The organism is Rhizobium pisi (genome assembly GCF_003938655.1).
Taxonomy (GTDB): domain Bacteria; phylum Pseudomonadota; class Alphaproteobacteria; order Rhizobiales; family Rhizobiaceae; genus Rhizobium; species Rhizobium pisi.
In genome coordinates this window covers 1-56,681 of sequence record NZ_RJJT01000027.1, presented here as the reverse complement: position 1 = coordinate 56,681, position 56,681 = coordinate 1, and the positions used below count along the sequence as shown (strand labels likewise).

Below are 56,681 nucleotides of genomic sequence, written 5' to 3'. Positions count from 1 at the left end.
AGGCATCGGACTTCGTCCTGCAGGCTGTGAGCTTCGACATTTTGGAAGGCTGGAAGGATGACGATCCCTCCGGCCTTTTTGAAGTTATGCGGCGCTGCCGGCGGCAGATCACCGAGGTCAAACCCTATCGCACCGGATCGCTCGGCCTGAGTTCGGAAGACCTGCTTCCGCTTCTGAGGGCCGCCGAAGATTTCACGCCCTCATCGCCGGCATCGGCACGCGCTTTTTTTGAAAGGCACTGTCGGCCCTTTTTGATCCGCCGAAAAGACAGCAATTCTGGCTTCGTTACCGCTTTCTACGAACCTGAGATCGATGTGTCGGAAAAGCCGGACGAGATTTTCCGCTTTCCCTTCTACCGCCGCCCGGACGGTCTGATCGATCTCGACGACGCCAACCGCCCCGCCGAGTTGGGTGAGACCTATGTGTTCGGCCGTCTGCATGACGGACGCATCAGCGCCTATCCGGATCGTCGCGCCATCGACGAAGGTTTTCTCGAAGGCCGGGGCCTCGAAATCGCCTGGGCGAAATCAAAGGTCGATGTCTTCTTCGTGCATGTGCAGGGTGCCGCCCGCCTGCGTTACAGCGACGGCCGCATCGGCCGCATCACCTATGCGGCAAAGGCCGGCCATCCGTTCTCGGCCATCGGCAAGCTGCTGATCGAGCGCGGGGAGATCGACCGGGCCAAGATTTCGATGCAGTCGATCCGCGCCTGGCTAGCGCGCAATCCCGAGCAGGTGGACGAGGTGCTTTGGCACAATCGCTCCTATATTTTCTTCCGCGAGACGCCCTCGCGGGCTCCTAGCCTGCGAACCGCCGATCTTGAGGCGGGTCCGATCGCCGCCGCAAAAGTGCCGCTTCTCGCCGGTCGCTCGCTTGCGGTCGATCGGATGATCCATACGTTCGGCTTTCCCTTTTTCATCCGCGCCGAAAGCCTCGTCCATCTCGATGAGGGCCGGCCCTTCGGCCGGCTGATGCTGGCGCTCGATACTGGATCGGCGATTGTCGGGCCGGCGCGCGGCGATATTTTCACCGGCTCGGGGGATATGGCCGGCGAAAGTGCCGGCACCGTCCGCAATGATGCCGATTTCACCATCCTCATCCCCAATGCCGCCGCCGGACGATTCAGCTGATGGCGAGGGACCGTAAGCTCAGCGCCGATGAGAGGATCCTCTGGGGCAAGGTCGCCCGCAGCACGCGTCCGATGCCCGGCAAGGCGGGTGAACTGACCGAGCTCGATGTCTTTCTCGCGCAAGCGGAAGCGGCGGTCGAGCAGGAGAAAGCCGAAAAACAGACAGCCGCGTCGCCGATCGCGCCACAGGCGGTAACACCTTCGGCGGCGAAACCGTCGGCCGGAGTGCATCACCCGCTGGAGAGGCCGGTCAAGCGCAAGATCGCCAAGGGCCGGCTGGCGCTCGAGGCGCGCATCGACCTGCATGGGCTGGTGCAGAGCGAGGCCCATGCCATCCTTCTCGATTTTCTGATCCGCGCCCATGAGCGCGGCATGCGCCATGTGCTCGTCATCACCGGCAAGGGCAGTTCGATGGGCAGCGAGGGGGCTTTGAAGCGGGCCGTGCCCCTCTGGTTCTCGAAGCCGGAATTCCGCTACCTGATCTCCTCTTATGAGCCGGCCGCACAGCATCATGGTGGTGAGGGCGCGCTCTATATCCGCCTTTCCCGGCGGCATGGGGAAAGGCCATGACACCTTTCGGAGAGGCGGTTCGCAGGCTGAGAGCGCGCAAGGGCGTCTCGCAGAAAGAAATGGCACAAGCGCTGAACGTCTCCCCCGCCTATCTCTCCGCGCTCGAGCATGGAAAGCGCGGCCTGCCGACATTCGATCTGCTGCAGCGCATCGCCGGTTATTTCAACATCATCTGGGACGAGGCCGAGGAGCTGTTTCTGCTGGCCCGTTCTTCGGACCCGCGCGTCGTCATCGACACCTCCGGCCTGCCCTCCGAACACACCGAATTTGCCAACCGCCTGGCGCGCCAGATTCGCAGCCTTGACAGCGCCGACATAGCCCGGCTATCGGCACTTCTCGAAAATGGCGGCAAAGGCGACGGAAAAGCGTCATAATCCCCTGTTTTATGCCTTGTTCAGGGGACTTGCCATTGGGAACTCACCTTAAAAAACCTATATACGAAAGTGAAGAAAGCCGGTGATTCGCAAGGCGCGCCGCCGCTTTACGACAACAGGGAAAATCTCGACAGAATGAGCGATACATCCGCGACGGAAAACGGCGTAAGCACCGAATATGGCGCAGATTCCATCAAGGTCCTGAAGGGCCTGGATGCTGTGCGCAAGCGCCCCGGCATGTATATCGGCGATACCGACGATGGCTCCGGCCTTCATCACATGGTCTATGAAGTCGTCGACAACGCGATCGACGAAGCGCTGGCCGGTCATGCCGACATCGTCACCGTCACGCTCAATCCGGACGGCTCGGTTACGGTCACCGACAACGGCCGCGGCATTCCGACGGACATCCATACCGGCGAAGGCGTCTCGGCGGCCGAAGTCATCATGACGCAGCTCCATGCCGGCGGCAAATTCGACCAGAATTCCTACAAGGTCTCCGGCGGCCTGCACGGCGTCGGCGTTTCCGTCGTCAATGCGCTTTCCGTCTGGCTGAAGCTGAAGATCCGCCGCCACGACAAGATCCACGAAATGAGTTTCACCCATGGCGTGGCCGATGCTCCGCTGAAGGTTACGGGCGAAGCGCCCAATGAGACCGGCACAGAAGTAAGCTTCATGCCGAGCACCGACACCTTCACTATGACGGAATTCGACTACGGAACGCTGGAGCATCGCCTTCGCGAGCTCGCTTTCCTGAACTCGGGCGTGCGTATCCTGCTGACTGACAAGCGCCATTCCGATATCAAGCAGGAAGAACTGCGTTATGACGGCGGCCTCGAGGCTTTCGTCGCCTATCTCGACCGAGCCAAGAAGTCGCTCGTCGACAAGCCGGTCGCCATCCGCGGCGAAAAAGACGGCATCACCGTCGAAGTCGCGATGTGGTGGAACGACAGCTATCATGAGAACGTGCTTTGCTTCACCAACAACATTCCCCAGCGCGACGGCGGCACGCATATGGCCGGCTTTCGCGCGGCGCTGACGCGTCAGGTCGTTTCCTATGCCGACAGTTCCGGCATCACCAAAAGGGAAAAGGTGACGCTGCAGGGCGAAGATTGCCGTGAAGGCCTGACGGCCGTCTTGTCGGTCAAGGTGCCGGATCCGAAATTCTCCTCGCAGACCAAGGACAAGCTTGTTTCCTCGGAAGTCCGTCCTGTTGTCGAAAGTCTCGTCAACGAGGCACTGAACACCTGGTTCGAAGAACATCCGAGCGAAGCCAAGATTCTCGTCGGCAAGGTCGTCGAAGCCGCCGCGGCGCGCGAAGCCGCCCGCAAGGCCCGCGAACTGACCCGCCGTAAGGGCGCGCTCGATATCGCCTCGCTGCCGGGTAAGCTTGCCGACTGCTCCGAACGTGATCCCGCAAAATCCGAAGTCTTCCTCGTCGAGGGCGATTCCGCAGGCGGATCGGCCAAGCAGGGCCGTTCGCGCGAAAACCAGGCGATCCTGCCGCTGCGCGGCAAGATCCTGAACGTCGAACGCGCTCGTTTCGACAAGATGCTGTCCAGCCAGGAAATCGGCACGCTGATCACCGCGCTCGGCACCGGCATCGGCAAGGACGAGTTCAATGTCGAAAAGCTGCGCTATCACAAAATCATCATCATGACGGATGCCGATGTCGACGGCGCCCATATCCGCACCCTGCTGCTCACCTTCTTCTTCCGCCAGATGCCGGAACTGATCGAGCGCGGTCATCTCTATATTGCCCAGCCGCCGCTTTATAAGGTCTCGCGCGGCAAGTCGGTTCAGTATCTGAAGGACGAAAAGGCGCTCGAGGAATATCTCATCAGCCAGGGCCTGGAGGATGCAGCGCTGAGGCTCGGCAGCGGCGAGGTCCGCACAGGCCAGGATCTGCGCGAGGTCATCCTGGATGCGCTGCGCATGCGCACCCTGCTCGACAATCTTCATTCGCGCTACAATCGTTCCGTTGTCGAACAGGCCGCCATCGCCGGTGCCCTCAACGCCGATCTCGTCAGCGACCAGACAAGGGCGCTGGCGCTGGCAAATGAAGTGGCAGGCCGTCTCGATATTATTGCCGAGGAAACCGAGCGTGGCTGGCAGGGCGATCTGACCAGCGATGGCGGCCTGCGCCTCGAGCGAATGGTCCGTGGCGTCAGGGAAATCGTCGTGCTCGACATGGCGCTGATCGGTTCCTCGGATGCCCGGCATATCGACCAGCTGACATCACGCCTCAAGGAAATCTACCAGACGCCGCCGTCTTTGCATCGACGCGAAGGCGATATCGAGATTTCAGGCCCGCGCGCCCTGCTCGATGCGATTTTCGCCAGCGGCCGCAAGGGACTGACCATGCAGCGCTACAAGGGCCTTGGCGAGATGAATGCCGAGCAGCTCTGGGAAACGACGCTCGATCCGAACGTCCGCTCGTTGCTGCAGGTCAAGGTCAACGATGCAACCGATGCCGACGGCCTCTTCGCCCGCCTGATGGGAGATGAAGTCGAGCCGCGGCGCGAATTCATCCAGGACAACGCGCTCAGCGTCGCCAATCTCGATATCTGACCGATATTCCTCAATAAAAGCCCCGCCGTCTTGAGACGGCGGGGCTTTCTTTTGTTCGAGCGCCACTCAGTTCGCGACGAAATGGCCGTTGAAGGCGATCTCGGAGAGCGGCTTGCGCAGGCTGGGGAATTCGCGCGCCTGGTAGCGCTCGGAAAGGACGCTCTTGTCGGCCAGGCGACCGACAGCGACGCCGGCCTCAACCCGGTAACCCTCTGGAATACCGAACGTGTTGCTGATTTCCTCAAGCTTGATGCCGGCCATACCATGTGCGTAGAAACCGGAAAGCCGCGCTTGGAGCGCCAGGTATCCCCAGGCCGTACCTGCATCGAAGGAATGGGTGTAGCTCGGCTTTTCCTCGCCGGAACCGGCAGCGCCGGTGAAGGCGCGTGACACGACGAAGATCAGTGCCGATGCATTCTTCGCCCATTCCTGGTTGGCATCGACGAGCAATGCGACGAATTTATCCCAATGCTCCGAGCCCTTGAGGGCATAAATGAAACGCCAGGGCTGTTGGTTGGAGGAGGACGGCGCCCAGTGGGCGGCGTCGAGCAGGCTGAGCAGCTGTGCTTCCTCAATGATTTCGCCGGTGAAGGCGCGGGGCGACCAGCGATCGAGAAACATCGGATCGATCGGATATTGGGATTCGCGGTTGTTGCTCTTCGTCATGCTTGTTCCAGGGGTTGGGACGCAAAATTTGAATCGGGCCAGGCTTAGTCCGTCCAGACGATGTCGAGTTCCTCGCGGAAGGCAAAGCGCCTCAGGTGATCGTCGATGACGCCCTGCATCCTTGCCTGTTGTGCGAGGTCGGCAACAGAAAGTGTCATGGTCAGCGTCGTCTCGTGGGCGGTGAACGTCACCTCGGCCGTATCGCTGAACGGCACCCGGCCTTTCGCCGGATCGAAATCGACGCTGAACTTGTGGCTCCAGTGCTTGCAGAGCTGCTGCAGGTAACGGCTCGCATGTTCGGTGCGCACGACGGCCTTGGAGAGATGCATTTCGAACTCCCGTCTCGTCTCATTTGGATTTCATCAAAGTCATATTTCCTGCTTTGCCGGCTTGGCAAGCGCGGCGTCGTCGCAGTTTGGGTGTACAGACTGTCTCCATAAAAGCGGCCTTACGCGGAAGCCGAAGCAAGATAATGAACCGCCTCAGTTATGGTCGGAGAATTGCGCATGCTGGTGAACGGAAAATGGACGGAAGACTGGCAGCCTGTTCAGGCAAAGGATGAAAAGGGCGGCTTCGTCAGGCAGATTTCCAGTTTCCGCAATTGGGTGACGCCGGATGGCAGCGCCGGGCCGACGGGCGAAGGCGGTTTCGAAGCCAGTCCCGGCCGCTATCATCTCTATGTTGCCTATATCTGCCCCTGGGCCTCGCGCACCCTGATCGGCCGCAAGCTCAAAGGCCTGGAAGATGTCATCTCCGTTTCGGTCGTTGAACCGGTGCTGACGAAACAGGGCTGGCGCTTCGGCGATTATCCAGGTGCGACGCCGGATCATGTCAACGGCACGACCTACATGCATGAAATCTATACCCGGGCAGCATCTGACTTCACCGGCCGGGCCACCGTGCCGGTTCTCTGGGACAAGCAGAGACAGACCGTAGTCAACAACGAATCCGCCGATATCCTGCGCATGCTGAACGGCGGCTTCGGCGAGCTGGCAAGAAATCCGATCGATCTTTATCCCATGGAACGGCGCGCCGAGATCGATGCTTTCAACGATCGCATCTATCCGGCCCTCAACAATGGCGTCTATCGCGCCGGTTTCGCCACTACACAGATCGCCTACGAGGAAGCCTTCGCAGATGTCTTCTCCTGCCTGGATTGGATCGAGCCGCAGGTCGAGGACCGGCCTTTCCTCTTCGCCGATCATCCCACGGAAAGCGATATCCGGCTTTTCGTGACGCTGGTGCGCTTCGATGTCGCCTATCACGGCATTTTCAAATGCAATCTGCGCCGGCTTTCGGACTATGCCAATTTGCGCGCTTTCTGCCGCCGCATGCTGGATTGGCCGGGCATTGCCGAAACCGTGAATCTCGATCACATCAAGCGCGGCTACTACTCGGTAGAAAGCCTCAACCCGACGAAAATCGTGCCTGTTGGTCCGAATCTTTCTGAAATTTTCTAGAAGGCCGTACCGCTTCTCATGAAAGCCGTAATGACACCGATGAATAATTCGTTCATAGGTGACTGCAAATCCGTTTTCGATGAGGAGAAATTCCATGAAGCTGATGCGTGTTGGCGAAGCAGGTCGTGAAAAGCCGGCGCTGCTCGATTCCGACGGCAAGATCCGCGATCTTTCCGGTCACGTCGCCGATATCGGCGGCGAGGCGATTTCGCCGGCGGGCCTTGCACGGATAGCGGCGATCGATCCGAAAAGCCTTCCGGAACTTGCGCCTGGTCGCATCGGCGCCTGCGTCGCCGGCACGGGCAAATTCATCTGCATCGGCCTCAATTTCTCCGACCATGCAGCCGAAACCGGCGCTACCGTGCCGCCCGAGCCGGTGATCTTCATGAAGGCAACCTCGGCGATCGTTGGTCCGAACGACACCGTGCTCATCCCGCGCGGCTCGGAAAAGACCGATTGGGAAGTCGAACTCGGTGTCGTCATCGGCAAAACGGCGAAATATGTCAGCGAAGCCGACGCGCTCGACTACGTTGCCGGTTACTGCGTGTCGCACGACGTTTCCGAGCGCGCCTTCCAGACGGAACGCGCCGGCCAGTGGACGAAGGGCAAGTCTTGCGACACCTTCGGACCGATCGGTCCCTGGCTGGTCACAAAGGACGAGATCGCCGATCCGCAGAACCTCGGCATGTGGCTGAAGGTCAACGGTCAGACGATGCAGAACGGCTCGTCCAGGACCATGGTCTACGGCGTCGCCCACATCGTTTCCTATCTCAGCCAGTTCATGTCACTGCATCCGGGCGATGTTATCTCGACGGGAACGCCTCCCGGCGTCGGCATGGGCATGAAGCCGCCGCGTTATCTTAAAGATGGCGATGTCGTCGAACTCGGTATCGAAAGTCTCGGCAGCCAGAAGCAGAGTTTCGTTGCGGATCGTTAACGACGTTAAACGCGCTGAACCTTAAGCTCTCAGTTTTATAGTCATGCCGGGGATCAATTCTCTGGCATTTCTTGTGCAGGTCCGGCACGTCCATGTTGCCGCGCAACAAAAACCTGTTAGTCTGCGTTACGTGCCCGCATTGCGGAAAGATTCGATGTCTCTCAATCAGCGTCATCTTTTCGATAGAGAAAGGTGGCGCCTTCCGTGTTTTATCAGCTTTATGAATTGAACCACGCCGCCATGGCGCCGTTTCGCGCCGCGGCGGACATCATGCGATTTGCCTATGCCAATCCGCTGAACCCGTTTTCCCAGACGCCGTTCGGCCGGACGATGGCGGCAAGCCTCGAAATGTTCGAGCGCACGACGCGCCGCTACGGAAAGCCGGAATTCGGATTGAAGCAGACGACGATCGGTGAGCAGACGGTTTCCGTCCGTGAAGAGATCGTCTGGTCGCGATCCTTCTGCAATCTGCTGCATTTTGCGCGGAACGTTCCGCCCGGCCGCGCCAGCGACCCGCGTATCCTGATCGTCGCGCCGATGTCAGGCCATTATGCGACGCTGCTGCGCGGCACGGTCGAAGCGCTGCTGCCGAGTGCCGATATCTACATTACCGACTGGATCGACGCCCGCATGGTGCCGATGACGGAAGGCACGTTCGATTTCGACGATTATGTCGATTATGTCATCGAGATGCTGCATTTCCTCGGTCATGACACACACGTCATCGCCGTCTGTCAGCCTTCCGTTCCGGTGCTGGCGGCCGCTGCCGTGATGGAAGAAGCCAACGATACGCTTTCGCCATCGTCGATGACGCTGATGGGTGGCCCGATCGATACTCGCATCAATCCGACGGCGGTCAACAAGCTCGCCCAGGAACGCACGCTGCAGTGGTTCTCCGACAATGTCATCATGAACGTGCCCTGGCCGCAGCCGGGGTTCATGCGCCCCGTCTATCCCGGCTTCCTGCAGCTTTCGGGTTTCATGTCGATGAACCTCGATCGACACGTCGTCGCCCACAAAGAATTCTTCATGCATCTCGTGAAGAACGACGGCGAACCGGAAAAACACCGCGATTTCTATGACGAATATCTCGCCGTCATGGATCTGACCGCCGAATTCTATCTGCAGACGGTGGAGCAGGTCTTCATAAAGCATGCCTTGCCGAAGGGCGAATTGATGCATCGCGGCAAACGCGTGGATCCCGCGGCAATCCGCAAGGTGGCGCTTCTGACCGTCGAAGGCGAGAATGACGATATATCAGGTGTCGGCCAGACAAAGGCGGCGCAGACCATCTGCGTGAACATTCCCGAAGATATGCGCATGCACTATCTGCAGCCGGATGTCGGCCATTACGGCGTTTTCAACGGTTCGCGTTTCCGCCGCGAGATCGCGCCGCGCATCGTCAACTTCGTCCGCCAGCATTCCCGTTCCGTCGTCAAGCCGCCGGTCCCGCGCGTCATCAAGGGCGGGCGAACGGGTTGATTGAGCGGCAGCTGAATTAGAAAAGCGGATTCAAGGTCTTGTCCGATTTCGCGGGCAATCGTCTTGAAGGCATCTATTGCGGTAACCACATCGATTTCAGCGTTCGGCCATCTTGCCGGGCGCGCAAAGCAAGGATACCGCACGATGAACCAGTCAGCATTGCTTCGACCGGATTGGACTCCGGCTACCATTGCCCTGATGATTCTCGGCTTCATGGTTTTCTGGCCTCTTGGTCTGGCCATGCTTGCCTATATCATCTTCGGCGAACGTCTGCGCGGCTTCAAGCGCGACGTCAACCAGGCGACCGATGGCTTCTTTGCCTCCTGCCACCGTCCGCATGGACGTCACCGCCCGCATTTCTCGACCGGCAACGTCGCCTTCGACGACTGGCGCAAGGCCGAGCTTGACCGGATCGAGGAAGAGCGCCGTAAGCTTGACGAAATGCGCGAGGAATTTGACGACTATCTGCGCGAACTCCGCCGCGCCAAGGACCAGGAAGAGTTTGACCGCTTCATGCGTGACCGCAGGAACGCAAAGCGTGACGACAATGGCGGCCCGGTCGCAGAATTCCAGACGCCCTGAAGGCTTGAGCAATGAAGTGATGACCGGCATCTCACCGATGCCGGTTTTTCCGTGCCTGAGCGCCCGGCAATCGTTTAGATTCCCCGGCGAATCGTATAGAAAACACCCATGTTTCCGCTTCTGAAGACACGGCCAAAGGCGCGAAAGCTGGCTCCGCCCGAAACGAGGACACTTGACGTCGCCGGTCGGCTCATGCCTCTGACCATCAAGCAGCATGACCAGGCAACGCGCATTACGCTGCGCATCGAACCAGGCGGGCGTGCCTTGAAGATGACGGTGCCGCGAGGCCTTGCGGCGCGCGAGGTCAATGCTTTTCTCGATCGGCACCAGGGATGGCTGCTCACCAGGCTTGCCAAGTTTTCGACTGACACCGGGCTGCGCGACGGCGGCAAGATCCTCCTGCGCGGCGTTTCCCATCGGATCGAGCACACCGGCAGTCTGCGCGGCTTGACGGAGGTGGTCTCTGTGGACGGCAGTCCTGTACTGCGCGTCAGCGGCATGCCGGAACATGTAGGACGGCGTATAGCGGCCTTCCTCAAGAAGGAAGCGCGCGCCGATCTCGAAAGGCTGGCGGCGATGCATGCTGCAACGATCAAGGCGCCCATCCGCTCGATTTCGATGAAGGATACCCGCAGCCGGTGGGGCTCGTGCTCCTCAGAAGGAAACTTGAGTTTTTCCTGGCGCATCGTCATGGCGCCGCCTTCGGTGATCGATTATCTCGCCGCCCATGAAGTCGCCCACCTCAAGGAAATGAACCATGGTCCGCGCTTCTGGTCGCTTTGCAAGAAGCTTTGCCCCGGCATGGAGGAGGCGAAATCCTGGCTGAAGCGGCACGGCAGCCAGCTGCACGCTATTGATTTCGACTAGCCAAGCCTTGCGTTAAATGCAGCTTCCCACGCAAATTGGCTCGACTCTTTGTGCGTTTCGTGTCACTTCGCTGCCATGAAACCGGATATCAAGATCTGTGGCTTGAAGACGCCTGAAGCCGTTGATCGCGCGCTGAAACGCGGCGCGACCCATATCGGTTTTATCTTCTTCGAAAAGAGCCCGCGCTACATCGAACCCGATGTGGCGGCAAAACTTGCCGAGCCTGCCCGTGGCAAAGCGAAGATCGTCGCCGTCGTCGTCGATCCCACCAATGACGACCTGGACGAGATCGTCTCGCTGTTGAAGCCGGACATGCTGCAGCTCCACGGCAACGAGAGCCCCGAACATGTGCTGACGATCAAGGCGCTCTATGGTCTGCCCGTCATGAAAGTGTTCTCGGTTCGAACCGCCGACGATCTGAAGCGGGTCGAGGCCTATATTGGCATCGCCGACCGTTTCCTCTTCGATGCGAAGCCGCCGAAGGGTTCGGAACTACCCGGCGGCAATGGTATTTCCTTCGATTGGAGCCTTCTCGGCTGGCTCGACGGCAGCATCGACTACATGCTTTCCGGCGGGCTGAACAAGGACAATGTCGCGGATGCGCTCTTGATCACCAAAGCGCCTGGTATTGACGTCTCCTCGGGCGTCGAAAGCGCGCCCGGCGTGAAGAGCGTCGCGATGATCGATGAATTTTTCGATGCGGTCGAAAAGGCGGATGCGCCTGTCATGGCCTCAGGGAGTTGAGAGTGAACGAAACGCCTAAACCGAATTCTTTCCGTTCCGGCCCCGATGAAGATGGCCGTTTTGGCATCTATGGCGGTCGTTTCGTTGCCGAAACGTTGATGCCGCTGATCCTCGACCTGCAGGACGAGTGGAGCAAGGCGAAGAACGATCCGGCATTCCAGGCGGAATTGAAGTATCTCGGCGCCCATTATATCGGCCGCCCGAGCCCGCTCTATTTTGCCGAGCGCCTGACAGCCGAACTCGGCGGCGCGAAGATCTATTTCAAGCGCGAAGAGCTCAACCACACCGGCTCGCACAAGATCAACAACTGCATCGGCCAGATTCTGCTTGCCAAGCGCATGGGCAAGACCCGGATCATCGCCGAAACCGGCGCCGGCCAGCATGGTGTCGCCTCCGCGACCGTTGCCGCCCGCTTCGGCCTTCCCTGCGTCGTCTATATGGGCGCCACCGACGTTGAGCGGCAGGCGCCGAATGTTTTCCGCATGAAGCTGCTCGGCGCCGAAGTCAAACCGGTGACGGCGGGCAGCGGCACGCTGAAGGACGCCATGAACGAGGCGCTCCGCGACTGGGTCACCAATGTCGAGGATACCTATTACCTGATCGGCACGGCGGCCGGCCCGCACCCTTATCCCGAGATGGTCCGCGACTTCCAGTCTGTGATCGGCACCGAAGCGAAACAGCAGATGCTCGCAGCCGAAGGCCGTCTTCCCGACCTCGTCGTCGCTGCCGTCGGCGGCGGTTCGAACGCGATCGGCATCTTCCATCCCTTCCTCGACGATCCCAGTGTCAAAATCGTCGGCGTTGAAGCCGGCGGCAAGGGCCTGCAGGGCGACGAACATTGCGCCTCGATCACCGCAGGAACACCCGGCGTGCTGCACGGCAACCGCACGTACCTGCTTCAGGATGGCGATGGCCAGATCAAGGAAGGCCATTCGATTTCGGCCGGTCTCGATTATCCCGGCATCGGCCCTGAACATTCCTGGCTGAGCGATATCGGCCGTGTCGACTACGTGCCGATCATGGATCACGAAGCGCTCGAGGCCTTCCAGACTCTGACCCGCCTCGAAGGCATCATCCCGGCGCTCGAGGCCGCACATGCGATCGCCGAGGTCATCAAGCGCGCGCCGAAGATGGGCAAGGATGAGATTATCCTGATGAACCTCTCCGGCCGCGGCGACAAGGATATCTTCACCGTAGGCAAGATTTTGGGAATGGGACTGTAAGACATGACCGCACGCATGGACAAACGCTTTGCCGAGCTGAAAGCCGAGGGCCGTCCGGCGCTTGTGACCTATTTCATGGGCGGCGATCCCGACTACGATACCTCGCTCGGCATCATGAAGGCGCTGCCGGAGGCGGGGTCCGATGTCATCGAGCTTGGCATGCCTTTTTCCGATCCGATGGCTGACGGCCCGGCGATCCAGTTGGCTGGCCAGCGCGCGCTGAAGGGCGGCCAGACGCTGAAGAAGACGCTGCAGCTAGCCGCCGATTTCCGCAAGACCGACGATGCGACGCCGATCGTGATGATGGGCTATTACAATCCGATCTACATCTACGGCGTCGAAAAATTCCTCGACGATGCGATCGCCGCCGGCATCGACGGCCTGATCGTCGTTGACTTGCCGCCGGAGATGGATGACGAGCTCTGCATTCCGGCGATCCGCAAAGGCATCAATTTCATCCGCCTGGCGACGCCGACCACCGATGAGAAGCGCCTGCCGGCCGTGTTGAAAAACACCTCCGGCTTTGTCTACTACGTCTCGATGAACGGCATCACCGGTTCGGCGCTGCCGGATCCGTCGCTGGTTTCTGGCGCGGTTCAACGCATCAAGCAGCACACGGAGCTGCCCGTTTGCGTCGGCTTCGGCGTCAAGACGGCCGAGCATGCAAAGGTCATCGGCGGTTCGGCCGACGGCGTCGTTGTCGGCACCGCCATCGTCAATCAGGTCGCGACCAGCTTGACGAAGGACGGAAAGGCAACGGCGGACACGGTTCAGGCAGTCGCAACGCTGGTGCGCGGCCTTTCCTCGGGAACACGTTCGGCGCGCCTTGTTGCTGCCGAATAGTTTGGCCACATTGGCACTATTCAACCAGGAGAATTCGAGTTGAACTGGATCACTAACTACGTTCGCCCGCGGATCAATTCCATGCTGGGCCGTCGCGAAGTGCCGGAGAACCTCTGGATCAAGTGCCCGGAAACGGGCGAAATGGTTTTCCACAAAGACCTGGAATCCAACAAATGGGTCATTCCTGCGTCCGGTTATCACATGAAGATGCCGGCAAAGGCCCGCCTTGCCGATCTTTTCGATAATGGTGAGTATGAATCACTGCCGCAGCCGAAGGTCGCCCAGGACCCGCTGAAGTTCCGCGATTCGAAGAAATATATCGATCGCCTCCGCGACAGCCGCCTGAAGACCGAACAGGAGGATACGATCCTTGCCGGCCTCGGAAAGGTGAAAGGGTTGAAACTCGTTGCCGTCGTGCACGAATTCAACTTCATTGGCGGTTCGCTCGGCATTGCCGCCGGCGAGGCGATCGTCAAGGCTTTCGAACGCGCGACGTCCGAAAAGTGCCCGCTGGTGATGTTCCCCGCTTCCGGCGGCGCGCGCATGCAGGAAGGCATTCTCTCGCTGATGCAGCTGCCGCGCACGACGGTTGCCGTGGACCTGCTCAAGGAGTCTGGCCAGCCCTACATCGTGGTGCTGACCAACCCGACGACGGGCGGCGTTACGGCCTCCTACGCCATGCTCGGCGATATTCATCTGGCCGAGCCAGGCGCCGAAATCGGCTTTGCCGGCAAGCGCGTGATCGAGCAGACGCTGCGTGAAAAGCTGCCGGAAGGCTTCCAGACCTCCGAATACCTGCTGGAACATGGTATGGTCGACATGGTCATCAAGCGTCACGACATTCCGGATACGCTGGCGCGCCTTCTGAAGATCCTGACGAAGAAGCCCGTTTCTGCCGCAAACGACATGAATAGCGGCGCAATCGCCCTGGCGGCGAGCGCCTGATAACCGACAAGCAGGCGGGGTGCCGAAATGATACCCAGAGGCCAAACCGCGGTGAGTGAGGCAGCGCAAGAGATCGACAAGCTCATGGGATTGCATCCCAAGGGGTTCGATCTGTCGCTCGATCGCATTACCCGTCTTCTCGATCGGCTCGGCAATCCGCATCGGAAACTGCCACCGGTGATCCACGTCGCCGGGACCAACGGCAAGGGTTCGGTCACGGCCTTTTGCCGCGCCCTGCTCGAGGCAGGCGGCTACAGCGCCCATGTCCACACCTCGCCGCATCTCGTCAATTGGCACGAACGTTACCGCATCGGCGTCAAAGGCGGGCGCGGACAGCTTGTGGATGACGCCGTCTTTGCAGAGGCCGTGCGACGCGTGGCAGATGCCAATGCCGGGCAGCATATCACCGTCTTCGAAATTCTGACGGCGGTCACCTTCATCCTGTTTTCCGAATATCCGGCCGATGCCGCGATCATCGAAGTCGGCCTCGGCGGCCGGTTCGACGCCACGAACGTCGTTTCCGATCCGGCCGTCTCGGTCATCATGCCGATCTCACTGGATCACCAGCCCTATCTCGGCGACCGGATCGAGCTCATCGCTGCGGAAAAGGCCGGCATCATGAAGGCGGGATTGCCTGTCGTCATCGGCCATCAGGAATATGATGCAGCGCTCGATGTCCTGATGTCGACGGCCGAGCGGCTGCACTGCCCGAGTGCCGTCTTCGGGCAGGATTTCATGGCGCATGAGGAATATGGCCGGCTCGTCTACCAAGACGAGTTCGGCCTTGCCGACCTGCCGCTGCCGCGCCTTCCCGGCCGCCATCAATATGCCAATGCTGCTGCCGCCATCCGCGCCGTCAAGGCTGCGGGCTTCACCGTTACCGAGACGATGATGGAAAAGGCGATGAATTCCGTGGAATGGCCGGGCCGGCTGCAGCGCCTGAACGAAGGCCGGTTGCTGCCGCATGCGCCCGCCGGTGCCGAGATCTGGATCGATGGCGGACATAATCCCGGAGCCGGCGAAGTGATCGCCGAAGCCATGGCCAATTTCGAGGAGCGCCAGCCGCGGCCGCTTTTCCTGATTATCGGCATGATCAACACCAAGGACCCGATCGGCTATTTCAAGGCTTTCGCGGGCTTGGTCGAGAAGGTTTTCTGCGTGCCGATCCGCGGCAGCGATGCGATGATCGACCCGGTGATATTGTCGAATGCAGCCTACGATGCCGGTTTGGTCGCAGAACCGATGTCGACGGTCGGCGATGCGCTGGAGACGATAAAATCCGTCGTTGATCCAGAGGCAATGCCTCCGCGCATCCTGATTGGCGGTTCTCTCTATCTCGTCGGCGACGTGCTTGCCGACAACGGCACTCCGCCGAAATGAAGCGGACGAAATGAAAAAAGCCCGGTCGAAGCCGGGCTTTTTCGTCAATGTGATATCAATAGGCGATATCGATCAGGCAGCGTTCGAAATCCAGTTCGAAAGAGCCGTCTTGGGCTTGGCGCCGACGGAGATATCGGCGACTTCGCCGCCCTTGAAGATCGCAAGGGTCGGAATGGAGCGCACGCCGAACTGGGCGGCGAGTTCCGGATTCTCATCGATATTGAGCTTGGCGACCTTGACCTTGCCTTCCATCTCGACGGCGATTTCTTCGAGGCTCGGCGCAATCATCTTGCACGGGCCGCACCATTCAGCCCAGAAATCGACGACGACGGGTTCTGCGGATTCCAGAACTTCCGACTGGAAATTATTGATATCGACTTTCACGGTAGCCATGGGCTGCTCCTTTACCTCGGGTGTTGAACCACATGTGATGGTGCGGTACCGAATTTTCAATGTCCGGTATTTCACTTTGTCTTGAGTCCTGCAAGCGCCAAACCGAGGGCCTTTTCGCTCAACGTGTAGAGCGAGGCGTTCTCGGTATAGACGAGCATGCAGTCGATGTGCTTGCCGGGATAGAGCGGCGCCAGGATCTCGCGATAGATCGCGAGCTGCGCCTTATGGGCAAACGGGATCGCCTCTTCGGTCGCCGGCGGCACCCGGTTGGTCTTGTAATCGAGTATGACGACACGATCGGATAGCACGGCAAGCCGGTCGATGCGGCCGGAAACGGCGTAGCGCCTGTCGTCGAGGGTCAATGTGCCCATGATCGAGACCTCGGGCCGCGCCTGCTCTCCGAGGACCGGCTGCAAATCCGCCTCGTCCAATAGTTTCAGAACCGAATCGACGAGCCTCAGCCGCTCGGCCTCGGGCCAGAACCGGGCCGCCCGCTCGGCATAACGGCTCGCGGCATCGGGCCGTTCGTCCAGCGGGATATCAGGAAGCGCCTGCAGCATGCGGTGGATCAGCCTGCCTTTCTCCAGCGAACGATCGCTGCGCTCCTTCTCGCCAAACAGCGGCGAAGTGACGAGCAGGCCGCCTTCGTCCTCGTCTACGATCGTTCCGGCTCCGGATGGGCTGAGCGGCCGGGGCAACTCAGCCTGCGGCGGCAACGGCCGCAACAGCCCGTCCGGCAAGGCCTCTTCGCTTTCGCGCTGTTGGCTGTGGTCGAGACGCTCGAAACTGCGTTCTACCCTTGGCACGCGCCATCTGGTGCCCTGCCATTCGCCGTCGGGGCCGGAGAAAGTCGCTGCCTCCACATAGGGATGATCTTCATGCAGTGCCGTCGAGATCATCATATGCCAGGTATCGCTATTCTCCCGCACGCCGCGATAGCCGCAGACAACAAGCCGGTCGGCAGCGCGCGTCATGGCAACGTAGAGCAGCCGGCGATATTCTTCTTCCGCCAGCGTCTGGATACGCGCCGCGTCGTTCTGCGTCAGCGAATTGGCGATATCGGAGACGGGCACCCAGACCGGCATCGGGGGCTCGCCGGATCTGGATTCGATCAGGCGAAGCTTCGGCAGATGGGTATGCGTAAAGGCTTTGGAGCCACCGTCGACGAGGAAGACGATCGGTGCCTCAAGCCCCTTGGAGGCATGCACCGTCATGATCCGCACTTCGTTGCGCCCCTTGTCCTGCTCGCGCTTCACCTCCGGCGCTTCGAGTTCCAGGGTCGAGATGAAGGATTGCAGGCCGGGAAGGCCGGAACTTTCGTGGTCGAGGGTGAAGGTCAGGAATTCGTCGAGAATATCGCTGACTTCGGTGCCGAGACGCGCCAGGAATTGCCGCCGCCCGCCATGGCTGCCGAGTACGCGCGCATAGAAATCATGAACCGACAGGCTCCTGGACTGACGGAGGAACAGCTCCAGCCTCTCGACGGCAGCGCGGAAACGCTCGGTGCCGTCGGCGGCGAACCTCCTGAGATGGCTCCAGACGCTCTCATTGTCGCCGCGCAGGGCGGCGATCGAAAAAATGTCTTCCTCGGAGAGATTAAAAAGCGGGCTCTTCAGCACGGCGGCGAGCGACAGATCGTCTTCCGGCAGAAGCAGGAAACGGCCGAGCGCCAGCAGATCCTGCACGGCAATGTGGCTGGTAAGGACAAGCCTGTCGGCGCCGGCGACCGGAATGTCGCCGCGGCGCTTCAGCGCGCGCGTCAGCGCATTGACGAAGGCGTCGCGCTTGCGCACCAGCACGAGGATGTCGCCGGCTTCGATGAGCCGCTCTTTGCCTTTTTCGACGATCGTCTCGCGGCCGACGAGCGCGCCGATCGAATGGGCGATCCGCCTTGCAAGAATTGCGGCCGGCGCGCTTTCCGGCGTGGCGTCGAAAGGCGCTGTCCAGTCCTCTTCCTTCACCACGATTTCCGGCGCAACCATCTCCCAGAGGTCGACGGCGCCAGGATGCCCGATCCGGCTCGAACGATGCACAACCGGTTCGCTGAGCGCGCTGAGACCCCGCGCATTGTCAGGCGTCTTGAAGATTTCGTCGACGGCTTCGAGCACATCGGCGGTCGAACGGAAGGAGAGCGGCAGCCGGACGGAGGAAAAGCTCTGTCCGCTGTCGGAAACGCGCCGGCGGGTTCGGTCGCTCTCTTCGGAAAAGCGCTCGGGCCGCGCCCCTTGGAAGGAATAGATCGACTGCTTCTCGTCGCCGACGGCAAAGAGCGTGCGCACGACGGGCCGGGCGCTTTCGCCGGAAAAGAAATCCTCGGCAAGCGACTGGATGACGCTCCACTGGATCGGGCTGGTGTCCTGCGCCTCATCGACCAGGATGTGGTCGATGCCGCGGTCGAGCTTGTAGTGGATCCAGGGACCGACTCCGCTTTTCGTCAGGAGGTCGGCGGTGCGGGTGATCAGGTCCTCGAAATCGAGCTGGCTGCGCTGTTTCTTCAGCTCCTCGTAATCGCGGTTCAGCCGATCGGCGAGCACGAGCGCGGCATGCGTGGCGCCGTACATCCGCATCAGTTTCAGCCGGTCGCGGCTTGCCGCGACATGCGCACGGGCAGCGGCTATGGCGTCCGCCAGCTGCGGCGCCTCGGCGAGCATGGCCTTGACCAGGAATTGCGAGTCTGCCTTCGGTTCGCCTTTGGCCGCCGTCAGGAAGATTCTTTCGAGCATCTCGGCGCGTCTTGCATCGTCGCGCTCGCGTCCGGCGAGCCTGAGGCCGTAGGCGACCTCCTGCGCCTTTACGCCACCTTTCTGGTCGGCAAGCGAGAGATAAAGCTCCAGCGTGCCTCCCGACAATTCCGGCAATGGCCAATATTGCGCCGCGATCCCTCCTTCCGTGTCGTCGGCGGCAAGGCCGAGCCTTTTGCGCAGGACCATCTCCACACCGCCCTGCTGTTCGGCCGCTGCGGTGAAACGGCGAATGGCATTGCGGTTGGCGACGATGTCGCCGAGCAGGTTCTCAAGTCCGGATTCGTCGCCGAGATTGAGCACATAGGCAAACGCCTCGGCAAGCGCGCTGCCTTCCTCCGGTGCAGTCGCCGTCAGCAAGGCGCGGCGCGCATCGGAAAGTAGCGCCGCTGCGGCGCGATCGTCGAGAACCGAGAAATGTCCCGCGACATTGGCCTCCAGCGGGAACTGGTGCAGCAACGCCTCGCAAAAGGCATGGATCGTCTGGATTTTCAGTCCACCGGGTGTCTCCAGCGCCTTGGCAAACAGCCGACGGGCCTCGGCAAGCTTTATTCTGTCGGGCGCCGTGCCCTCGATCTGGGTGATCCGCCGGCCAAGGTCATCGTCGTCGAGCACCACCCATTCGGCCAGCCGCTCGAAGACGCGGTTCGACATTTCGGAAGCCGCAGCCTTGGTATAGGTGAGGCAGAGAATGGCCGAAGGCCGCGCCCCGGCAAGCAGAAGGCGAATGACGCGCTGTGTCAGGACATGGGTCTTGCCGGAACCTGCGTTGGCCGACACCCAAGCCGAACGCATCGGATCGGATGCGATTGCCTGCTGGATGGTCGTCCAGCCGATCCAGGTGCCTGGATTGTCGTCATCAGGAAGGTCGGTCACATCACTCATCGCCGCCGTCTTCCTCGGTCTCGGCCGTCGACCATTCGGAAACACGGGCGAGATGGTCGTAGTGGCCGCCGAAATCGAATTGCTGCGCTGGAATGAGCCGCGAGGTGAAGCCTTTTTCACCGGATTGCAGCAATCCCACGAATTTAACCAGCTGGTCGATCGAATCCTCGGCCAGGTCCATCGCCGATTTCGCCTTGTCGCTGCGCGCCGAACTCTCGTTATTGACGGTATCGACCCGGAAGCGTCGTCCCGGACGCAGGCGGACATAGAGTAGGTCCCGCGGCACGAGGCTGCCGGCATCCCGGAAGGCGCCTGCGCTGAGTGCGGCGGCTTCCAGTGCAAGCTGCGGATCGAGAAGTGCGCGCGCCTGCGCGGGCGAGGGGTTATAGCCGGTCTTGTAGTCGATGATATCGGCGGCGTTCGGTCCCGTGACGTCGATCCGGTCGGCGACACCATTGAGCCGGATATTGATCGCCTCCAGTTCGACGCCGCCACGCACCTCCGTCAGTGTCCTGCGAATGCCCGGCCGCCGTCCGGCCTCCCATTCGAGGAAGGCGCGGGCCACCTCGCGGAAGCGCGGCCGCCACACGGCATCGATATGCGGCGGCAGCTTCTCCATGTCGAAAAGCTCGGAAAGGATGCGCTCCATCGCCTCTGCTGCATCGGGCGTGCCGGCAATATGGGCCTCGCGGATAAACCGGTCGATGATCTTGTGGTAGAGGGTGCCGCGTTCGGCAGCTCCCGGATCACGGTTGAATGCCTCGACGGGGTCGAGCCGCAGGACACGGCGGGCATAAATGGCATAGGGGTCTCGGCGCAGCCGGCCGACTTCGCTGAAGGAATAGGATTTCGGCTGCAGCGTCAGCGGCGGCTTCGGCGAGGGCCGCTGCGCGGGTGTCTGGGCCTCTTCCCGATCGATAAGGCCCGCCCATTGCAGGAACCGGCTGCCGCGCCCCCTCAATTCCGCTTCGAACGCCTCTCCGCCGAGCGCCAATAGCCGCTGCAGCCAGCGTGAGGCGACGGTCGGCGTCGAGCCCTGGCGCAGCGCCCTTGAATAGATCAGATGGCGCGTGCCGTTCGCCATTTCGAAATCATGCGCCAGCTGGCCGATGCGCCGTTCCGGCGGCTCGAGCCCGATCTCCGTCTTCATCATGCGCGGCATGAAGGGATTGTTGGCCGTCTGTCCCGGCCAGGAACCCTCGTTCAGGCCGCCAAGGATCAGCGTGTCGACGCTCTGAAGGCGGGCTTCCAGCGTGCCGAAGATGAAGAGCCGGGGGTGGCTGAGCGCCCGCGGCTTCACGGCATGACCGGCGGCGAGTGCCGCCATGATGTCGATCCATTGCGGCCCGTCGGCCTCCATCTGGCCGTCCGTGTCGATCACTTGACTGAGCAGCGCGGCGAGCGCATCTCCCGCTTCATCAGACCAGAGGTCGGCCAGATTGCCTCGCGGATCGGCCGCGACGGCTTCGAGCGCACGGCCGGTGCGCTCGGCCCACTCGGACAGCTTGAAGCTCGACGTTCTTCCGCGATCCTCCGGACGCTGCCGCATCAGCACGGAAGCCAGAGGCTCAGTCGCCTGTGTAACACGGTGGGCAAGGTCATATGCGGCATCGGCCGCATCGGGTGGAAGCGCCTTTCGCCATTGCGGCGTGTGCCTGTCCAGGGCCTGTTCGGCGAGCTGATGGGTCAGGAGCGGTTCGAGCGTGCTGATATCCACTTCGGCCACGCCGCCGCGCAGCGCCAGGAGCTCGAGCGCCTCAGTGGCGGAAGCAAAAGCGTCGCGTTCGAGCCCGAAGCGGGCCAGCGGATGTTTGAGCAGCGAGACAATCGCCACCGGATCGCCGGGCCGCAGCGCCGCCTCCAGCAGCAATTGCAACAAGGTGCCCTGCGGTGTGACTGCAAGCGGTGTACCGGCCGAATCGTCGGCGAGGATACCGAAGCGGGAAAGCTCCGCCATCACCCGCCGGGAGAGATTGCGGTCCGGGGTGATGAGCGCCGCCCGGCTCTCGCCGTCCTGTCTAGGTCTTTCCAGCGCCAGCCGAAGCGCAATGGCAATCGCGGTCGCCTCCTCCCGCTCGTTGGCAGCTTCGATCAGTGCGATGTTGGCGAAGGCTGAAGACAACGTGTCCGCAGGCAGGTCGTTTTTCCACGGTTCCCAATCGCTGGTCGCCTCCGCCGGGGCGAGCGCCCGGGACAGGATTTCGGCGCGCCGGTCGAGATCGGCCTCCGGCGTATCGAGGAGCGCGACGTCGGCGCGCGTCAGTTTCAGGCGCTTGAGCAGCGACGACAGGCCATACTGCGGATGGCTCCGGCTTGCGGGATTGGCATGCTGGCCGGGCGCCGGTTCCGGCGCGACCATCTGCCAGTGCCGTTCGGGCATGGAGAGATCGAGACCGGGCAGCACGATTATGCCTTCAGCGAGATTGGCCACGGCGGCGATGAGATCGGCGGTGGCGGGAACCGAACCCGTCGAACCGGCGATGATGATCGGCCCGCTGGGTTTGGCCGTCGAAAGCCTGTTTGCTTCGGCCCGGAGGATGGCGTTTCTGTGCCGCGCCGGCGAGGATTTGCCGAGTTCGGAAAGGCGCTCCGGCCAGAATGCGCTGGCGATCTGCAGGAATTCCGCCGTCAGCTGCCACCAGGCGGCATAGTCGCCGGTGTCGAGTTTCGACAGTTCCGACCAATCGAGATCTTCGGTTTCGATGGAATCGATCAGCTCCGCGAGGTTGCGGGCAAGCCATATCGCATCCGCCGGGCTTGCTGGCGCGACGAGCGGTGAGTCCGAATGGATGTGGCGAACGATCTCCGGCAGCTTGTTTCGCCAGGCGAGGATGAGGCGCGCAAGCTCCAGCAGACGGGCGGTATTCGACAGCGGCTGGGCGAGATCGATCGTCGCCGGCAGCGCCTCGTCAAAATAGCCGCTGTCGTCATCGGTTTCGCCGAGGGGACGGATAACAGGAAGGATGGCCGAGCGGCCGCCGAGCAGGTCGACGAATTCCGAGCGCAACACACGCACGGCGCGCCGGGTCGGCAGGTAGATCGTCACCCCGGCAAGCGACAGCGGATCGTCGGGCTCATGCCGGAAGAGCGGCGTCAGCCGGCCGTCGCAAAGTGTCGTCGCCAGGGTTTTCAGGAAAGGAAGGCCCGCCGGGATCGTCAGGATGCGTGGCTGGTGCCGCTCCGCCATGAGCCTACGCGAACGCCCGCAGCCGACGGATCGTTTCCTCTGCTTCGCCGATCGCCTCCGGTGTTCCCACCGTCAGCCAATGGCCTTCGAGCACCATGCCGAAAAGCCGCCCGCGCGCGATCGCCTTGTCGAAATAGATGTTGAGGTTGAAGGCATCCTTCGGCGCATCATCGAATAGGGAAGGGTTCATGGCGATCGCACCGGCATAGACGACGGGATTGGCAGGATCGTCGCGATAACGCGTCAGCCGGCCATCGGCCGCAAGGCTGAAGTCGTTCTTGCCGTTGTGACCCGTCGTATCTTCGATTTTGACGCAAAGCAGCGCCATGTCCATGCGCTCGGCGTCAAAGAATCCGGCTAAGCGCTGCAGGTTGGTCGGCCGCCCCGGCAGTTCGCCGATCCAGAAGAGATCGGCATTCATGACGAAGACATCGTCGCGGTCTAGCAGCATCAGTCCCTTCGCCAGCCCGCCGCCGGAATTCATCAGAGCGTCCTGCTCGTCTGATATGACGATGTCGAGACCGCGGTAATTTCCAAGATGCTGAAGCATCTGGTCGGCGTGGTGGTGAACGTTGACGACAGCCCGTTCGACGCCGGCCGCAACCAGCGAATCCAGCGCGTAGTCGATCATCGGCTTGCCGTCGATCTTCACCAGCGGCTTCGGGATCGTGTCGGTGATTGGGCGCATGCGGGTCCCGAGACCCGCGGCCAGTACCATGGCTTGTCTGATGGTCATCCTGATCCGGAACTTATGATTCGCTCTGGCCTATTCCAGCCCTTGCGCACCAATCGCGCAAGGGGGCAAGCGCTTCATGTTCAAGCGCGACGTTGAGATAAGAGAGCGTCCGCGGCATATGTTTCATATAGCCGGGCTTGCCGTCGCGCTGCAACAGACGCACCCAGAGGCCGGCAAGCTTGCAATTTCGCTGCGCCGACATGATGGCCCATGCCTTCATGAAACCTGCTTCGTCGAAGCCGCCCTGCGCGCGACGGAGGGTGAGGTAATCGTTCATCAGCTGCCGGAAGAGATCCGGCTCGATGGTGACTCGCGCATCCTGGACGATCGAGGCAAGGTCATAGGCGGTCGGCCCGATCATGGCGTCCTGGAAGTCGATGATGCCGACTTTGAGGATGCCGTTTTCACGGTCTCGCCAGATGATATTGGGCGAATGGAAATCACGCAGCAGAAGGTTCGTTTCAGCCGACTGCAGCTCATCGATCAGGTGGTCCCAGATCGCCAAATACTCTTCCCGTTCGGCATCCGATGGTGCCGTGCCGCGTTTCCAAGCAATATGCCAGTCGAGCACGAGCCGCACTTCCATCTTCATCGCCGTACGATCGAAATCCGGAATGTGATGCGTATGCGAGGCCGAAACCGGAATATCCCGAGGGATCTGCATGGAATGAAGATGCGCAAGGCAGGCGACACTTTGCCGATAACGCTCGGCGATCGGTCGTCCGTCTCTATCGAGCACGCCTTCGCTGCCGAGATCCTCGATCAGCAGGATGCCCTTGTTATAGTCGACCTTGTAAATCTCCGGCGTCGCAAAACCCCGCTCGCGCAAAGCGTTGGCGATCGCCACGAAGGGATAGGCGTTTTCCGCGAGATGGGCGACTTTGGGGTAAGGTTTGCCATCCAGCACCGGAGGCCCGTCCGGCAGCGGCGGCCAATCCATCAGGATCTTGCGTTCGCCCTTCTTGGGATAGACGGATTCATAGGCGCGCAGCGACGCATCTCCAGTGAGAAACCGCCGCTTGACCTCTCCATAGCCGGCATCGGCAAGGAAGCTGCGGATATCAAGCACGCGACGGAGACGGGTCGTGATTTTTTCAGGCGCCACGATTGTCGCGCGACGGCCGGCGCCTTCATGTTCAAGCCGCAACGTGATGCGTGTTTCAGGCAACTCGCTTTCGGCCATCTCGGGCCATTCGACGAGGCAGATGCCGTTCTGCAAGGCCTCGTCGAAGCCGAGTTCGGTCAGTTCCGAGGGATCGCCGAGCCTGTAGAGGTCGAAATGTGAAACGGGGATGCGCAGATCGTAGGATTGCACCAGCGTAAAGGTCGGGCTCGGGACTTCAAGTCCCTCGTCATCGGCCATCGTGCGCAGAAAGGCGCGTGCGAGCGAGGATTTTCCCGCCCCCAGATCGCCGGAGAGAGCAAGGCAATCGCCAGCCTTCAGCGCAATCGCCAGATCGTTGCCGAGGCGGTCGGTCGCCGCCTCGTCTTCCAGAAAAAGCGAAATCGTATCGCCCGTCGTCATTCGGCAGCGGCGGCGGAATGCGGGATATCGACGGAGGGGATGCGGCAGACGACGGTCGTGCCCTTGCCCGGCTCGCTATCGATCGTCACATCGCCATGGTGCAAGCTGACGAAGCTGTCGACGATCGAAAGGCCGAGGCCGGCGCCGCCGCGTTTGCCGCTTTTCGCTCCCGTCGCGAAGCGGTCGAAGACGGTGGTGATCATATCAGGCGAGATGCCGGGGCCGCGATCGCTGACGGAAAAGACGAAATCCGTACCTTCGCGATGGCATTCCAGCGAGATCGAAGTGCCTTCGGGCGAAAAATTCGCCGCATTGGAAAGAAGTTTCAGAAGGATCTGCTTCAGCCGCTGCGGATCGGCGACGATCGAGCCGAGATAGGCGGGCGCGGTGATCTCAAGCGCAACGCCGCTTTCATGGAGGCGATCTGCGATCTGCATCGAAACGTCGTCGAGCAGGTCGTTGAGGTCGATCTCCGCATAGTTGAGCCGCATGATGCCGGCGTCGACGGTCGCAAGGTCGAGAATATCGTTGACGAGCGTCAGCAGCACTGAGGATGAGGTCGAGATGTGATCGATATATTCGGCCTGCCGGTCGTTCAGCGGCCCCACACCCTGCGTGCGCAGGAGATCGGTGAAGCCGATGATATTCGTCAGCGGCGAGCGCAGCTCGTAGGAAACGTGCTGGACGAAGTCGTTCTTCAGCTCGTCGGCCTTGCGCAGCGCCTCGTTCTTCTCCGTCAGCGCGCGCTCGGCACGCACACTGTCGGTCATGTTGACGAAGGTCAGCATGGTCTGGGCGTTGGGCAGCGGGATGACGGCATAGTCGAGCACGAGGCCGGAGAAGAGTTCCAGCGTACCCTGGCCCGAGCGGCGCTCATCGTCGAAACTGGTGATCAGTTCGGCAAAGGCCTTCCAGCCGTCCGGCCGATCGTAGGAAGGCGCGCAGGCTTCGCCGAGCACACGGATGTGCGTGCCGGGCTTGGCTTCGGTTTCCGTGATCCCCCAGAGCGCGCGGAAGGCCGGATTCGACAGGCGGATGCGCCCATCGGGACCGAACACCGCCACGCCTTCGGAGAGATGGTCGATCGTTTCGCCCTGCACCTTGACCAGCGTGTTGTAGCGCGTTTCGAGATCGACCTGTTCGGTCAGGTTTTCGAACACCCAGGTAGCGCCGCCCTGTGGGTGAGCGGTCGCAAAGACCCGCAGCGTTTGCCCGTTCGGCAGGTGCCAGAGGTCTGATTGTGTGTCGAGCGCACGATAGACGGAAAGGGCCGCTTCCTTCCAGCCTTTCCAGTTGAGCTGGTCCGGCAGCTTCTTGGCTGCCCGCAGCCGTTCGAGCAACTCGCTATTGTCGGGGCGGCCTTCGAGGAAGGCAATATCCAGCTCCCAGAGGGCGACGAATGCCTGGTTGTAGAATTGCAGCCGGCGGTCGCCGTCGAAGATGGCAACGGGAGTGGCGAGATGGTCGAGCGTTTCGGCATGGCTCTTCAGCGTCCGTTCCAGTTCGGCGCGCACCGCCTCGATGTCGGACACATCGATCGCGATCCCGGCCGAGCCGCCGGGCACCTTGACGTCCACGACGTCGAAAAATGTGCGATTGCCGCGCACGACGGTCGAGATCGTATCGTGGAAGGGTGATTCCGGCGTCGTCGTCGCACGAATACGTTCGCGCGCCACGGTCGCCAGCATTTCGCGGCCTTCATTGATCGCGTGCTGCGGTGTTCGCGCTTCGACGGCCTCGCCGTAAGCCTGGTTGACCCAGGTGAGGCGGCCGCCCGGGTCGCGCTGCCAGGCCGGCATGTCGATCGCGTCGAGCATGGTCTGGAAGGCCGAAATAGAGGTCATCAGCCGGTCGCGCTCGATCCTGAGCTCCGCGAGCTCGGCGCGGAGATTGTTGAGTGCCACGAAGCGGACGAAGGCGCGCCCGCCGGAAACCCGGCCCTGCGCCTCGAGGATTTCGTCGCGAATGGTTTCGACCACCATGTCGAAACTCTGCGCCCCGTCGCGCAGCCGGTCTATCGCCTTTTCCAGCTCGGAAGCCGAACGTGACTTCAGCCAGAGGCCGAAGGCGAGGAATTCGCCGTCCTGCGGCGCACCGGTCTCGGGTGGAAGCTGGCCGAGAAGCTCAGGGCGGGCATTGCCGTCCCAGATGACGATCCGCCGGTTCTTGTCGGCGATCAGGGCCTGGTATTGCGAAATGCGCTGCTGGGCATCGGAAAGCGCCGAGCGGATTTCCCGGCTCTCGTTTTCCAGGTTGCCACGCTGGCGCACGAGCCATAGCGTTGAAAGCAGGGCTGCCGAGATGACGCCGATGACGACGGAAACGCCGACGACCTGCGAGGACGTGAAGAGGTGAGCCGAGGCCGCCGCCTGCTGCTCCGCCTGTGCCAGAACCGGCCGCGCAAGCGCAGAAAGCGCCGTGCCGGCCGCGCAGGTTTTCAGGAAGCGCGCCAATGATCCATGCTCTTGCTCTGCGGCCTCGTGTGCCGTTGCAGATTTATGTTCTTGGCCTGCCGTGAGCGGGCGGCGATCGGCGCGAGCGCCGTCATCCGCCTGACCGGGCAGGCTGCTTTTCATTTCCAACATCCGCGGTATGTCTCCGTCCTTCAATGTGCCGCATTACGACAAGACATCCCATTTTCGGGACGGTCGGACAGGGTCCGGCGCCACGAATCAAGTCTTAAAACAATACTTCGGAAGGGAATCGGCGGGAAGGGAGCGCCCAAAAAATAAGCCGCGGCATTTGTCAATGCCGCGGCTTCTACATCTTGTGGATATTAATGTTCAGATCAATATCTGTAGTGGTCGGACTTGAACGGGCCCTTCGGCGAGACGCCGATATAGGCAGCCTGTTCCTCAGAAAGCTGAGTGAGCTTCACGCCGAGCTTGTCGAGATGCAGGCGGGCGACCTTTTCATCGAGATGCTTCGGCAGGATATAGACCTGGTTGGAATACTGGCCGGGCTTGGTGAAGAGCTCGATCTGCGCCAACGTCTGGTTTGTGAAGGAGGCCGACATCACGAAGGACGGATGGCCCGTCGCATTGCCAAGGTTGAGCAGGCGGCCTTCGGAGAGAAGGATGATGCGGTTGCCCTTGGGGAATTCGATCAGGTCGACCTGCGGCTTGACGTTGGTCCACTTGAGGTTACGCAGCGCTGCAACTTCGATTTCGTTGTCGAAATGGCCGATATTGCCGACGATCGCCATGTCCTTCATCTCCCGCATGTGGTCGATGCGGATGACGTCCTTGTTGCCAGTCGTGGTGATGAAGATATCGGCCGAGGAAACGACGTCCTCGAGCAGCACGACTTCGTAACCGTCCATCGCGGCCTGCAGGGCGCAGATCGGATCAGCTTCGGTGACCTTGACGCGGGCGCCGGCGCCGGAGAGCGAAGCGGCAGAACCCTTGCCGACGTCACCGTAACCGCAGACGACGGCAACCTTGCCGGCCATCATCACGTCAGTGCCGCGGCGGATACCGTCGACCAGCGATTCCTTGCAGCCGTACTTGTTGTCGAACTTCGACTTCGTGACGGAGTCGTTGACGTTGATCGCCGGGAAGGGCAGCAGGCCCTTCTGGCTGAGCTGGTAGAGGCGGTTCACGCCCGTCGTCGTTTCCTCGGTTACGCCCTTGATGGCATCGCGCTGCTTGGTGAACCAGCCCGGCGAAGCGGCGAGGCGCTTCTTGATCTGCGCGAAGAGGATTTCTTCTTCCTCGGAATGCGGATGGGACAGCACATCCTCGCCGGCTTCGGCGCGGGCGCCGAGCAGTATGTACATGGTGGCGTCGCCGCCGTCATCGAGGATCATGTTGGAAAGGCCGCCATCGGCCCACTGGAAGATCTTGTCGGTATAAACCCAGTAATCTTCGAGCGATTCGCCCTTGATGGCGAAGACCGGAACGCCGGCAGCGGCGATCGCGGCAGCGGCATGGTCCTGCGTCGAGAAGATGTTGCACGAAGCCCAGCGGACTTCGGCGCCGAGCGCGACCAGCGTTTCGATGAGCACGGCCGTCTGGATGGTCATATGCAGCGAGCCGGCGATGCGCGCGCCCTTCAGCGGCTTTGCCTGGCCGAATTCGGCGCGGCAGGACATCAGTCCCGGCATTTCGGTTTCGGCGATCGTAATTTCCTTGCGGCCGAAATCCGCAAGCCCGATGTCGGCGACGACATAATCTTTTTCAGTGCTCATAGAGGTCTCCAGGCTGAAAAACGTCTCAAAAATTGGCGCAGGCGCGAAGATGATCGCGCGACGGATAGGCCGCGTGCTAACGCATGTCGCCCGGAAGTGTGCAGCGGCTCCGGTATGGCGAGATGCATAACGACAAAGAGCTCAAGCGCATCGCATGAACCAGGTTCGATGCGAACGCGCTTCAGCGCACGGCATGCCCGCCGTTTAGCAGGCTTCGCGAGGGATGGCAATAAGGATATAAAGAAGTCTTTATATGTTTATATGATTCGACCGGCGCTTATATTTCTTCGCCGAACCTGTTCTGGATCAGTTGATCCAGGGCCTCCAGCGCTTCCGCGGCCTGGCTGCCGCTCGCGGAGACGACAACGCTCGAACCAGGACTTGCCGCAAGCATCATCAGACCCATAATCGAGGTGCCGCCGACGGTCATTCCGTCCTTCGAAACGGTGATGGCGGCATCGAAGGTCTCGACCATCTGCACGAATTTGGCGGAGGCGCGCGCGTGAAGGCCGCGCTTGTTGACGATGAGGAGTTCCCGGGAGAGCGACGTCATGAAAGTCCGTTATTTTCCGCTGAGCACGCGGCTCGCGACATTGATGTATTTCCGCCCTGCTTCGGAAGCCTCCACCAGTGCCTTCTCCATGTTGTTCTCGCCGCGCACGCCGGCAAGCTTGATCAGCATCGGCAGATTGACCCCGGCAATGACTTCCGTATGACCACTGCTCATGACCGATATGGCAAGATTGGACGGCGTGCCACCGAACATGTCGGTCAGGATGACGACGCCATGGCCGTCGTCGGCGCCGGAAACAGCTGCCAGAATGTCCTGCCGTCTCTGGTCCATGTCGTCTTCGGGGCCAATACAGACCGTCTCGATGAATTTCTGAGGACCGACGACGTGCTCGACAGCATGACGAAACTCTTCAGCCAGCTTGCCATGAGTGACAAGCACAAGTCCGATCATGATATTACTGCTCCCATATACGCAAACGGTGGCCCAGATATCGCAATGCAGCAATGACGTCCACCGGTGGCGGCACATCTTGGCTATGAAAAGCTGAAGTGCAAGATAAAAATGCAAATATATAAGGCAGATTGGCCAATCTTGAAGGCTTTAATCGCCGATATCCGGCGCTTTCGCCATCAGGATCGCAAGGGGCGAGGGGACGTTTGTGAGCAACCGCAATGCGGGAAGCGAAAAACCGGCCGCAAGGCTGACGATTTCGCCCTCGGGGGGGATGCGGTTTTCACCGGAAGCGCTGCCGGGAAGCACGGCATAATGCATGGTCGCCTGGGGGACATGATCCTGCCGGACGATGCCGGTGCCGCGAAGCTCGATCAGCCCGGCGATCGATGGCGGGCATGCGGCGATCACCGAGCCGGCTTCCTTCGAAAGAAGAACCTGGTCGTCTGCAACCAGCGCCGTGAAGAGACCCAGCCGGCGCGCCTCGGTCATGCAGGAGAAGGCCAGCATCGATTTTCCCCAGCCGGAGGGTCCGCTGAACAGAAGCCCGGTCCTGCCCACGACGATCGCCGTCGCATGAATGTTCGGGGCTTCCGTCATGCGGCGGCATCGAGGGGCAGAGCAAGGATGAAGCGCGCGCCGAGCACATGCCCATTTTCGCCGTTGGTGATGTTCTCCGCCCTCAGCGAACCGCCATGGGCTTCGGCGATCTGGCGGCTGATCGAAAGGCCGAGGCCGGAATTCTGGCCGAAACCTTCCGATTCCGGCCGGTCCGTATAGAAGCGCTCGAAGATGCGGTCGATATTTTCCGCCTGGATGCCGGGGCCGTTGTCCTCGATATAGGTGATGCAGCGTGATCGCGTTCGCACCAGCCGCACGGTGATCTTGCCGCCCTTCTCAGGCACGAAGGAACGGGCGTTCTCGATCAGGTTCGTCACGATCTGGCCGATGCGCAGATCGTGGCCATTGACGACGAAGCGCGCCTTCACGTTCGGCTTGCGCTCGATGGAATATTCGATCTCCACCTGCTTCTTAGTGCCCCTGATCTGGCGCGACACATCGATCAGGTCACGCAGCAGCACTTCCATGTCGACGGTGCCGGCGTCGACCCGCGCGAGTTCGGCGTCAAGACGCGAGGCGTCAGAAATATCGCTGATCAGGCGGTCGAGGCGGCGGACATCGTGCTGGATGACATCGAGCAGCCGTTTCTTGGAATCCTCGGATTTGGCGAGCGGCAGTGTCTCGACGGCGCTGCGCAGTGAGGTCAGCGGGTTCTTGAGCTCATGGCTGACGTCAGCCGCAAAGCTCTCGATCGCATCGATGCGGTCGTAGAGCGCCGTCGTCATCTCGCGCAATGCAATGGAAAGATTGCCGATTTCGTCCTGGCGGGCGGAAAAGTCCGGGATCTCCTCGCGCGTCTTGGCGCCGCGGCGGACACGGATGGCGGCCGCCGAAAGCCGGCGCAGCGGGTTGGCGATCGTCGACGACAACACCAGGGAAAGCAGCACGTTGACGAGGGTGGCGACGCCGAAGACCCGCATGATGGCCAGCCGTTCGGCATGAACGATATTGTCGATATCGCCCGCCTGCGTCGACAGCAGCAAGACGCCGAGTACGGCGCGAAAGCGCTGGATCGGCACGGCGACGGAAACGATGAGCTCGCCTTTCTCAGTCGTACGCACCACCGCGCCGCGTACGCCGGTCAGCGCGTTCATGACTTCGGGATAGATCGAGCCGTCGCCGCCCGGCGCTTCCTTGTAGAGTGGCAGATTGCCGGGCTGCAGCGCCTTGTTGAACAGGGTCGCGAACCAATCGCTCCAGGTCTGCTTCTCCTCCTCGACCGGCGGCAGGTCGAAGCGCAGCACCTGGCCGCGTGAATAGAGATGACGCGAATCGAGCAGCAGATTGGCGTCGGCGTCGAAGATGCGTGCGCGCGTGCGTGTCGGAGAGATCAGCCGGCGCAGAACCGGGGCGACCTTCTCGGGATCGATCGGGAATTCGAGATCCTCGTCATTCGGCACCGGAGTGATGCTCTGGCCGGCCTGCAGCTCGAGAAGCTTCTGCGGATCGATGGTGATCGAGTTCGTATCGACCGACGCAGAGGCCGAAACGGCGCCGGCGATGATCTCACCTTGCGTCAAAAGGCTTTCGGCGCGGGCGTCGATCAGCCCTTCGCGAAACTGGTTGAGGTAGAGGATGCCGCCGACGAGCACGACCAGCGCGGCGAGATTGAAGAAGACGATGCGCCGCGTCAGGCTCGAAAAGACGGCATTGCCGAAGATCCGGCGGATCAGCGTGAAGGGATGCGACCAACGGCGTCCTCGGGCGAGAGGGCTGCTCAGCCCCTCCGCATCGTCCAGATCCCTTTCCTGCACCAATTGTGCCAATGACAGGCCCTTTCGAAGGGCGGGGCCGGATGGACCGGCCCGCAACCCTCAATCGTCTCTTGCCGCGCCGTAAGGCGTCAGGCTGCTTCGCGGAAGCGGTATCCCACTCCGTAAAGCGTTTCAATCATATCAAAATCGGTATCGACCATCTTGAATTTCTTGCGAAGCCGCTTGATGTGGCTGTCGATGGTCCGGTCGTCGACATAGACCTGTTCGTCATAGGCCGCATCCATCAATGCGTCACGGCTCTTGACGACGCCGGGGCGCTGCGCCAGCGAATGCAGAATCAGGAATTCCGTCACCGTCAGCGTCACGGCCTCACCCTTCCATGTGCAGGTATGGCGTTCCTGGTCCATGACGAGTTGCCCGCGCTCCAGTGAGCGGGCCTGCTGCACCGCGCCGGCTTTCGGCGTGCCGGTAGGGCTTGTGCCGCCGGCGGCTGCGGCTTCGCGGCTCGAGGCGCGGCGCAGGACGGCGCGCACGCGCTCCACCAGCAGACGCTGCGAGAAAGGCTTGGTGATGAAATCGTCGGCACCCATCTTCAAGCCGAAGAGCTCGTCGATCTCCTCATCCTTGGAGGTGAGGAAAATGACCGGGATATCCGATTTCTGCCGCAGGCGGCGCAAGAGTTCCATGCCGTCCATGCGCGGCATCTTGATATCAAAGATCGCAAGCTGCGGCGGTCGAGCCAGAAGGCCGTCGAGCGCCGAGGCTCCGTCCGTATAGGTTTCGACCTTGTATCCTTCGGCCTCCAGCGCGATCGACACCGAGGTGAGGATGTTGCGGTCGTCATCAACGAGCGCGATTGTCGGCATGGTGTTGGTCTCCGTCATCAGTGCGCAATCTCCCGGATTTTGGTCGTCCCCAGGCGGTCTCAGTGACCGGATGCGCTTATGGAGGATAAAGGTGGAACAAATTGTGGCAAAGATAAAGGGGAGGATTGTTGTTAAATTCGACCGCAATCTGAAGGTGTGCGGGAAAATGTTTCAACGCGATCTTTCAAACGATTTAAAAAGAACGCGATAAATTTAAATCGATTAATTATTTGATATTACTGGATTTTCTCAATTTCAGTCTCTTGTGTTTTAAAATTTCTCCCCGTATTTTCGCGCTTAGTGTTAACGGCAATGCGCCTGAGCAAAGGGAACTAGCCATGGAAAAGTTCGGAGTTCATAACCCGGCAACGGAGCTGAAAACGGTTGGATTGGGCGGCGCAGCCAGCGTTCGCTATAACTTTTCCGCCGCAGCACTCTATGAGGAATCGATCCGCCGGGGTGAAGCCGAACTGACCGCTCAGGGCGCGCTCCGGGCCATCACCGGCCAGCACACGGGCCGTTCGCCGCGCGACAAGTTCGTCGTTCGCGACGCCAATACCGATGGCGAAATCTGGTGGGACAACAACAAGCCGCTCTCGCCGGAGCATTTTGCCCTGCTGCGCGACGACATGGTGGCGCATGCCGCGGGCAAGGACCTTTTCGTCCAGGACCTCGTCGGCGGTGCCGAAGAAGGCCACGCCCTGCCGACCCGCGTCGTGACCGAGTTTGCCTGGCATTCGCTGTTCATCCGCAATCTGCTCATTCGCCCCGATGCAGCGGCGCTGCCCACTTTCGTGCCGAAGCTGACGATTATCGATCTGCCGAGCTTCAAGGCCGATCCGGCGCGCCACGGCTGCCGTTCGGAAACGGTGATCGCCTGCGACCTCACCAACGGCCTCGTCCTCATCGGCGGCACCTCCTATGCCGGCGAAATGAAGAAGTCGGTCTTCACCGTGCTCAACTACCTGCTGCCGGCCAAGGGCGTGATGCCGATGCATTGCTCGGCCAATGTCGGCCCGGAAGGTGATTCGGCGATCTTCTTCGGCCTTTCCGGCACGGGCAAGACAACGCTTTCGGCCGATCCGGCCCGCACGCTGATCGGCGATGACGAACACGGCTGGAGCGAAAACGGCATCTTCAACTTCGAAGGCGGCTGCTACGCCAAGACCATCCGTCTTTCGGCCGAAGCCGAGCCGGAAATCTATGCGACGACCCAGCGGTTCGGCACCGTGCTCGAAAACGTCGTGCTGAACGAACGTCGCGAGCCGGATTTCGACGACGGATCGCTGACCGAGAACACCCGCTGCGCCTATCCGATGGATTTCATCCCGAACGCCTCGGAAACGGGCCGGGCCGGCCATCCGAAGACGATCATCATGCTGACCGCCGATGCCTTCGGCGTCATGCCGCCGATCGCGCGTTTGACGCCCGATCAGGCGATGTATCACTTCCTCTCCGGCTACACCGCCAAGGTGGCGGGCACCGAAAAGGGTGTCGTCGAGCCGGAAGCGACCTTCTCCACCTGCTTCGGCGCGCCATTCATGCCGCGCCACCCGGCCGAATACGGCAACCTGCTCAAGGATCTGATCGGTCGCCACGGCGTCGAATGCTGGCTCGTCAATACCGGCTGGACTGGCGGCGCCTACGGCACCGGCAAGCGCATGCCGATCAAGGCGACGCGCGCCCTTCTGGCCGCTGCCCTGAGCGGCGAACTCGGCCAGGTGGAATTCCGCGCGGATCCGAATTTCGGCTTCGCCGTGCCGGTTTCCGTCAACGGCGTCGACGGCGGCATTCTCGATCCGCGCTCGACCTGGGCCGACAAGGCGGCCTATGACGCGCAGGCCGAAAAACTGGTCTCGATGTTCATCGCCAACTTCGCCAAGTTCGAGGGTCATGTCGATGGCGGCGTCCGCGACGCGGCTCCCGGCGTGAAAGTCGCAGCCGAATAACAGGAAAAATCCCTGACTCACGTGAAACCCGGCATCGCAGGATTGCCGGGTTTTCGCTTTGACGACCGATATTTTCAATTCATTGCCGATATGAGATAGAACGCCGCATGGCCAGCGAAGCGCTCTACATCGATGACAGGATTACCATCGCGGGATGGGAGCTGACGGAACAGTTCGTCCTGGCGGGCGGTCCCGGCGGGCAAAACGTCAACAAGGTCTCAACGGCAGTCCAGCTGTTCTACAACATTGCGAATTCGCCCTCCCTCAATGAGCGCGTCAAGGCCAATGCGATCAAACTCGCCGGCCGGCGTTTGTCGAAGGAGGGCGTGCTGATGATCGAGGCAAGCCGCTTTCGCAGCCAGGACCGCAACCGCGAGGATGCGCGCGAGCGGCTGAAGGAACTGATTCTGGAGGCTGCCAAGCCGCCACCACCGCCGCGCAAGAAGACCAAGCCGACCAAAGGCTCGGTTGAGCGCCGCCTGAAGGAAAAATCCGGCCGCTCGGAAGTCAAGAAAATGCGCGGCCGCCCCGGCGGCGGCGATTGAGATGCCTGGACTCCTGAACGGCATCCGTCATCTCCCCGGCTATCTCGATCGCGCCCGCCAGGAAGCCCTGGTCGAGGCGATCCGCGCGGTCGTCGCCGAAGCGCCGCTCTATGTGCCTGTCATGCCGGGCACCGGCAAGCCGATGTCCGTGCGGATGACCAATTGCGGGCCGCTCGGCTGGGTTACGGACAAGGAGCGCGGCTATCGGTATCAGCCGACGCATCCGGCAACCGGCAGGCCTTGGCCTGATATGCCGCAGCAGCTGCTCGATATCTGGAACGATGTGTCAGGTTACGACAAGCCACCCGAGGCCTGCCTCGTCAATTTCTACTCCGACGACGCCCGCATGGGCCTGCATCAGGACAAGGACGAGCAGGATCTGCAGGCGCCTGTTGTCTCGGTCTCGCTCGGCAATAGCTGCCTCTTCCGTGTCGGCGGTCTCAATCGCAATGATAGCACACTATCCTTCAAGCTTTCGAGCGGCGATCTGGTCGTGTTGGGCGGTGAGGGGAGGCTTTGTTTCCACGGTGTCGACCGCATACATCCGGCGACCTCGACGCTGCTGAAAAATGGCGGCCGCATCAACCTGACGCTGCGCCGCGTCAATCCTTCGGCCTGATATCCGGAATATGATCGCCTGCTATAGTTTTCGCAGCGCGACTTGTTCGATCAGATGATCCTTGCCCTTTTTCAGGATCAGATCGGCGCGCGGCCGCGTCGGCAGGATGTTTTGCCTGAGGTTCTTCAGGTTGATATTCGTCCAGAGATCCTCGGCGATTTCAAGCGCCTCCGCGTCGGTGATCGAGGCGTAGCGATGGAAATAGGAGTTCGGATCGCGGAAGGCGGTCTCCCGCAGCCGCATGAAGCGCGTGACGTACCAGTTATGGATCTGGCTTTCCGCGGCATCGATATAGATCGAGAAGTCGAAGAAGTCTGACACCATCGGCACGATCTTGCCGTCGGCCGGCAGGTCGCGCGATTGCAGCACGTTGATACCTTCGAAGATCAGAATGTCGGGCCGGTCGACGATTTTGTACTCGTCCGGCAGTACATCATAGACGAGGTGCGAATAACTGGGCGCCTTCACATCCGGCCGCCCGGCCTTGATCGCCGAGAGGAAGCGCAAAATGGCGCCGGTATCGTAGCTTTCCGGGAAACCCTTGCGCTGCATCAGTTTTTTTCGCTGCAGCTCGGCGTTCGGATAGAGGAAGCCGTCGGTGGTGATGAGATCGACCTTCGGGCTGGAAGGCCAGCGTCCCAGGAGCTCCTTGAGGATACGCGCCGTGGTCGATTTTCCCACTGCGACCGAACCGGCGATGCCGATGACGAAAGGGGTCTTCGTCACATCGGACAGGCTGAGAAAGCGGTTGCGCTGCTCGAATAGCATCTGCGAGGATTCGACATGCGCCGAAAGCAGCCGCGACAGCGAGAGATAAATGCGCCTGACTTCCTTGAGATCGATCGGGTCGCCCATCGAGCGCAGTCGGTTGACTTCGTCGCCGGTCAGCGTCAGCGGCGTGTCGGCCCGGAATTTCGCCCATTGTTCGGAGGAGAAGAAATGGTAGGGCGAATAGGATTCCGACTGGAAGTGATCCAACGTTTCCGGCACCCCGATAATCTCAGTCGCGATACTCATGAACTCTGCCGGCTGGCCTTTTCCTTGAGGCCGGACTGCGCGGTTCTGCGCTCAAGTTCGGCCATGACATTCTCTACCGGTATTTCAGCAATCTTCAATACGACCAAGAGATGATAGAGCATATCGGCGGCTTCATAGGTCAGATTGTCGCGGTCGCCTGTTACCGCCGCCATCACGGCTTCGATCGCCTCTTCTCCCAGCTTCTTTGCCGCTTTCGGCTGACCGGCGGCCACGAGCTTGGCCGTCCAGGACTCATCCGGCGAGGCTTTCGATCGCTCTGCGACGATCCTTTCGAGATCGGAAAGGGAAAATCCGCTCATATGTCCGCTTTCAAGGTTCAGTCGAGACGCATGTCGATGCCGCATTTCGACATATAGTGTTTCGCCTCGCCGACGGAATAGGTTCCGAAATGGAAGATCGAGGCGGCGAGCACCGCATTGGCGTGGCCCTCCTTCACCCCGGCGACGAGATCGTCGAGATCGCCGACGCCGCCGGAGGCGATGACCGGCACCCGCACTGCATCAGCGATCGCCCGCGTCAGTTCCAGATCATAGCCGACCTTGGTGCCGTCGCGGTCCATCGAGGTGACCAGCAGTTCGCCGGCACCATGCGCCACCATCTTCTGGGCGAATTCGATGGCGTCGATGCCGGTCGCGTTGCGGCCGCCATGTGTATAGATTTCCCAGGCGCTGAGGTTGTCGCCGCCGACCGCCTGTGTGCGCCGGCGCTTGGCGTCAATCGAGACGACGATGCACTGGTCGCCGAACTTGTCGGCCGCCTCGGTGACAAAATCGGGATTGCTGACGGCTGCCGAATTGATCGAGACCTTGTCGGCGCCGCAAAGCAGGAGCTTGCGGATATCGGCGATGGTTCGCACCCCGCCGCCGACTGTCAGCGGCATGAAGCACTGGTCCGCCGTACGCGACACGACATCGAAGATCGTCTCGCGATTGTCCGACGAGGCGGTGATGTCGAGGAAGCAGAGTTCGTCGGCGCCAGCCGCATCATAGGCCTTCGCCGCTTCGACGGGATCGCCGGCATCGACGAGATTGAGGAAGTTGACGCCCTTGACGACGCGGCCGTCCTTGACGTCGAGGCAGGGGATCACACGGGCTTTGAGGGTCATTTATGCGGTCTCCCTTGCCTTGCTGGCTTTGATCAGCGCCAACGCTTCCGCCGGATCGATCCGGCCGTCATAAAGCGCGCGACCTGAGATGGCCCCTTCCAGCTTCTGGGCATCAGGCTGCAGCATGCGCTTGATGTCTTCGATGGAAGCAAGACCGCCCGAGGCGATGACGGGGATGGAGACGGCATCGGCAAGCGCAAGCGTTGATGCCCAGTTGATTCCGGTCAGGATGCCGTCGCGGTCGATATCGGTGTAGATGATCGCGCTAACGCCGGCACCCTCGAATTTCCTGGCAAGTTCGACGATGCCGAGTTCCGAAGCTTCCGCCCAACCCTCTACGGCCACCTTGCCGCCCTTGGCATCGATACCAACGGCCACATGGCCTGGGAATTTCCGGCAGGCTTCGATGACCAGATCAGGATTTCTGACCGCGACGGTGCCGAGAATGACGCGCCGCAACCCGCGAGACAGCCAAGCCTCGATATGATCAAGCGTGCGGATGCCGCCGCCGAGCTGCACCGGATTTTTCGTCGCCTTCAGGATCGCTTCGACGGCATCGCCATTGGCCGAATGTCCCGCGAAAGCGCCGTCGAGATCGACCACGTGCAGCCACTCGAAGCCCTGGTCTTCGAAGGATTTCGCCTGGGCAGCCGGATCAGTGTTGTAAACCGTCGCCTGCTGCATGTCGCCGAGCTTCAGGCGGACGCATTGGCCGCCCTTCAGATCGATCGCGGGAAAAAGGATCATGTCGTCTTACGTCCGTAAAGTAGCCGGTACCATCAGCGCATTCCACGCATCTACGATATCCGAGCGGAAAAAGACAGCGGCAATGGTGGCCGCGCCGAAAAGCAGAAGAAGCAGTAGGGTGACGGTAAGGCCGGCGCGGACCTGGCGCCAGAAGCCGAGACGCCTCTTCATCGATTTCTCGATCTCGCGCACCCGGCGCAGCGCATCGCCGTTGACGGCGGCAATCCGGATTTCAGGCTCCATCGCTTCCACATAGGTCTCGGCATAACTCGAAAGAATCTGCGAGGCGCGGTCGCGTAGCGTGTTGCGCAGATCGGTCGAGAGATAATTGCTGTTGACGGCAGCAAGCTCGGCCTCATTGGGCGAACGGCCGGCATTGCGCTTGCGATGGCTAAGGACGAAATCGCGTTTTTGCCGCTCGTAGAGTGCGTAGGCAAGCAGGCCGATCAGATCGTCCTCGCCTTCGATATAGAATTCCAGCACGGCCTCGGCGATATCGTCGGCGCTGATGCCGTTGGCGCGTAGCTGGGAATTCTCGTTGCCGGCAAGGAATTCATGGATCATCGGTCCAGCCTTTCTTTCAACGCCTTGGCTGCATTGGAAAGCGCTTTTTTATGGATGGTTTCGTCGACACGGCGAATGATCGTTCCATCGGGAAGCCTGATGTCAGAGAAGGGAGGCAGGCCCTCGCGGGATGGCCGCAGCGTATAGAACACCTTGCCTGATTTCCGTGAAGCCGGCATCGAGCGCACTCCTGTTCCGCCATTTCCATAAGGGGAAAATAAGGCGGCGGTATTACGGGTTCCAGCGCAGGAAATTGGCGATCAACGCCAGGCCGAGCTTCTGGCTCTTTTCCGGATGAAACTGTGCCCCGGCCATGTTGTCGCGCCCGACGAGGGCGGTCATCGGGCCGCCATAGTCGACGGTCGCGATGACATCGTCGGCATTTTCGGCTGCAAGATGGTAGGAATGGACGAAATAGGCGTGCAGTCCCTGCGGCCCGGTCGGAATACCGTCGAACAGTGGGTGTTCGCGCTTCAGGTCGAGCGTGTTCCAGCCGATCTGCGGAATCTTGAGTGTGGGATCGCTGGGGGTCATCTCGACGACGTCGCCGGGAATCCAGCCGAAACCATTGGTCACACTCTTCTCGAGGCCGCGCGAGGACATGAGCTGCATGCCGACGCAGATACCGAGGAACGGCCGCGCCTTCTTCTCGACGGCCTCGATCAGCACCTCGGCCATATCAGGCACGGCATCAAGGCCGCGCCGGCAGTCTGCATAGGCGCCGACGCCGGGAAGCACGATACGGTCGGCCGCGGCAACGTTCTCCGCCTTGTCGGTGAGATCGATATGCGCGTCGATGCCCGCCTCACGGGCGGCACGCTCGAAAGCCTTGGTCGCCGAGCGCAGGTTGCCGGAACCATAGTCGATAATCGCGACGCGCATCGTCAGCGTCCTCCATCAAAACCGAAAAGACCGAGCGAGGTGGCATGGCCGTGGCGGCCGTCTGGGTGGGATTTGTTCTCCCAGGTCGGCGCCGCACCGTCACGCTCCGCAATGTTCGCTCTGTCCGAGAAATAGACCTGCTCGGCAATGCCGATCGTATCGGCCGCAATGAGCGCCTCTTCGTTCCAACCCTTGGCGGCAAGGCTGCGGACACGGAAATTCTGACCTTCGAGGCCGACCAGTATATTCACGCCAACCATGATTGCCGCTCCCGCCGGCCAGAGGCCTGGCTCATCCATCAGTGCCCCGCCCAACGCCTGCAGCAAGAATGCCGCGCCAGCATGCAACCATAACCGGTGAACCAGCAGCCATGGCCAGGGGAAGAGAAAGCCGAGAAACGTGAAGCCATCGCGGATGGTTCGCGTCTCGTCAGCAGGCGCATTCGTGCCGCCGGGCGGTGTCAGGAAAATATAGCTCGATGTCATTGTCGCCGCTCCCTTGAGGGGCTCAGACGAGCGTGCCCTTCGTCGAGGGAACACGGCCCGCCTGTCTCGGATCGATCTCTGTCGCCGTGCGCAATGCGCGGGCAACGGCCTTGAAGCACGTCTCGGCAATATGGTGGTTGTTGGCGCCATAATGGTTGAGAATATGCAAGGTGATGCCGGCATTCTGGGCGAGCGCCTGGAAGAATTCGCGGGCGAGCTCGGTGTCGAAGGTGCCGATCTTCGGCGCGCTGAAGGCGACGTTCCAGACGAGGAACGGCCGGCCGGAAAGGTCGACCGCGGCCTTGGTCATCGTCTCGTCCATGGCAAGATCGATCGAAGCATAGCGCGTGATGCCGCGCCGGTCACCGAGCGCCTTGGAGATCGCCTGGCCGATCGCGATACCTGTATCCTCGACGGTGTGGTGGTCGTCGATATGCAGGTCGCCCTTGGCTTCGATTTCCATATCGATGAGGGAATGCCGCGAAAGCTGATCGAGCATATGATCGAAGAAGCCGACGCCCGTCGAAATCTTCGATTTGCCGGTGCCGTCGAGATTGACGGAAACGGAAATCGAGGTCTCGTTGGTCTTGCGGGAAACGCTGCCCGTGCGGCCTGCTGCGGTCTCGGCCATATGGCCCTCCATCGGGAATAAGGCCGTTCCTTATCAGGCGCATCGGGAAATATCCAGAAGCCGGGGAAGAGAAAAGGCGGCCCATTTGCAATCGGCTCCGGCCCACTTACATAGGGTTCAACAAGGTCGGTATGCGGCCCAGCGTAATCAGTAGACAGGTGTTTAATGACAACAATTATTGCAGTTCGAAAAGGCGGCAAGGTGGTGATGGCGGGCGATGGCCAGGTGAGCCTCGGCCAGACCGTCATGAAGGGCAATGCCCGCAAGGTGCGCCGCATCGGCAAGGGCGAAGTGATCGCCGGTTTCGCCGGCGCTACCGCCGATGCTTTTACCCTGCTCGAAAGGCTGGAAAAGAAGCTGGAGCAATATCCCGGCCAGCTGATGCGCGCTGCCGTCGAACTCGCCAAGGACTGGCGCACCGACAAGTATCTGCGCAATCTGGAAGCCATGATGCTCGTCGCCGACAAGTCGATCACGCTGGCGATCACCGGCAATGGCGACGTTCTGGAACCGGAGCATGGCACGACGGCGATCGGTTCCGGCGGTAATTTTGCCCTCGCGGCCGCCCTCGCACTGATGGATAGCGACAAATCCGCCGAAGAAATCGCCCGCCGTGCCCTCGATATCGCCGCCGACATCTGCGTCTACACGAACCACAATGTCGTGGTGGAATCGCTGGATGCCGAAGGCTGAACCCTATGCCTTCCGGCCGCTTGCCGCGGTTGACCTGCCGCTCCTCGCCAAATGGCTGGAGTGCCGGCATGTCAGGCGCTGGTGGGGCAATCCAGCCAAGGCACTGGCTTCGATGGAAGAGCATATCGATGCGGCGTCCGTCTCGTGCTTCATGGTCATGCTTGACGGAAAGGACTTCGCCTTTATCCAGGCGGCCGATCTCGACGACGAGGACGATGAAGCGCTCGCCGGTCAGCCGAAGGGCACCTACGGCATCGACCAGTTCATTGGCATCGAGGAACTCGCGGGCAAGGGTCATGGACCGGCCTTTATGATAGGGTTCTGCGATATGCTCTTTGCAAAGGGCGCGCAGCGGATCCTCGTCGATCCGCATCCGGATAATGCATTCGCAATCAGAGCCTATACCAAGGCGGGCTTTCAAGGACTTGGCGAAACAACGACAAATTACGGCCGGGCGCTGTTGATGGCCCTGGACCGCCAGGAGAATAACACCCAATGACGACTTTTTCCCCCCGCGAGATCGTTTCCGAACTCGACCGCTACATCATCGGCCAGCATGATGCCAAACGCGCCGTCGCGATTGCGCTGCGCAATCGCTGGCGTCGCCAGCAGCTCGACCCGAGCCTGCGCGACGAAGTCATGCCGAAGAATATCTTGATGATCGGCCCGACCGGCGTCGGCAAGACGGAAATCTCCCGCCGCCTGGCAAAGCTCGCCGGCGCGCCTTTCATCAAGGTCGAGGCCACCAAGTTCACCGAAGTCGGCTATGTCGGCCGCGATGTCGAGCAGATCATCCGCGATCTGGTCGAGGTGGGCATCGGCCTGGTGCGCGAGAAGAAGCGAGCCGAGGTACAGGCGAAGGCCCATGTGAGTGCCGAGGAGCGCGTTCTCGATGCGCTGGTCGGCACGACAGCGTCGCCCGCCACGCGCGAAAGCTTCCGCAAGAAGTTGAGGGACGGCGAACTCGACGACAAGGAAATCGATATCGAGGTGGCCGATGCCGGCTCCGGCATGGGCGGCTTTGAAATTCCGGGCATGCCGGGCGCCAATATCGGCGTGCTGAACCTGTCGGAAATGTTCGGCAAGGCGATGGGCGGTCGCACCAAGAAGGTCCGCACGACGGTCAAGGCCTCCTACACCGATCTGATCCGCGACGAATCCGACAAGCTGATTGACAACGAGGTGATCCAGCGCGAGGCCGTTCGCTCCACCGAGAATGACGGCATCGTCTTCCTCGATGAAATCGACAAGATTGCAGCCCGCGACGGCGGCATGGGCGCCGGCGTTTCGCGCGAAGGCGTGCAGCGCGACCTCCTGCCGCTCGTCGAAGGCACGACGGTCTCGACCAAGTACGGCCCGGTCAAGACGGACCATATCCTCTTCATCGCCTCCGGCGCCTTCCACGTCTCCAAGCCCTCGGATCTTCTCCCCGAGCTGCAGGGCCGTCTGCCGATCCGCGTCGAACTGCGTCCGCTGAACAAGGAAGATTTCCGCCGGATTCTGACAGAGACCGAAGCGAGCCTCATCCGCCAGTATCGCGCGCTGATGGAGACGGAAAGCCTGAGCCTGGATTTCACCGACGACGCGATCGATGCGCTTGCCGATGTCGCTGTGCATTTGAACTCCTCCGTCGAGAATATCGGCGCCCGCCGCCTGCAGACGGTGATGGAGCGGGTCCTGGACGATATTTCCTACAACGCACCGGATCGGGGTGGGACGGCTGTCACGATCGATGCCGCCTATGTGCGCGAACATGTGGGCGATCTCGCCCAGAATACGGATCTCTCGCGCTTCATCCTGTGATATCGGCGCACCGCTTCATGCCTTTCCCGGTATGAATGACGGATTGTGACGAACTCAACCCTCGACAGCGGGCCTTTTACTTTCTAGTGAAGGCCCGTTTTGTTTGCCGCTCCGGCTTTATTCGGCCAAGATTCTGGTTCAGTCAGCCGCTTCGCGAACAGGACGATGAACGGACGGGATAGCGGATCGTGCGACGCCTTTTGACAAGCCTTATGATTGCCGTTGCCCTGGTGAATTCGGCGCCTGCTTTTGCAATGCAGACGGTGCCGGCGGGCAACCGTCATGCCGAGCAGCCCGATATCCCGGGCGCTTCCGTCAGGCGTACCAAGGGCACCAAGAGCAGCTTCGATGGGAAATACGAAAAGGTCCACGATCTTCTCGCGACCGATCACGAGCTGATGGCCAAGATCCGCAAGGTTTCCAGCGCCTACGGCATAAACCCCATCCACGTCATTGGCGCGATCGTCGGCGAACATACCTATAATGTCGACGCCTACGACCGGCTGCAGGCCTATTACGTCAAGGCCGCCTCCTATGCCGGAGAAAGCTTCCGCTTCGCCTATGACGGCGAAAACGTCGACGATTTCGTTGCGCGGCCGCAATTTGCTGCGTGCAAGGGCAAGAGTGATTCCTACACGCTCTGGTCTTGCCGGGAAGACATCTGGGAGAGCGATTTCCGCGGCAAGACCGTGGGCGGCGAGAGCTTCCCGAACAACCGCTTCAGCGCGGTCTTCTTCCAGCCCTTCTATGCCGGCCAGACCTTCGGTCTCGGCCAGGTCAACCCGCTGACGGCGCTGATGCTCTCCGATCTCGTCAGCCGCGTGTCGGGCTATCCCAAGCTCAACGAGAAGAATGCCGGCGCGGTCTACAAGGCCATCATGGATCCCGACATCTCGCTTGCCTTCGTCGCGGCCTCGATCCGCACGTCGATCGACGATTATAAGGAGATTGCCGGCATGGATATTTCAGGCAATCCCGGCCTGACGGCGACGCTTTATAATGTCGGCAACTCACGTCAGCGTGCCGCTGCTCTGGCCGCGAAGAACCGCTCTGGCGGCGCGACGGTCTGGCCGGAGGAGAATTATTACGGCTGGCTGATCAACGACAAGCTGGACGAGCTCAAGGGCCTGCTCTAGCTTTAAGCTTGCCGGGAAGACGCCGATCTTCCCCGAAAGGCTTTGATGATGGACATGCGTCCTGATCCCTTCGTTCCGCCGGCACCGTTGCCACGCACAGTGCCGCCGAGCCGGTTGGAAATCATCCGCATCATCCTGCGTAACCCGCTCGAACTCTGGGGCGAGCCGTCCTATACGCTGCCCTGGATCCGCACCAGTTTCTTCGGCCAGCGGACGCTGATCGTCAACGATCCCGGCCTCATCAAGCATGTGCTGGTCGACAACGCGAATAACTACCGCATGTCGGATATTCGCCAGCTCGTCCTGCGTCCGATCCTCCGCGACGGTCTTCTGACCGCCGAAGGTCTCGTCTGGAAGAGATCACGCAAGGCGGTGGCGCCTGTTTTCACGCCCCGTCATGCCCAAGGCTTCGCCGGGCAAATGCTGCGCCAGTCCGAAGACTATGCCCGCAAATATGAGAGTGCGGCTGAGGCAGGCGCAATTTTCGATATCAGCACCGATATGACCGAACTGACTTTCGCGATTCTTGCGGAGACCTTGTTCTCCGGTGAAATCGTCACCTCGAGCGGCCATTTCGCCGATGATGTCAATGAACTCCTGCATCGTATGGGTCGCATCGATCCGATGGATCTGATGCGCGCACCGTCCTGGGTTCCACGTGTGACACGCATCGGCGGTCAGAAAGTGCTGGAGAAATTCCGCTCCATCGTGCGCGACACGATGGATATGCGGCTCGCAAAGATGAAGACGAATCGCAGCACCGCACCTCAGGATTTCCTGACACTGCTGCTGGAGCAGACAGGCCCCGACGGGCTGACGAAAGACGAGATCGAAGACAATATTCTGACTTTCATCGGTGCGGGGCATGAGACCACGGCGCGGGCCTTGGCCTGGACGTTGTATTGCGTATCGAACAGTCCGCATATCCGCGAGGCGATGGAACAGGAAATCGACGCGGTGCTCGCCACGGGAGCCGAGCCTGTGGAATGGCTGGATATGATGCCGCAGACGCGCGCCGCCTTCGAGGAGGCTTTGCGCCTCTATCCGCCGGCGCCATCCATCAATCGTGCCGCCATATCGGATGATTCCTGGACGAGCGCCAAGGGCGAACGGGTCGAGATCGAGACCGATGTCACCGTGCTCATCATGCCCTGGACGCTGCATCGCCACGAACGCTACTGGGACAGGCCGCGTGCCTATATGCCCGAACGCTTCCTTCCGGAAAATCGCGGCTCCATCGGACGCTTCCAGTTCCTGCCCTTCGGCGCCGGACCGCGTGTCTGCATCGGTGCGACCTTTGCGCTTCAGGAAGCGGTGATTGCCCTTGCCGTCCTGATGCGCCGCTATCGATTCGATTCCATCGATCAGACGAATCCGTGGCCGGTGCAGAAACTGACGACACAGCCGCAGAATGGACTGCCGATGCGCGTGACGCGGCGCATAATTTCCAGAATGGCATAAATCTTTCTAATTATTGCGGAATTGACTATGAATGAAAGCCGGGCAAAGTGGCAGCATTCAAAGTCGTCGCCAGGGAGAATCTCGCATGAGCCGCATTGATAAGAACGGTCTTGCCATCGAAGCCGTCCTTCACGATTTCCTCGTCAAGGAGGTACTGCCGGGCCTGGCGGTCGATGCGGACAAGTTCTTTGTCGATTTTTCGGCGATCGTCCACGATCTCACCCCGAAAAACCGGGCGCTGCTCGCCAAACGCGACGACCTGCAGGCAAAGATCGACGACTGGTATCGCCGCCATGGCGCCCCGGCGGATATGGACGAATACCAGTCCTTCCTCCGCGAAATCGGCTATCTCCTGCCGGAGGGTTCGGATTTCCAGGTCTCGACGCAAAACGTCGATCCCGAAATCGCCTCGATCGCCGGCCCGCAGCTCGTCGTTCCCGTCATGAATGCCCGCTATGCCCTGAACGCCGCCAATGCCCGCTGGGGTTCGCTCTATGATGCGCTCTACGGCACGGACGCCATTCCCGAGGGCGACGGCGCCGAAAAGGGCAAGGGCTACAATCCGAAGCGCGGCGAGAAGGTCATCGCCTGGGTGCGCGATTTCCTCGACATATCCGTGCCGCTGCAGGATTGGCGCTGGAAGGACGTCGGGAGCTTCACCGTCAAGGATGGGGAGCTCGTGGTCAGATCGATCGACGGCGAGCGGGTAGCGCTCAGGGAGAGCGGGCATTTCGCCGGCTATCGCGGCGATGCCGCCGCTCCCACGCATATTCTTCTGAAGAACAATGGCATTCACATCGACATCGTCATCGATGCGACGACGCCGATCGGCAAGGCCGATTCCGCTCATATCTCCGATGTCTGGCTGGAATCGGCGATCACCACGATCATGGACTGCGAGGATTCGATTGCCGCTGTCGATGGCGAGGACAAGGTCGTCGTTTATCGCAACTGGCTCGGCCTGATGAAGGGCGATCTGCAGGAAGAAGTGGCAAAGGGCGGAACGAGCTTCATTCGCAAGCTCAATCCGGATCTGGACTATACCGGCCCTGACGGTGCCGCCTTCGAGGTGCATTGCCGTTCTCTGATGCTGGTTCGCAATGTCGGCCACCTCATGACCAATCCTGCCATCCTCGATCGCGACGGCAATGAAGTGCCGGAAGGCATCATGGATGCAGTCGTAACCGGCCTGATTGCGCTTTACGATATCGGCCCGGCCGGCCGGAAGAAGAATTCCCGCACCGGCTCCATGTATGTGGTTAAGCCGAAGATGCATGGGCCCGAAGAGGTCGCCTTCGCCGTCGAGATCTTCTCGCGGGTCGAAGATGCGCTCGGCATGGCGCGCAACACCATCAAAATGGGCATCATGGACGAGGAGCGCCGCACGACCGTCAATCTCAAGGAGTGCATCCGCGCCGCCCGCGAGCGCGTCGTCTTCATCAATACCGGTTTCCTCGACCGCACCGGCGACGAGATCCACACCTCGATGGAAGCCGGCCCGATGATTCGCAAGGGAGACATGCGCCAGGCGGCCTGGATTTCAGCCTATGAGAATTGGAACGTCGACATCGGCCTCGAATGCGGCCTCTCCGGCCATGCCCAGATCGGCAAGGGCATGTGGGCAATGCCGGACCTGATGGCGGCGATGCTGGAACAGAAGATCGCTCATCCGAAAGCCGGCGCCAACACGGCCTGGGTGCCGTCGCCGACGGCGGCAACCCTGCATGCCACCCATTATCATCGCGTCAATGTCGCCAGGGTCCAGCAGGGGCTGAAGGATCGCGCCCGTGCCAAACTGTCCGACATCCTATCCGTGCCGGTCGCCGTGCGGCCGAACTGGACGCCGGAGGAGATCCAGCGCGAGCTCGACAACAATAGCCAGGGCATCCTCGGTTATGTCGTTCGCTGGATCGACCAGGGCGTCGGCTGCTCGAAAGTGCCCGACATCAACAATGTCGGCCTGATGGAGGATCGCGCGACGCTGCGCATCTCGGCCCAGCACATGGCGAACTGGCTGCATCACAAGGTTATCACCGAGGCTGAGATCGTCGAGACGATGAAACGCATGGCCGCGGTCGTCGACCGGCAGAACGCATCGGACCCTGCATACCAGCCTATGGCGGACAATTTCGATGATTCGATCGCCTTCCAGGCCGCCCTCGATCTTGTCGTGAAGGGCAGGGAGCAGCCGAACGGCTACACCGAGCCGGTGCTTCACCGCCGCCGCCTCGAGCTCAAGGTGAAGCAGTCCGCATGACGGAGAAGACGAAAAGGCCGCCAGGACGATAGTCCGGCGGCCTTTTTTATACCGAATTCGATATCTAGCTTACTGGATGACGATGACCTTGGAGGTCGCCTTGCCCGGACGGACGCGGCTATAGAGGTCGATGACGTCCTGGTTCATCAGGCGAATGCAGCCCGAGGAAGCGGCGGTGCCGATTGAAGCCCATTCCGGCGTGCCGTGCAGGCGGAAGAGCGTGTCCTTGCCGTCCTCGTTGAAGAGATACATGGCGCGTGCGCCGAGCGGATTGCTGAGGCCCGGACCCATGCCGTCTTCGACGTATTTGGCGACATCGGGACGGCGGACAGCCATTTCTTTCGGCGGGTGCCAGGTCGGCCATTCCTGCTTCCAGGCGACGTAGGCGGTGCCGGCCCATGCGAAGCCCTGCTTGCCGACGCCGATGCCGTAGCGCATCGCCTTACCGTTGGCCAGGATGTAATAGAGGAAGCGCTCGCGCGTGTTGACAATGATCGTTCCGGGGCGCTCGGTGGTCTGGTAGCTGACGACTTGACGGCGGAACTGCGGCTTGACCCTGTCGATCGGGATTGCCGGCAGGGAGTATCCGGCATCCTTCGTCACGCCGTAGGCGTCATTGAAGATCTGCGCAGTCTGGACCGTCGGGCCTGCGCCCTTGTCGTCAACGGATGCACTGTCTGATGTCGTGGAGCAACCGGCCAGGGCGAGCGTCGCCAGCAGGCCAAATACAGGGAAGGCATTGCGGATGCGCATAGATGACTCTTGAAGTTTTGGGGCAAGGAGAACGGTCTTTCGACCATCGTTGATTATGGTTTATTTTCGATTAACTTGCGCTTTGCAAGACTACTGCAGTGCGACAAATCCCTCTGCCGCGCAAATTAGAAGCGCATGGTTTTTTTGCAACAACACGCCAGACCCTACGATGGTTATCCATGACGATTTTGAGCGTTTACAATAACAATCCGTTAATCGATGGCCGGCAATCGGACAGAGCCATGATGGTGCGGCGCGGAACACAGATATTGTTGCATGAAATGCGCCACGCGGTGCTGCCTGAACTGCCGCTTGCGAGCGGCCGCCGTGCCGATCTGATCACTCTTTCGGAAAAGGGCGAGGTCTGGATCATCGAAATCAAGACATCGATCGAGGATTTCAGGGTGGATCGCAAATGGCCGGAATACAGGGCGCATTGCGATCGTCTGTTCTTCGCGACTCACAAGGATGTGCCGCTGGACATCTTTCCCGAGGAATGCGGGCTTTTCCTTTCGGACGGTTATGGCGCCCACGTGATTCGCGAGGCGCCGGAACACCGCATGGCCCCTGCCACGCGCAAGTCCGTCACGCTCAATTTCTCGCGGGCCGCCGCCCAAAGGCTCATGATGGCCGAATGGGCGAATGGGAAACCGTTCGATGTGGATGATGTCTGATGTTGGCGCGCCAGTTTATTTCGGCGCGCGTTTGGCAAGGATGCGCTGCAGGGTCCGCCGGTGCATGTTGAGCCGGCGCGCGGTTTCGGAGACGTTGCGCTCGCACATTTCATAGACCCGCTGAATATGTTCCCAGCGCACGCGGTCGGCCGACATCGGATTTTCCGGAAGCTCCGCCTTTTCGCCGGGGCGCTGCGTCAGCGCCGAGAAGACGTCGTCGGCATCCGCCGGCTTTGCAAGATAGTCGACGGCGCCGAGCTTCACGGCGGTTACCGCCGTTGCGATATTGCCGTAGCCGGTCAGCACGATGATTCTGGTGTCGTCGCGCCGCTGGCGGATCGCTTCGATGACGTCGAGCCCGTTGCCGTCGCCGAGCCGAAGATCGACCACCGCATATTTCGGCGGCCGGCCCTTCGATTTCGCAACGCCTTCCGCCACAGATTCGGCCGTCTCCACCTGGAAGCCCCGCGTTTCCATCGCCCGCGCCAGCCGGCGCAGGAACGGCCCGTCATCGTCGACGATCAGCAGGCTGGCATCGGGACCGATATGGTCTTCATCCGACGCGGCGAAATTTTCATGGTTCTGTTCTGTCATCGTCTCGTCCTGGCGGTTGAGCGCCGTTCTCGGTCAGCCGCAATTTCTACTTATGCCCATAACCTCATTTTGTCGAATTTGCGTCGATCAGCATGCGCGGCCATTCGATGCGGATGCGGGCACCAGCACTTTCCGGGTCGCGGTTCTCGAAAATCAGCGATGCGCCCGAGCGTTCCAGCAGTGTCTTGGCGATGAAAAGCCCGAGGCCGAGGCCTCCGGCTGTATCTTCCTTCTGCCGCCGGGTCACATAGGGTTCGCCGATTCGCGTCAGAATGTCGGGTGCATAACCGTTGCCGTCGTCCTCAATGACGATCAGCACTTTGTCGTGATCGTGCTCGACCGTGACGGTCACCTTCTCCCTGGCATAATCGACGGCATTTTCAATGAGGTTGCCGAGTCCGTACATGATGCCCGCATTGCGGTCGGTCACCGGCTCGCTTTTGCGCGGGCTCTTTTCGATGAGCTCGAGCGTGATGCCGAATTCCCGGTGCGGCGCGACGATCTCCTCGATCATCGAGGACAGCGGCAGCCGGCGCATATGCGCTTCGCCCTCGGAGGATAGCGTCGTCAGCCGCCGCAGAATGTCACGGCAGCGTTCGCTCTGGCTGCGCAGCAGCATGACGTCTTCACGGAAACGGTCGTCATCCTTGAGTTCCCGCTCCATTTCCTTGGCGACGACGCTGATCGTCGCAAGCGGCGTGCCGAGTTCGTGTGCAGCGGCGGCGGCAAGCCCATCGAGCTGCGAAAGGTGCTTTTCCCGCTGCAGCACCAGTTCGGTCGCCGCCAGCGCATCGGCAAGCTGGCTCGCTTCCATCGAGACGCGATAGGCATAGAAGGCGGCAAATGCCATCGTCGAGGCGATCGAACACCAGACGCCGAACTGCATGACATTGTGCACATTGATCTCGACCCCGTCGAACCAGGGCAGCGGGAAGGGCGAAAAGGCAAGCACCGTAATGCAGACCATCGCAAAGCCGATCAGCGCGGTACTGTAGCGGATCGGCTGCGAGGCAAAGGAGATGATGACGGGTACGCAGACGAGTGCAGCGAAGGGATTGGCAAGGCCGCCGGTGATGAAGAGCAGCGCGCAGAGCTGCAGGAGATCGAAGCCAAGCAACGCAAAGGCGGCCGGCGGCTCCAGCCGGTGCGTCGTCGGATAGCGGATCGTCAGATAGAAATTTACCCAGGCAAGGGCGGCAATCAGCGAGGAGCTCGCAACCAGCGGCAAGGGAAATTTCAGCCAGAAGGCAACGATGAACACCGTCAGCGCCTGCCCGCCGACGGCAAGCCAGCGCAATCGCACCAGCGTCTGCAGGCGCAGCTTCCGGCTGTTATGCCGGTCTTCCAGCGTATGGCTTTCCGTCTTGTCGATCATGCCCTGGGGCTCCTTGGATGGCCCTCATGTACCACGCGGTTTTGCCCGTGTCGTCGGCAACGCCTCTTCCGGCCGCTCCGGCCAGGGGTGCCGGGGATAGCGTCCGCGCATTTCGGCGCGCACGTCCTTCCACGAACCGGCCCAGAAGCCCGGCAGGTCGCGCGTCGTCTGAATCGGCCGGTGCGCCGGCGAGGTGAGTTCCAGAAGCAGCGGCAGGCGGCCTCCCGCGATCGCCGGGTGTTGCTTCAGCCCGAACAGCTCCTGCACGCGGATCGTCAGCGCCGGCTCCTCGCCTTCATACTGGATCGGATGCCGCTGGCCGGTCGGCGCCTCGAAATGCGTCGGCGCAAGCCGGCTAAGATCGCGCTGCAGGTCGTGTGGGACCAGCGACATCAGCCCGTTCGAAAGCCCGCCCGCGGAAATATCTGAAAGGCTGCGGGCCTCCGTCTGGAAGGACGCGAACCAATCGTCCAGCCGGGAAAGCAAGGCGGCGTCGCTGACGTCGGGCCAGGGATCGCCAATCGTCCGGTGAAGGAAGCCGATCCGTTCGCGAAGCTGCAGGGCCTCCTTCGAGAAGGCAAGCTGATCGAGCCCCAGTTCGCGCACCCCCTCCATCAGCGCCTGCGTGACGGCGGTTCCGGAGGGACGCGGCAGGGGCGTCTCCTCGAAGAGGATCGCGCCGAGCCGGGTCGCCCGACGCGCTCGGACCTGCCGGCTCTGCCGATCGAAGAATGTCTGGTCTTCGGTTCTGATTTCGCCGGGCAGCTCTGCTTCGATGTCGGCGCGCGTCACCTCAGCGGCGGCCAGAACCCGCCCCTGCGCTGCCCGTCCGGTGAGGTCGGCGATGACAAGCATCTGGCTGCCGGCGAGCCTCTCTGTTTCCGGTAGCTCCGCCCCGCGCCCGTTCGCCATCACGAATCGGCCGCGCCCACCGCGCTGAAGCGCTACTCTATCCGGAAATGCATGCAGCAGAAGCTGGCCCGCCAGCGCCGGCGCCGCCGAAGGAACGGTGTCGAGGCCGGCGCCTAATCGTCCCGCCAAGCGTCGTGAGGCATCGGCTCTTTCGCCGCGCTCGGCCTTGAAGCGGCGCAGCCGCTCCTCGATGTCGACGCCCGTTCCGCCGAGCCCTTGTTCGGTCAGGAGCACCGCGATCATCGCCGCATCGCGGGCATGGCCCGATTCGCCTGCTGATACGACCATGGCGGCAAGCCGCGGCGGCAAAGCGAGATCGCGCATCACCTTGCCGCGCGCCGTCAGGGCGCCGTCTCTGTCGAGCGCGCCCAGTTGGCCGAGCAGCGCCCGTGCTTCCCTGAGTGTCGTTTCCGGCGGCTGATCGACGAAGGCAAGGGATGCTGGATCCTGGACGCCCCAATGCGCGAGATCGAGCACCAGCCCGGAAAGATCGCTGGAAAGGATCTGCGGCGGCGTGAAGGCCGTCAGTGCCGCCGTCTGCCCCTGGTGCCACAGCCGGATTGCGATGCCGGGTTCCGTTCGTCCTGCACGGCCGGCTCGCTGATCGGCAGAGGCTCGCGACACCCGCACCGTTTCGAGCCGCGTGATCCCGGTCGACGCTTCGAAGACCGGCAGGCGCTGCAGCCCGCTGTCGATCACGATCCTGACGCCGTCGATGGTGATCGACGTCTCGGCGATCGAGGTGGCAAGCACGATCTTGCGGGTACCCTTCGGTGCCGGCCGGATCGCTGCATCCTGCTCTTTCTGGCTGAGATTGCCGTAAAGGGGTGCAATCAGCGTTTCAGGCCCGAATCGTCCCTGCAGGCGCTCCACGGTCCGCGTGATTTCGGCCTGGCCGGGCAGGAAGGCAAGGATCGAGCCGTCCTCGTCGGCATGCGCATCGATGATCGCCCGTGTAACCGCATCCTCGATGCGCTCGCCGCCCGGCCGGTCCTGGTAACGGATATCGATTGGAAAGCTGCGCCCCAGGCTTTCGATGACAGGAGGGTGATCGAGCAGGGCGGCTACGCGCTCTACGTCGAGCGTTGCTGACATCACGAGAATGCGCAAATCCTCGCGCAGGGCCGACTGGACGTCGAGCGCCAGCGCCAGCCCGAAATCGGCATCCAGCGATCGCTCGTGGAATTCGTCGAAGAGTACCGCCGAGATGCCGGTCAGTTCCGGATCGTCGAGGATCATCCGGGCGAAAACCCCTTCAGTCACCACTTCGACCCGCGTCGCGGCCGATATCCTGTTGTCAAGGCGCATGCGGTAGCCGACCGTCTCGCCGACCTGTTGGCCGAGCAACGACGCCATCCGACTTGCCGCCGCCCGCGCCGCAAGCCGCCGCGGCTCCAACAGGATGATCTTGCCGTCGCCGCGCCAGGCCTGGTTGAGCAGGTAAAGCGGCACCAGCGTCGTCTTGCCGGCGCCGGGCGGGGCGGAAAGAACGGCGCGTCTCTGCTCAGCCAGCGCCGTGCCAACGGCCGGCAGGACATGGGAAACCGGAAGCTCCGGCAATGATGCACTGATTTTCACTTCCGGCCCGCCACCGTCTCATAGGCAAGGATGGCGCCGGCGAGATCCTCGAGCGCCGCGCCAACCGACTTGAACAGCGTGATTTCCTCGTCATGGCTTCGCCCGCCATGCGCACCGCTGACGAGTTCCGCAAGCTCCGATTTGATGTCGCTCAGCCTTAACACGCCGCTTTTCAGCGGCTGGACGATATCGCCGGCCTCGCTGGTGGCGCCGGCGCGGGTATCGACATGGACCGAAGCGCGGCGGATAGCCTCGTCATCGCTTTCGCGCATGCTCGGCTTGAAGGCGCCGACGAGATCGAGATGGGTGCCGGGCTTCAACCATTCGCCTGATATCAGCGGCTCGCCCGAAAGCGTGGCGCAGGAAATGATATCGGCCGTTCGCGCTGCGGCTTCCCTGTCCGCGGTTGCCTCGGCATCGAGGCCGAATGCCCGCGCTTCTGCCGCGATCTTCTGCGCCGCTTGCTCGCTGCGGCCCCAGATCCTGTATCTCTTGATCGGGCGGGTCGTGCCGTGGGCGAGCATCAGGTTGAGTGACAGCCGCCCGGTTCCGCAGACGAGCATTTCTTCAGCATCCGGGCGGGCGAGATAACGGGCGGCGAGCGCCGATGCCGCCGCCGTCCGCCGCGCCGTCAACTCGCCGCCGTCGATCACGGCGAGCATTTCACCGGTTGCGCCGGAGGAAAGGAGATAGGTCCCCGAGATTGCCGGCAGGCTGCGCCGCACATTGCCTGGAAAAACCGAAACCGCCTTCACCCCGGCATAGAGTCCGGGAACCCAGGCCGGCATCAGAAGCAGTGTCGCACTCTCCTCGCCGGGCACGTCCATGTCGTGGTGGTGGCGCACCGGCATCACGCATTCGCCCGCGAACATGGCGGCGATCGCCTCGATCAGTTCGGGCCAGGGCAGGGCCGCGCGCGTCTGTTCTTCATCGAGGACAAGCATTTTCCACTCCGCCGGATCGTTCTTTCCCGCCAAACTAGCGAGTGAGGCACATGAGAGGCAAGCGCCCTGGAATTCCATCTCAGGCTTCCCATATAGGTCTTGTCTCCATCGCGAAGCCATTCCTGGAGATTCGGCGAAAACGAATCCAATATATCGCTCGATCGAGCGGCAAATTTGCGCGTTTTTGGAAACGGTTGCTAAAACCCCTTAATTTTCAACCTGTTACAAAAATGTCAAAAAACTTTGTTTTGGTGTGTTGACTGTTTGGGAGGGTTAGTTCTATAAGCCCACTCACTGAACGAGGGCGGCGGCGCTGCTGGCGACGAAGTCTTTCGTTCTAA

Annotated in this window: 52 protein-coding genes (1 of these 52 running past the window's edge); 24 read left to right on the top strand and 28 right to left on the bottom strand. The window is 61.3% G+C overall.

Annotated features, from left to right (window positions below; translation table 11 throughout):
- From mltA to gyrB, 4 genes are all read left to right on the top strand, one after another.
- A protein-coding gene (gene mltA / locus EFD55_RS28205) for a murein transglycosylase A (RefSeq protein WP_125849693.1) crosses the window boundary here: on the top strand, window positions 1-1,130 show its 3' portion. 10 nt of this gene lie to the left of the window's left edge; 1,130 of the gene's 1,140 nt are visible here — the last part of the coding sequence; its start codon lies off the left edge, out of view; its stop codon occupies window positions 1,128-1,130.
- Window positions 1,130-1,699 (top strand): Smr/MutS family protein, encoded by a 570-nt coding sequence (locus EFD55_RS28200; RefSeq protein ID WP_125849691.1) that lies wholly within the window; start codon window positions 1,130-1,132, stop codon window positions 1,697-1,699. Before mltA ends, EFD55_RS28200 begins: the two co-directional genes overlap by 1 nt.
- Window positions 1,696-2,073 carry a helix-turn-helix domain-containing protein gene (locus EFD55_RS28195; protein ID WP_125849689.1) on the top strand — a complete coding sequence of 126 codons (378 nt, stop codon included), beginning with the start codon at window positions 1,696-1,698 and terminating at the stop codon, window positions 2,071-2,073. The genes EFD55_RS28200 and EFD55_RS28195 overlap by 4 nt, the downstream gene beginning before the upstream one ends.
- Window positions 2,074-2,208: 135 nt before the next feature.
- A complete protein-coding gene (gene gyrB / locus EFD55_RS28190; RefSeq protein WP_125849687.1) occupies window positions 2,209-4,644 on the top strand; it encodes a DNA topoisomerase (ATP-hydrolyzing) subunit B in 2,436 nt (811 codons plus the stop codon).
- A gap of 66 nt (window positions 4,645-4,710) precedes the next feature.
- Here gyrB and EFD55_RS28185 read toward each other — a convergent pair whose 3' ends face one another.
- Window positions 4,711-5,310: a nitroreductase family protein gene (locus EFD55_RS28185; RefSeq protein WP_125849685.1), complete on the bottom strand. Its 600-nt coding sequence runs from the start codon at window positions 5,308-5,310 to the stop codon at window positions 4,711-4,713.
- A gap of 44 nt (window positions 5,311-5,354) precedes the next feature.
- Entirely contained in the window at window positions 5,355-5,639 is a 285-nt protein-coding gene (locus EFD55_RS28180; protein WP_125849683.1) for a DUF2218 domain-containing protein, read from the bottom strand.
- A 177-nt stretch (window positions 5,640-5,816) separates the two neighbouring features.
- On the opposite strand from EFD55_RS28180, the gene EFD55_RS28175 reads away from it, so the two are divergent.
- The 10 genes from EFD55_RS28175 (at window position 5,817) to EFD55_RS28130 (ending at window position 15,773) form a co-directional block, all read left to right on the top strand.
- Window positions 5,817-6,770, top strand: coding sequence for a glutathione S-transferase family protein (locus tag EFD55_RS28175; protein WP_125849681.1), 954 nt, complete (start codon window positions 5,817-5,819; stop codon window positions 6,768-6,770).
- Between the two features lie 94 nt (window positions 6,771-6,864).
- Window positions 6,865-7,707: a fumarylacetoacetate hydrolase family protein gene (locus tag EFD55_RS28170; protein WP_125849679.1), complete on the top strand. Its 843-nt coding sequence runs from the start codon at window positions 6,865-6,867 to the stop codon at window positions 7,705-7,707.
- A gap of 204 nt (window positions 7,708-7,911) precedes the next feature.
- Window positions 7,912-9,189: a polyhydroxyalkanoate depolymerase gene (locus tag EFD55_RS28165; RefSeq protein WP_125849677.1), complete on the top strand. Its 1,278-nt coding sequence runs from the start codon at window positions 7,912-7,914 to the stop codon at window positions 9,187-9,189.
- Window positions 9,190-9,333: 144 nt separating this feature from the next.
- Entirely contained in the window at window positions 9,334-9,771 is a 438-nt protein-coding gene (locus EFD55_RS28160) for a DUF2852 domain-containing protein (protein WP_125849675.1), read from the top strand.
- A 108-nt stretch (window positions 9,772-9,879) separates the two neighbouring features.
- Entirely contained in the window at window positions 9,880-10,638 is a 759-nt protein-coding gene (locus tag EFD55_RS28155; protein WP_125849673.1) for a M48 family metallopeptidase, read from the top strand.
- A gap of 75 nt (window positions 10,639-10,713) precedes the next feature.
- Complete coding sequence (locus tag EFD55_RS28150; protein ID WP_125849671.1) at window positions 10,714-11,382, top strand: phosphoribosylanthranilate isomerase; 669 nt, start codon at window positions 10,714-10,716, stop codon at window positions 11,380-11,382.
- Between the two features lie 2 nt (window positions 11,383-11,384).
- Window positions 11,385-12,605, top strand: coding sequence for a tryptophan synthase subunit beta (gene trpB / locus EFD55_RS28145; RefSeq protein WP_125849669.1), 1,221 nt, complete (start codon window positions 11,385-11,387; stop codon window positions 12,603-12,605).
- Between the two features lie 3 nt (window positions 12,606-12,608).
- Window positions 12,609-13,448 (top strand): tryptophan synthase subunit alpha, encoded by an 840-nt coding sequence (trpA, locus tag EFD55_RS28140; RefSeq protein ID WP_125849667.1) that lies wholly within the window; start codon window positions 12,609-12,611, stop codon window positions 13,446-13,448.
- A 39-nt stretch (window positions 13,449-13,487) separates the two neighbouring features.
- Window positions 13,488-14,393, top strand: coding sequence for an acetyl-CoA carboxylase, carboxyltransferase subunit beta (gene accD / locus EFD55_RS28135; RefSeq protein WP_125849665.1), 906 nt, complete (start codon window positions 13,488-13,490; stop codon window positions 14,391-14,393).
- A gap of 27 nt (window positions 14,394-14,420) precedes the next feature.
- Entirely contained in the window at window positions 14,421-15,773 is a 1,353-nt protein-coding gene (locus tag EFD55_RS28130) for a bifunctional folylpolyglutamate synthase/dihydrofolate synthase (protein WP_125849663.1), read from the top strand.
- Window positions 15,774-15,845: 72 nt separating this feature from the next.
- Here EFD55_RS28130 and trxA read toward each other — a convergent pair whose 3' ends face one another.
- The 12 genes from trxA to EFD55_RS28070 all read right to left on the bottom strand — a co-directional run bounded on the left by trxA (window position 15,846) and on the right by EFD55_RS28070 (window position 33,595).
- Window positions 15,846-16,166 carry a thioredoxin gene (gene trxA, locus EFD55_RS28125; RefSeq protein WP_008528748.1) on the bottom strand — a complete coding sequence of 107 codons (321 nt, stop codon included), beginning with the start codon at window positions 16,164-16,166 and terminating at the stop codon, window positions 15,846-15,848.
- Between the two features lie 71 nt (window positions 16,167-16,237).
- Window positions 16,238-19,792 (bottom strand): double-strand break repair helicase AddA, encoded by a 3,555-nt coding sequence (gene addA, locus EFD55_RS28120; protein ID WP_125849661.1) that lies wholly within the window; start codon window positions 19,790-19,792, stop codon window positions 16,238-16,240.
- On the bottom strand, window positions 19,785-22,979 hold the full coding sequence (addB, locus tag EFD55_RS28115; RefSeq protein WP_125849659.1) for a double-strand break repair protein AddB: 3,195 nt from the start codon (window positions 22,977-22,979) through the stop codon (window positions 19,785-19,787). The genes addA and addB overlap by 8 nt, the downstream gene beginning before the upstream one ends.
- Window positions 22,980-22,983: 4 nt before the next feature.
- Window positions 22,984-23,715: a nucleotidyltransferase family protein gene (locus tag EFD55_RS28110; RefSeq protein WP_125849657.1), complete on the bottom strand. Its 732-nt coding sequence runs from the start codon at window positions 23,713-23,715 to the stop codon at window positions 22,984-22,986.
- Between the two features lie 13 nt (window positions 23,716-23,728).
- Window positions 23,729-25,240 (bottom strand): tRNA (adenosine(37)-N6)-threonylcarbamoyltransferase complex ATPase subunit type 1 TsaE, encoded by a 1,512-nt coding sequence (tsaE, locus tag EFD55_RS28105; RefSeq protein ID WP_125849655.1) that lies wholly within the window; start codon window positions 25,238-25,240, stop codon window positions 23,729-23,731.
- Window positions 25,237-27,825 (bottom strand): PAS domain-containing sensor histidine kinase, encoded by a 2,589-nt coding sequence (locus tag EFD55_RS28100; protein ID WP_125849653.1) that lies wholly within the window; start codon window positions 27,823-27,825, stop codon window positions 25,237-25,239. The genes tsaE and EFD55_RS28100 overlap by 4 nt, the downstream gene beginning before the upstream one ends.
- A 203-nt stretch (window positions 27,826-28,028) precedes the next feature.
- Entirely contained in the window at window positions 28,029-29,429 is a 1,401-nt protein-coding gene (gene ahcY, locus EFD55_RS28095; RefSeq protein ID WP_125849651.1) for an adenosylhomocysteinase, read from the bottom strand.
- A 277-nt stretch (window positions 29,430-29,706) separates the two neighbouring features.
- The gene (locus EFD55_RS28090; RefSeq protein WP_125849649.1) at window positions 29,707-29,982 is read right to left on the bottom strand and encodes an HPr family phosphocarrier protein; all 276 of its coding nucleotides are present in this window, start codon (window positions 29,980-29,982) and stop codon (window positions 29,707-29,709) included.
- Between the two features lie 9 nt (window positions 29,983-29,991).
- A complete protein-coding gene (locus EFD55_RS28085) occupies window positions 29,992-30,393 on the bottom strand; it encodes a PTS sugar transporter subunit IIA (RefSeq protein ID WP_088675366.1) in 402 nt (133 codons plus the stop codon).
- 150 nt (window positions 30,394-30,543) lie between these two features.
- Window positions 30,544-30,993: an HPr kinase/phosphorylase gene (locus EFD55_RS28080; protein ID WP_125849647.1), complete on the bottom strand. Its 450-nt coding sequence runs from the start codon at window positions 30,991-30,993 to the stop codon at window positions 30,544-30,546.
- Window positions 30,990-32,780, bottom strand: a complete 1,791-nt coding sequence (locus EFD55_RS28075; RefSeq protein ID WP_125849645.1) for a sensor histidine kinase — start codon at window positions 32,778-32,780, stop codon at window positions 30,990-30,992. Before EFD55_RS28075 ends, EFD55_RS28080 begins: the two co-directional genes overlap by 4 nt.
- Window positions 32,781-32,857: 77 nt before the next feature.
- Window positions 32,858-33,595 carry a response regulator transcription factor gene (locus tag EFD55_RS28070; RefSeq protein WP_205909805.1) on the bottom strand — a complete coding sequence of 246 codons (738 nt, stop codon included), beginning with the start codon at window positions 33,593-33,595 and terminating at the stop codon, window positions 32,858-32,860.
- Between the two features lie 338 nt (window positions 33,596-33,933).
- Between EFD55_RS28070 and EFD55_RS28065 the strand changes: the two genes are divergently transcribed.
- The 3 genes from EFD55_RS28065 to EFD55_RS28055 all read left to right on the top strand — a co-directional run bounded on the left by EFD55_RS28065 (window position 33,934) and on the right by EFD55_RS28055 (window position 36,708).
- Window positions 33,934-35,544: a phosphoenolpyruvate carboxykinase gene (locus EFD55_RS28065; protein WP_125849640.1), complete on the top strand. Its 1,611-nt coding sequence runs from the start codon at window positions 33,934-33,936 to the stop codon at window positions 35,542-35,544.
- Between the two features lie 107 nt (window positions 35,545-35,651).
- Window positions 35,652-36,089, top strand: coding sequence for an alternative ribosome rescue aminoacyl-tRNA hydrolase ArfB (gene arfB / locus EFD55_RS28060; RefSeq protein ID WP_125849638.1), 438 nt, complete (start codon window positions 35,652-35,654; stop codon window positions 36,087-36,089).
- 1 nt (window position 36,090) lies between these two features.
- Window positions 36,091-36,708: an alpha-ketoglutarate-dependent dioxygenase AlkB family protein gene (locus EFD55_RS28055; RefSeq protein WP_125849636.1), complete on the top strand. Its 618-nt coding sequence runs from the start codon at window positions 36,091-36,093 to the stop codon at window positions 36,706-36,708.
- 21 nt (window positions 36,709-36,729) lie between these two features.
- Here EFD55_RS28055 and coaA read toward each other — a convergent pair whose 3' ends face one another.
- Genes coaA through hisB form a run of 9 tightly spaced genes read right to left on the bottom strand, consistent with a single transcriptional unit; the run spans window position 36,730 to window position 42,160 of the window.
- Window positions 36,730-37,725, bottom strand: coding sequence for a type I pantothenate kinase (gene coaA, locus EFD55_RS28050; RefSeq protein WP_125849634.1), 996 nt, complete (start codon window positions 37,723-37,725; stop codon window positions 36,730-36,732).
- The gene (locus EFD55_RS28045; RefSeq protein WP_125849632.1) at window positions 37,722-38,045 is read right to left on the bottom strand and encodes a phosphoribosyl-ATP diphosphatase; all 324 of its coding nucleotides are present in this window, start codon (window positions 38,043-38,045) and stop codon (window positions 37,722-37,724) included. The genes coaA and EFD55_RS28045 overlap by 4 nt, the downstream gene beginning before the upstream one ends.
- A 17-nt stretch (window positions 38,046-38,062) precedes the next feature.
- Window positions 38,063-38,851 (bottom strand): imidazole glycerol phosphate synthase subunit HisF, encoded by a 789-nt coding sequence (gene hisF, locus EFD55_RS28040; RefSeq protein ID WP_125849630.1) that lies wholly within the window; start codon window positions 38,849-38,851, stop codon window positions 38,063-38,065.
- Entirely contained in the window at window positions 38,852-39,598 is a 747-nt protein-coding gene (hisA, locus tag EFD55_RS28035) for a 1-(5-phosphoribosyl)-5-[(5-phosphoribosylamino)methylideneamino]imidazole-4-carboxamide isomerase (protein ID WP_125849628.1), read from the bottom strand.
- A gap of 6 nt (window positions 39,599-39,604) precedes the next feature.
- Entirely contained in the window at window positions 39,605-40,162 is a 558-nt protein-coding gene (locus EFD55_RS28030) for a hypothetical protein (protein WP_125849626.1), read from the bottom strand.
- Window positions 40,159-40,341, bottom strand: a complete 183-nt coding sequence (locus EFD55_RS28025; protein WP_125849624.1) for a hypothetical protein — start codon at window positions 40,339-40,341, stop codon at window positions 40,159-40,161. The genes EFD55_RS28030 and EFD55_RS28025 overlap by 4 nt, the downstream gene beginning before the upstream one ends.
- A 52-nt stretch (window positions 40,342-40,393) precedes the next feature.
- Entirely contained in the window at window positions 40,394-41,044 is a 651-nt protein-coding gene (hisH, locus tag EFD55_RS28020) for an imidazole glycerol phosphate synthase subunit HisH (RefSeq protein ID WP_125849622.1), read from the bottom strand.
- 2 nt (window positions 41,045-41,046) lie between these two features.
- The gene (locus EFD55_RS28015) at window positions 41,047-41,529 is read right to left on the bottom strand and encodes a DUF2628 domain-containing protein (RefSeq protein ID WP_125849620.1); all 483 of its coding nucleotides are present in this window, start codon (window positions 41,527-41,529) and stop codon (window positions 41,047-41,049) included.
- A 22-nt stretch (window positions 41,530-41,551) separates the two neighbouring features.
- Window positions 41,552-42,160 carry an imidazoleglycerol-phosphate dehydratase HisB gene (hisB, locus tag EFD55_RS28010; RefSeq protein WP_125849618.1) on the bottom strand — a complete coding sequence of 203 codons (609 nt, stop codon included), beginning with the start codon at window positions 42,158-42,160 and terminating at the stop codon, window positions 41,552-41,554.
- Between the two features lie 165 nt (window positions 42,161-42,325).
- Between hisB and hslV the strand changes: the two genes are divergently transcribed.
- The 6 genes from hslV (at window position 42,326) to EFD55_RS27980 (ending at window position 49,510) form a co-directional block, all read left to right on the top strand.
- A complete protein-coding gene (hslV, locus tag EFD55_RS28005; protein WP_125849616.1) occupies window positions 42,326-42,853 on the top strand; it encodes an ATP-dependent protease subunit HslV in 528 nt (175 codons plus the stop codon).
- Window positions 42,840-43,352 (top strand): GNAT family N-acetyltransferase, encoded by a 513-nt coding sequence (locus tag EFD55_RS28000; protein ID WP_125849614.1) that lies wholly within the window; start codon window positions 42,840-42,842, stop codon window positions 43,350-43,352. The genes hslV and EFD55_RS28000 overlap by 14 nt, the downstream gene beginning before the upstream one ends.
- Window positions 43,349-44,656, top strand: a complete 1,308-nt coding sequence (hslU, locus tag EFD55_RS27995; RefSeq protein ID WP_125849612.1) for an ATP-dependent protease ATPase subunit HslU — start codon at window positions 43,349-43,351, stop codon at window positions 44,654-44,656. Before EFD55_RS28000 ends, hslU begins: the two co-directional genes overlap by 4 nt.
- A 188-nt stretch (window positions 44,657-44,844) precedes the next feature.
- Complete coding sequence (locus EFD55_RS27990; protein WP_125849610.1) at window positions 44,845-45,792, top strand: DUF1402 family protein; 948 nt, start codon at window positions 44,845-44,847, stop codon at window positions 45,790-45,792.
- 48 nt (window positions 45,793-45,840) lie between these two features.
- Window positions 45,841-47,253, top strand: coding sequence for a cytochrome P450 (locus EFD55_RS27985; protein WP_125849739.1), 1,413 nt, complete (start codon window positions 45,841-45,843; stop codon window positions 47,251-47,253).
- Between the two features lie 85 nt (window positions 47,254-47,338).
- A complete protein-coding gene (locus EFD55_RS27980) occupies window positions 47,339-49,510 on the top strand; it encodes a malate synthase G (protein WP_125849608.1) in 2,172 nt (723 codons plus the stop codon).
- Window positions 49,511-49,579: 69 nt separating this feature from the next.
- Here EFD55_RS27980 and EFD55_RS27975 read toward each other — a convergent pair whose 3' ends face one another.
- Window positions 49,580-50,263 carry a L,D-transpeptidase gene (locus EFD55_RS27975; RefSeq protein ID WP_125849606.1) on the bottom strand — a complete coding sequence of 228 codons (684 nt, stop codon included), beginning with the start codon at window positions 50,261-50,263 and terminating at the stop codon, window positions 49,580-49,582.
- Between the two features lie 179 nt (window positions 50,264-50,442).
- On the opposite strand from EFD55_RS27975, the gene EFD55_RS27970 reads away from it, so the two are divergent.
- A complete protein-coding gene (locus EFD55_RS27970) occupies window positions 50,443-50,937 on the top strand; it encodes an MmcB family DNA repair protein (RefSeq protein WP_125849604.1) in 495 nt (164 codons plus the stop codon).
- A gap of 15 nt (window positions 50,938-50,952) precedes the next feature.
- Here the strand turns inward: EFD55_RS27970 and EFD55_RS27965 are convergent, their stop codons facing one another.
- From EFD55_RS27965 to lhpI, 4 genes are all read right to left on the bottom strand, one after another.
- On the bottom strand, window positions 50,953-51,531 hold the full coding sequence (locus tag EFD55_RS27965; RefSeq protein ID WP_088683004.1) for an ActR/PrrA/RegA family redox response regulator transcription factor: 579 nt from the start codon (window positions 51,529-51,531) through the stop codon (window positions 50,953-50,955).
- Window positions 51,532-51,595: 64 nt separating this feature from the next.
- On the bottom strand, window positions 51,596-52,906 hold the full coding sequence (locus EFD55_RS27960; protein WP_125849602.1) for an ActS/PrrB/RegB family redox-sensitive histidine kinase: 1,311 nt from the start codon (window positions 52,904-52,906) through the stop codon (window positions 51,596-51,598).
- A 24-nt stretch (window positions 52,907-52,930) separates the two neighbouring features.
- A complete protein-coding gene (hrpB, locus tag EFD55_RS27955) occupies window positions 52,931-55,396 on the bottom strand; it encodes an ATP-dependent helicase HrpB (protein ID WP_125849600.1) in 2,466 nt (821 codons plus the stop codon).
- Complete coding sequence (gene lhpI, locus EFD55_RS27950; protein WP_125849598.1) at window positions 55,393-56,340, bottom strand: bifunctional Delta(1)-pyrroline-2-carboxylate/Delta(1)-piperideine-2-carboxylate reductase; 948 nt, start codon at window positions 56,338-56,340, stop codon at window positions 55,393-55,395. The genes hrpB and lhpI overlap by 4 nt, the downstream gene beginning before the upstream one ends.
- Between the last annotated feature and the right edge of the window lie 341 nt (window positions 56,341-56,681).

Excerpts from the sequence above, each read along its gene's own strand:
- EFD55_RS28200 (WP_125849691.1), top strand. The coding sequence starts at position 1,130 with ATGGCGAGGGACCGTAAGCTCAGCGCCGATGAGAGGATCCTCTGGGGC.
- EFD55_RS28195 (WP_125849689.1), top strand. The coding sequence starts at position 1,696 with ATGACACCTTTCGGAGAGGCGGTTCGCAGGCTGAGAGCGCGCAAGGGC.
- gyrB (WP_125849687.1), top strand. The coding sequence starts at position 2,209 with ATGAGCGATACATCCGCGACGGAAAACGGCGTAAGCACCGAATATGGC.
- EFD55_RS28185 (WP_125849685.1), bottom strand. The coding sequence starts at position 5,310 with ATGACGAAGAGCAACAACCGCGAATCCCAATATCCGATCGATCCGATG.
- EFD55_RS28180 (WP_125849683.1), bottom strand. The coding sequence starts at position 5,639 with ATGCATCTCTCCAAGGCCGTCGTGCGCACCGAACATGCGAGCCGTTAC.
- EFD55_RS28175 (WP_125849681.1), top strand. The coding sequence starts at position 5,817 with ATGCTGGTGAACGGAAAATGGACGGAAGACTGGCAGCCTGTTCAGGCA.
- EFD55_RS28170 (WP_125849679.1), top strand. The coding sequence starts at position 6,865 with ATGAAGCTGATGCGTGTTGGCGAAGCAGGTCGTGAAAAGCCGGCGCTG.
- EFD55_RS28160 (WP_125849675.1), top strand. The coding sequence starts at position 9,334 with ATGAACCAGTCAGCATTGCTTCGACCGGATTGGACTCCGGCTACCATT.
- EFD55_RS28155 (WP_125849673.1), top strand. The coding sequence starts at position 9,880 with ATGTTTCCGCTTCTGAAGACACGGCCAAAGGCGCGAAAGCTGGCTCCG.
- EFD55_RS28150 (WP_125849671.1), top strand. The coding sequence starts at position 10,714 with ATGAAACCGGATATCAAGATCTGTGGCTTGAAGACGCCTGAAGCCGTT.
- trpA (WP_125849667.1), top strand. The coding sequence starts at position 12,609 with ATGACCGCACGCATGGACAAACGCTTTGCCGAGCTGAAAGCCGAGGGC.
- EFD55_RS28130 (WP_125849663.1), top strand. The coding sequence starts at position 14,421 with ATGATACCCAGAGGCCAAACCGCGGTGAGTGAGGCAGCGCAAGAGATC.
- trxA (WP_008528748.1), bottom strand. The coding sequence starts at position 16,166 with ATGGCTACCGTGAAAGTCGATATCAATAATTTCCAGTCGGAAGTTCTG.
- addA (WP_125849661.1), bottom strand. The coding sequence starts at position 19,792 with ATGAGTGATGTGACCGACCTTCCTGATGACGACAATCCAGGCACCTGG.
- addB (WP_125849659.1), bottom strand. The coding sequence starts at position 22,979 with ATGGCGGAGCGGCACCAGCCACGCATCCTGACGATCCCGGCGGGCCTT.
- EFD55_RS28110 (WP_125849657.1), bottom strand. The coding sequence starts at position 23,715 with ATGACCATCAGACAAGCCATGGTACTGGCCGCGGGTCTCGGGACCCGC.
- tsaE (WP_125849655.1), bottom strand. The coding sequence starts at position 25,240 with ATGACGACGGGCGATACGATTTCGCTTTTTCTGGAAGACGAGGCGGCG.
- EFD55_RS28100 (WP_125849653.1), bottom strand. The coding sequence starts at position 27,825 with ATGTTGGAAATGAAAAGCAGCCTGCCCGGTCAGGCGGATGACGGCGCT.
- ahcY (WP_125849651.1), bottom strand. The coding sequence starts at position 29,429 with ATGAGCACTGAAAAAGATTATGTCGTCGCCGACATCGGGCTTGCGGAT.
- EFD55_RS28090 (WP_125849649.1), bottom strand. The coding sequence starts at position 29,982 with ATGACGTCGCTCTCCCGGGAACTCCTCATCGTCAACAAGCGCGGCCTT.
- EFD55_RS28085 (WP_088675366.1), bottom strand. The coding sequence starts at position 30,393 with ATGATCGGACTTGTGCTTGTCACTCATGGCAAGCTGGCTGAAGAGTTT.
- EFD55_RS28080 (WP_125849647.1), bottom strand. The coding sequence starts at position 30,993 with ATGACGGAAGCCCCGAACATTCATGCGACGGCGATCGTCGTGGGCAGG.
- EFD55_RS28070 (WP_205909805.1), bottom strand. The coding sequence starts at position 33,595 with ATGCCGACAATCGCGCTCGTTGATGACGACCGCAACATCCTCACCTCG.
- EFD55_RS28065 (WP_125849640.1), top strand. The coding sequence starts at position 33,934 with ATGGAAAAGTTCGGAGTTCATAACCCGGCAACGGAGCTGAAAACGGTT.
- arfB (WP_125849638.1), top strand. The coding sequence starts at position 35,652 with ATGGCCAGCGAAGCGCTCTACATCGATGACAGGATTACCATCGCGGGA.
- EFD55_RS28055 (WP_125849636.1), top strand. The coding sequence starts at position 36,091 with ATGCCTGGACTCCTGAACGGCATCCGTCATCTCCCCGGCTATCTCGAT.
- coaA (WP_125849634.1), bottom strand. The coding sequence starts at position 37,725 with ATGAGTATCGCGACTGAGATTATCGGGGTGCCGGAAACGTTGGATCAC.
- EFD55_RS28045 (WP_125849632.1), bottom strand. The coding sequence starts at position 38,045 with ATGAGCGGATTTTCCCTTTCCGATCTCGAAAGGATCGTCGCAGAGCGA.
- hisF (WP_125849630.1), bottom strand. The coding sequence starts at position 38,851 with ATGACCCTCAAAGCCCGTGTGATCCCCTGCCTCGACGTCAAGGACGGC.
- hisA (WP_125849628.1), bottom strand. The coding sequence starts at position 39,598 with ATGATCCTTTTTCCCGCGATCGATCTGAAGGGCGGCCAATGCGTCCGC.
- EFD55_RS28030 (WP_125849626.1), bottom strand. The coding sequence starts at position 40,162 with ATGATCCATGAATTCCTTGCCGGCAACGAGAATTCCCAGCTACGCGCC.
- EFD55_RS28025 (WP_125849624.1), bottom strand. The coding sequence starts at position 40,341 with ATGCCGGCTTCACGGAAATCAGGCAAGGTGTTCTATACGCTGCGGCCA.
- hisH (WP_125849622.1), bottom strand. The coding sequence starts at position 41,044 with ATGCGCGTCGCGATTATCGACTATGGTTCCGGCAACCTGCGCTCGGCG.
- EFD55_RS28015 (WP_125849620.1), bottom strand. The coding sequence starts at position 41,529 with ATGACATCGAGCTATATTTTCCTGACACCGCCCGGCGGCACGAATGCG.
- hisB (WP_125849618.1), bottom strand. The coding sequence starts at position 42,160 with ATGGCCGAGACCGCAGCAGGCCGCACGGGCAGCGTTTCCCGCAAGACC.
- hslV (WP_125849616.1), top strand. The coding sequence starts at position 42,326 with ATGACAACAATTATTGCAGTTCGAAAAGGCGGCAAGGTGGTGATGGCG.
- EFD55_RS28000 (WP_125849614.1), top strand. The coding sequence starts at position 42,840 with ATGCCGAAGGCTGAACCCTATGCCTTCCGGCCGCTTGCCGCGGTTGAC.
- hslU (WP_125849612.1), top strand. The coding sequence starts at position 43,349 with ATGACGACTTTTTCCCCCCGCGAGATCGTTTCCGAACTCGACCGCTAC.
- EFD55_RS27985 (WP_125849739.1), top strand. The coding sequence starts at position 45,841 with ATGGACATGCGTCCTGATCCCTTCGTTCCGCCGGCACCGTTGCCACGC.
- EFD55_RS27980 (WP_125849608.1), top strand. The coding sequence starts at position 47,339 with ATGAGCCGCATTGATAAGAACGGTCTTGCCATCGAAGCCGTCCTTCAC.
- EFD55_RS27975 (WP_125849606.1), bottom strand. The coding sequence starts at position 50,263 with ATGCGCATCCGCAATGCCTTCCCTGTATTTGGCCTGCTGGCGACGCTC.
- EFD55_RS27970 (WP_125849604.1), top strand. The coding sequence starts at position 50,443 with ATGACGATTTTGAGCGTTTACAATAACAATCCGTTAATCGATGGCCGG.
- EFD55_RS27965 (WP_088683004.1), bottom strand. The coding sequence starts at position 51,531 with ATGACAGAACAGAACCATGAAAATTTCGCCGCGTCGGATGAAGACCAT.
- EFD55_RS27960 (WP_125849602.1), bottom strand. The coding sequence starts at position 52,906 with ATGATCGACAAGACGGAAAGCCATACGCTGGAAGACCGGCATAACAGC.
- lhpI (WP_125849598.1), bottom strand. The coding sequence starts at position 56,340 with ATGCTTGTCCTCGATGAAGAACAGACGCGCGCGGCCCTGCCCTGGCCC.